Origin of the sequence: Bacillus cereus group sp. BfR-BA-01355 (genome assembly GCF_022663675.1) — a bacterium.
Classification (GTDB): Bacteria; Bacillota; Bacilli; order Bacillales; family Bacillaceae_G; genus Bacillus_A; species Bacillus_A thuringiensis_S.
In genome coordinates this window covers 1-57671 of the sequence record NZ_JAKUFY010000008.1, presented here as the reverse complement: position 1 = coordinate 57671, position 57671 = coordinate 1, and the positions used below count along the sequence as shown (strand labels likewise).

Below are 57671 nucleotides of genomic sequence, written 5' to 3'. Positions count from 1 at the left end.
TCGACCTCCTTTTAGAATTTTTTTCTTACGTTAGTAAGTATATACAATTAATGGATAATTGTAAACATAAAAAATGAAAATTTTTAATTTTGATTAAAATGCGTATATTTAAAAAGGGATTTGAAAGTAAATATTGTAATTAACGAAATATCGATAAAAATGGGGGATGCTAAATGAAATATATGCATCATAACATAATCGTTATGCTAACAATTTTTTTATTCATTACGGCTTGTTCTAACGGAGAAAGAATAAAAGATATATATGATGTTAGGTCAGATGATTTTAAGAAATATACTGGGACATACGTTGGTAATAATTCAGATGTGGTTGCAATTATTAATCATTTATCCGGTGTTGGAACAGTTCAAAGTATAAGTTTAGAAAATGAAAATATAAAAGTGAACTATGGTGCAAAAGAGAGTGGAGCTCTTACAGAAGAAATGATTGAGACGTATTGGTTTGAGGAGAAAGATACGATGAAGAAGAATTTTCTCTTTAATGCTACCTATCTAGTAATTTTAGTACCAAACGCAAAAGCTTATGAGTTTCAAATAGAAAATAAAAACTTTAAGATAACGAGGGAAGAAATGTTATCAATTTTGCATAGGGAATTCGATGATTTTCCAAAAGAAAAAGATATATGGGATAAAAATAAAGTTATAAAGTTCTTTAACGGCAATGAAGAAAAAATTAAAATGCTTGTGGAAGATAAAGATTTTCGGCAATCTTTATTTGCTAAATATCCAGTAAGCCAGTTGAAATAATGGAGGGGAGAAGATGGAGTTAGTATACAAAATTTCTTATCATAGAATGCAGGATCTTTATTACAATTTTTGAAAGAAGACATTCCGTATATCCCGCATGTAACAGTCGGAAGAAAAGAAAGTGTCGAATTAGCTGCTGAAGTAGTGAAGGAGATTCCTAGTTTTCATGGGAAGTTAAATTGTGTGATTGATAGAATAAGCGTGGAGCGAATTGGAGAGAACGGGGAATCAATTATTGAATTTGAAGTGCCATTTCTAAAAAGCTGACAAAAGTCAGCTTTTTATTTCGTAGCATGAAGTAATGCACCAATTGCACCGCTATTACCACCATCTTGTAAAAAGATTGGTGTTTTATTTTGATATTCGGTGTAGCTACTAATAATATGTTGAAGTTGTATGTTATTACATAAAGTTGAACCAATATAAATAATGTGTTCAATGTCTTTTGTTTCGGCGAATTGAAGGCTTAGTGCAGTAACGACTTCACCGACAAGTCCTTGCACAGTAGCTAGTATATCGGAGCTACTATTATTTGATTCTGTAATGGCTGCTTTTCCGAAGTTGCTAGCAGTTAAGTTATTATCGATAGGGGAAAGAATACCACCATAAATATCTCCAACCGTAATATCTAGTTCTTTTCTAGAGCCTACTTTTGTTAGAGGGATTACATCTTCAAAATGATCTATATTTGTTAACAATTTTGAAAGTCCCATAATAGTCCCACCGCCAACTCCGGTTCCACCAGCGCGAATATATTGTTCATTATAAACGTAATGGATAGAAGTACCTGTACCGATATTGGTTAAAATAAAATTGCGTATAGCATGTTTTTCTTCTTTTAATATGTATTGGACACCTGCAAGAGTAGCTTTAAATTCGTTTAGCTCTACTATTTTATATGAACTTGTAAGCAGTTGCTGTAATAGTTTCGATTTACCACCCGTAATACATATTTGTTTTATGCCATTGTTGCTTTTAATCCAATCTATTATTTTATGTTGTTCATGCGAATAAAATTTTTCAAAAGTTAATAGCTTTTTTTCGTTAAAATAAGCTATTTTCGTTAATGTGCCTCCAGCATCGATACCGATAGTACGTTCCATTTCCCTACTCCTAACTACGTAATATATTTTCTTATTTATTTAATTGGTTGAGAATAGATATTTCCAACTAATATAAGGAACACTTTAATCTGCTTGATATATTAATAGTTTTTCTATAGTTAAAATAGGCTGGTCGTTTACAGTTGCAATACCTTTACCAAGAATAAAACCTCGGCGATTGCGAGTTAGCTCATAATGTAAATCAAGTTTATCACCGGGATATGCTTTTCCGTGGAATTCAACTCCATCTAAAGAGGAGAGAAATCCTAGTCCTTCAGAATCACTTGTATGTATAAATGCACTAAGCTGAGCAAGTGCTTCTACAATTAACATATGAGGCATATGTTTGTGACTATCGTTTATAAACCATTCGTTATTTGTAATGAGTTTATATCCTGTAACGAATTCATCTTGTTTTACATTTATTACTTTATCAATCATTAAAAATGGATAACGATGGGGAAGTGTGTCTTTAATATGCATATGAAAGTACCTCCAATTAATAATACCCCTGCTAAAGTTAAGCAGGGGAGTGGGAACTAATTTTTAACTAATTCATTTACTTTTTCAAGGACGAAAATGCCGCTATTTCTAATGTTTTCAACAACTTGTTGCAACACTTCTTTATCTTGAACGAGTGCAATACGTACGAAGCCTTCTCCGTGAGGTCCAAATGCGTGACCTGGTGTAACAACGACATTCGCACGATCCATTAATGCATAAGCGAAGTCTAGAGAAGTCCATCCTTGTGGAATTTCAGCCCAGACAAACATACTACCAGCTGGCTTATCGACATTCCAACCAAATGTTCGGAATCCATCGACTAAAGTATCTCTCCGTTCTTGATAAATATCGCGGTTTTTCGCACAAAATGCAGCGCCATTTCTTAGTGCTGCAGATGCCGCTTTTTGAATTGGTAAAAATACACCGTAGTCGGTATTGGATTTAAATTGAGTAAGTGCACGAACAATTTCTTCGTTTCCAATCATATATCCAATACGGCTACCTGCTAAACTATAACTTTTTGACAAAGAATTGATTTCTACGCCAACTTCTTTAGCACCATGTACAGAGAGGAAGCTAATTGGCTTATTACCATCGAAATAAAATTCAGCATAAGCAAAATCATGGACAACGATAATATTATGCTTTTTCGCAAATGCGATTACTTCTTTAAAGAAATCTTCATGGGCCATTGCTGGAACGGGATTCCCTGGGAAGTTTAAAATCATCATCTTCGCTTGATCGGCAATTTCTTCAGGGATGACTTCTAAGTCTGGTAAGAAATCATTCTCTTTCTTTAAAGGCATGTAGTAAGATGTTGCACCAGCCATTTGAATACCTGTTTCATAAGCTGTATATCCTGGATCAGGAACTAATATAATATCACCTGGATTTGCATAAACCATAGGTAAATGAACGAGCCCGTCTTGTGAACCCATTAATAATAAAACTTCTTTATCTGCATTTAATAAAACGTTATGAGTGTTGTTGTAATATTCAGTTACAGCTTCGTGAAATTCTTGAATACCTGATAATGTATACCCGTAGCTCTCTTTCTCACTCGCTGTATGTACCATTGTTTCTCTTACAAAATCAGCGGGCGGCATATCAGGATTTCCGATGCTCAAATCAATCATGTTATGACCTGCTGCAATTTTTTCTTTTTTATAGGCTCCTAATTCACTAAATATAGAAGATTGGAATGCTTTCATTCTAGTTGCTAACGTGTAAGTCATCAAAACCCCTCCTAAAACAGTGCTTTCATTCTGCGTTTTTAATTATTCTGAAAACACATGTTTATATTTTATCATTTTTTTATGAAAATTAAAACGATTGACAAATTTAGAGGAAGTATTAGCCTATTTTGAAAAGTATCGATGTAAATAGCGTAGACGTGTTAATTGAAATGTCTATTATAGGATTCATTTTATATAACTTAAGTTATTTTATAGTTTTTATTAAGTATTTGTGGAAGATTTCTAAAGTGAAATAACGCAGAAAATATTTTCTGCGTTTCCTCTGAAATGTAATCATTTCTTTTTATACGTGCATAATTTTTCAGCTGTCAAAAAGTATACATTTAATGTACCGTCGGCAACTTTTAAAGTTTGCTCTGATGTAAATGAATTACCATAATCAATGTGATATACATTAGAATTTTTGACAAATGAGCCTTTATATAAATCGTCTTTATTCTTTGTGGTTTGCATTTCTACTAAATTTTGCACAATTTCCTCTTTATTTTCTTTTTTGACAACTGTTTCAAATTTATAATATACAGGGCATTCACCATTTTTATTGTCAACGACTTCCCAAGAACCGTATATATCGTTATTGCTGCATCCACTAAGTAGGATGATTAGTATAGGAATTGTAAGTAGAACCTTTTTCATTTTGTGCTCCTTTCTTTTAAATTTGAATAAACGTGCGAATACGATAGGGATATTATAATAAATAAAGTTTAAATTTTTTTAAAGAATTATTTAATTTCATATAAAAATTTAGGAGAAATTAAATAAGCATGAATCTAGTGTAAAGTCAGATTCATGCTAGTACCATAGCCTATGTTATATCTTTTTTGAGGATAAATAAAGAGGAAAGCAGAAGCACTATTCCATTTAATATATATACGCTTGCGATCATAAAGGCTAACGTACCTGCGCCAAATCCTGCTTTATCGAATATAGAAGCAAATGTTGCGATAGTCAAAAAGACAATGGGAGTCAGTAGTAAAAATATGAAACCTGCCACGATTCTTTTTTTAAAACTATGTCCAGATAAGGAAATGGCTAAAAAGTTTAGGATGCTAAACAGAGCAATTGCAAAGAGCAGGACAATAAATACTTCAATGCCATCAGACATTTTACCACTCCTTTTATAAAGAGTACTCTTTATAATCTATTCGAAATAAAAGGGGGATACTCCTTTAGGTAATTTCAATAAACGTAATAAATAGGCGAATTATAGAACAAAGAAGTATGGATTCAATATTATATCCATACTTCTTTGTTTATTTTATAAATTCGCAGATTGTGAATGCTGTTTTTCATAATGTTTCTGCTTAGAAAGGGAAATAGAAATAATCAATAATGAAACGACTCCGAAGATGAGAACCATATATTGTAACCCAATTGTATCTAAGAAGAACCCTGTGCCAAGTAAGACGATTTGGAACATAACCCTCTCAAACATATTACGGAATGAGAAGAGGCGACCGTGATAACTTTTTTCCACTTTCGTTTGGAAAATTGTCGACATAATAGGGAAGAAGCAGCCAACACTAAACCCAAACAAACCAAATGATGTAAGAGCCATCCATTTTATATCGCTAAAGAACAATGACAGGTGTGCAAAAGCAGTACAAATTGCGAAGAAATATAGTAATTTTTCGGGTTTGAAATGATCAGATAGACGTTTAATTACGAAGGCACCTAACATAAATGCGACACCTTCAATTGTATATATGAACCCTTTAATCGTAGGATCATGTTGCATTTCGCTAATGTTAATAACCATTAAATTAAACCCTGCTATAAATAATAGAGGGATGATACTTAATATAAGTGCTGTAAAAGCAATAGGAATTCCTTTTAAAATACGAAATACTTCCATAAAGCTATTGTCTTTTGCAGCTTGTTTACTTGGTGTTGTTGATTTCTTGTCTTCGAATTGTAGGAAGAACGTCGAGAGGAATAATAAGGCGTATGCTGCCATTGAAAAGGCGTACATATACTGTAAACTCATTACAACTAAAAGAATTCCACCTAGTGAAGTACCTGCAATACGAGCGATTGTACCAACATTCATATGTACACCGTTCATTTGTAATAACTCATTCTCACGTACGATGAGTGGAATTACAGATTGTAATGCAGGGAAATAAAATGCTGCTGAAATTTGAAGAGCAACCATAAATGCAATCATAAATGCGATACTTTCAAATTGAATAGCGAAAAACATGAAAATAACACTTAAAACTCGACCAAATCCAGCGTAAAGAAGAACTTTTTTCTTTTCATACTGATCGATGACACGACCGGCCATAGGGCCAACTAGAACACCGGCTAATAGTCCGATAAATAATATAACTGATTTCATGAAATCAGAAGGGACATATTTTTGCATAAACTCAAGGTTGCCAAGAATACCAAGCCATAATCCTAGACCTGCAATAAACTCCCCAATTAAAACAATCCAAACATTTTTATTACGCCACATAACATAAAACCTCTCCGTCTTTTAAAATGAAAAAACTCGTATATAAAACCTCCTTATTTATGTAGTATTTTTATACGAACTTTTTTAGAGTCAGAGTCTATATTACGTGTTTCATAATTGGATTTCAATCTTTTTGATTTGTAAAAAATTTGATGTATTAATTGATGAAATAAATGAAGCAAAACGTAAAAAATTCATGATTAAAGCTAATAGAAAGTAAGGATAAATATAAAAAAGCAAGAACGTATAACTACGTCTTGCTTTTCCAAAGTACAAAATTAAACATTAATTTCAATTAGCAATATTTACGCTCTTGTCCAATAGCTAAAGCGCTAAAAGATAGAGGACCAGCAACTTCTGTACTTGCACTACTAATAAGGTTTTCTACAGTTAATGAATATTCGTGTGTTCCACTGCTAACGTTTTGGTCTGTAGCTTGGAATGTTTGTACGTAAAATTGTTCAGAATTTGTTGATTCAATACCTACTTGTGTATTGAAAATTTCAATGTTATCAAGGAAAATTCGGAATAAAACTTGTGAAATCTCAGTTATACCTTCTACACCAACTGTAGCTATTAATTCTACTCGATTATTACGTGAATCTCTAATTGAAATTCTCAATTTCAAATTTGCTAGAATTACTTTGTTTGGAGAAGAGGGGATTGCAAAAGTTGTTGCATCAGTTTTACTTATAGGTTGAGTAGCTTAATAATCAATGATATGAGTCATATTCACAACCTCTTCATATACTGAAATACGGAAATAGGGATGAATTATCTTGGACAAATACTAGAATATTATAATAGAGTCCACAACAATTGTTGAAAAGAAGCAATTTACATAAAAGCATCAAGAATATATCATAATAAGATGATATTTTTCTTAATGCTTTTTGTAATTAAGCAGAATATTCTTCTTTACGTACTTCAAAAAATTCATTACGTCGTAAGTAATTATAAATTCTCTCAGAAACCTCTTCTTCTTCAGACACTAAGAAACGATGGTCAAAAGCGTAGAAAGATTGACCTTTAATTAATTTTACATAATATATATTAAACGCCTCCTGACACTAGATTATTACTTTCTTCATATTATGATGGCCTATATGTCTGCTAAAAATACTTGGAGTTTCAAAGGAAGTAAGTAAAGGGATGAAAGAGCTTACAATTTTGTAAGGTTTATGTCACCTTTTTCGATAGTTTACATTCACCAATTTCTTCTATACTACAAATAAGTTGCATAAAATAAGGGGGTAAAAAGATGGATGAAGTAATTGGAGAAGTTGTAGCAGGTATTTGTGAATTTGTAGTAGAAGTAACAGCGGATGCTATAGGAAGTTTAGTTTCCGGAAATGATGAGGAAAAAGAAACATTATAATAATTTGTAAAAGTATAAAGTTGATCAAATTGTAAAGGTTGATTTCTAAAGGGAAGTCAGCTTTTTATTTTTTACATTATATTAACTTAATTTGAATATTCATTTGTTATTATATTGAAGAAACCTATATAAGGAGGTGAATAAACAAATATGTCGAATTCGGGGGCTGATTTATCTGTTTCTCGTTTGATTGTGGCAAATGTAGAGGAAAAGGAATATCATTTTATTGTTCGTGAACATCCGATTGTAGGGAAAGTTATATCGCTATTTGAAAATGGTAAAGAATATGGTTTACTAGATAAACAAATCGCTAATAAAGATAAATTTATTACATCGGAGCTTACTAAATTAGATTATTTTAACTTAGATGTTTTATATCATACACCTGGGTGGATATGGATTGGTATGGATCAATTTGGTTTACATGCTCGTGAGGCTACTTATAACGAAGTAGATGTTATTATGAAGTTGAAAGAGGATTTATATTATATAGATATATACGAAGAAATAAAAATGTAGTAAATATTTAGTCAGGTTAGGGGACAAGTTCCCGTAGCCTTTTTTGTTTAATGGTAAAACGTAAAATTATATTATTTTGATTATAGGTAAAATTGATAAGAAGTGAGATGAAAAGAGGATTTGAAAATACATGAAGAGAATTGTAATAATTATATGAATCGTATATGTAAATAACAATAGAAAGAAGATGATAAAATGAGTAAGGAAGAGCTTGTGAAAAAACAGTTTGGCAGTAATGCAGATAAGTATGTGAATAGTAAAATACATGCTAAAGGACAGGACTTACAATATGTAGTTCAACAAGTTGCGTCTCGCCATAATAATCGTCTTCTTGATGTTGCTACTGGTGGCGGACATGTTGCGAATATGTTAGCACCTATGTTTGAAGAAGTAGTTGCACTTGATTTAACAGAACAGATGTTAGAAGAAGCAAAAGGTTTTATAAAGCAGAATGGTCATGGAAATGTGTCTTTTGTAGTAGGAAACGCAGAGGATTTACCATTTGCAGACCATTTTTTTGATACAATTACATGCCGGATTGCAGCCCATCATTTTACGAATCCGGCTCAATTTATTTTTGAAGTAAATCGTACGTTGGAGGATAATGGATTATTCATCTTAATAGATAATGTTTCGCCAGAAAATAATGAATATGATACATTTTATAATTTTATAGAAAAAAAGCGGGACCCAAGTCATGAACGAGCTCTAAAAAAGACAGAATGGCTTACTTTATTAGAAAAAAACGGTTTGCAAATGCAGTCATGTCTTACTTTTGATAAGAAGTTTGATTTTGACTGGTGGTGTAATATGATGAAAGCACCAAACGAAATGAAGGGATATTTTAATATTCAATTTAAAAATAATAAAGTAGATTCGTTCTATACTGAAATGGCTATGTTTATATGTAAAAAAAGTACAACATTAAAAAGATAAATGTGTTGCAGTCTTTCTGAAGTACGATATACTTAGTACAGAGAAACTGAGAATTGAGGAATAGTTATAATGATTCGTGTACGCATTGAAGGTACTGAGGAAGAAATGCTTGAATTTATGGGGAAAATGTCGGACATTCCTGGATTTGAAAAGACACATATGAGAGAGCCGAGAAAAGGAAATAACCCGAAATACGATTCGAGTAAAAATGTACTAGCATATTTGTCTTATAAAAAGATTGAAGTCGCCAATAAATAGGCGGCTTTTTTAGTTTGCGCTGTTTCACCGCCTTGTCTTTTTCACATAATAATAATAGTAGATTATGCTGAAGAGGGGTGAGAATAGTTAATAAGAAAATCATCTTTTTTGGAGACTTTGGTATTGATGACGCCGTAGCGTTAATTTATGCAAATAAAACATGTAAATTAGATATTCTAGGTATTGTTGCAGAGTACGGGAATGTATCACGAGAAATCGTTACGGAAAATGTTTATTTTTTAGAAAGGTACTATGCTACACATGTAAAAATTATTGAAGGTGCGAGTAGGCCGATGACAGCTGAAGAACCTTTGTTTTTCCCTGAAATCCATGGGGATCACGGTTTAGGTCCTATTAATCCACCTGAGATGAGAATTTGTAAACGAGAAAATTTTTGTGAATTAATCAAATTAATCGAACCTTGTCCAGAAGATATTATAATTGTGGCGACAGGAAGACTAACGACGCTTGCTACGTTATTTTTATTGTATCCCAATATAATGGATCGTATTTGTTCGTATTATATAATGGGCGGTGCTTTCCTATTTCCAGGTAATGTTACACCAGTATCTGAAGCGAATTTTTATGGTGATCCAATTGCAGCAAATATTGTTATGAAATATGCGAAAAACGCTAGTATATACCCGTTAAATGTAACACAGGGCGCGCTTATTACGCCTGAAATGGCCAATATAATAGATAAACAAGGAACTGGACAGGCGAAACTCATTAAACCAATGATTGATTTTTATTATGAGAACTTCTATAAAAAAGAATATCCGGGTATTGGTGGAAGCCCTATACACGATTTACTACCGTTTGTCTCGTTTATAAATGATAGTATTTTTGAATATAAAAAATCGGCAGTGTGGATTAGTACGACAAATGATGTGACTAGGGGCCAAAGTGTAGCTGACTTTAGAAAAATAGCTGAACCAACAAGGTTTGATGGTCGGCCGATTCAAAGAATTGCTGTTGGTTTTAACTATCCTGCTTTTAAAGAAGAGTTTATGCGAACAATATTGAAGCCAGATTGTCCTTAATGTGTTAATAATAAGTCGGATAAATCGTTAGTCCGAAAAATGGTTTATCAGTCTGTATTATTCTCAAAAGTCTTATAGTTGAGCAGCATGAATAACTTATGAAAAATGTCACATAACTAATGGTAAGCAATTGTTTCTAATTATATTTTGATTGGTTAAATATAAAGGAGGTTATTATATGATTTGGTCTTTAATCGTTGGTGGTTTATTAGGATGGTTTGCAAGCTTAATTACTGGAAGGGATGTACCAGGTGGTGTAATTGGTAATATTATTGCTGGTATTATCGGTTCTTGGATTGGTACGAAATTACTTGGTAGTTTCGGTCCTGTAATAGGCGGATTTGCAATCATTCCTGCTTTAATTGGTGCGGTTATTTTGATTTTCATTGTGAGTTTTTTACTACGAGCAATGCGGAAATGAATGTAGCAGGACTGTTTACATTTGTAAGCAGTCCTTTTTATATGTTATGCTAGTATTATACAATCAGGAGGTGTCAGCATTGAAATCATTTACAGTAAATTTCCATCAAGAAGATAATGCAAAAGCGACAACAGTACATAAATTAAGTGAAGAGGACTTCAATAAAGCAACTGAAAAAGGTACTCGTCATTTATTTGATTTAGATACAAACGTTGGCTTCTTCGTATTCTTTGATGCAGAAGATGCAGAAGGAAATGATCAATACTTAATGTTACAATATGAAGGGGATCATGAAGAACCAACTGCGTGCTACGGATTTGATTTAAAACTATATTATCAATTTTTAGCGCTATACTTAAACGATCTTGAATTCCAAGGCGAAACAGATGAGGAAGAGGAAGAATACGGTCCAATTCATCATTTAGCGCACTTACTTTATCATATTGTTGAAGATGGTAAATCAATCGAAGTATAATATACATATTTGAAGCTGTCCTTTTGGGGCAGCTTTTTTATATGACATTGAATTGGTGTATTATTAGTTGAACCAATCAGGCTTTTACGGGCAGCCCTGCCCATCTAACTTCTTTGCTTCCGCTGAATTTTGAGGTGGAGATTTTACTGCCCGGCAAATAGCAGGATAAATTCATAATAGAAATTTATTTATTACTTTCATGTTAGCATCGTAAAACACCTGTTATAATGATTGTAATTAAATTCATGGAGGCTAATTCTATGCTTGTAGATGTAAAAGCTTTTATTAAAGCTGCAGGTTTAACATGTATTTCATCATTAAGTGGAGATAATACATTTGCTTATAATTTTGAAACTGTAAAAAGCACTATCGCTACATTTTTTAAGAAACTAAGATTTACCGTTTACTTTCATTTCAACCAGTAGGAAAAGAGTAATCACTTCCTACTGGTTTTTTTCTGTTTGAAGGAGCTGTTGTGAGAGCATGTTTTAAGTTATAGATAGAGGATATTATCATTGAGAAGAGAAGGGTTAAATAAGGAGATGAAAATGGTTTCGTTTATCAGGAGGTAGTTACTTCGGATATAACAGACTTGGTTACTTTTTAGAAACAGCTTTTGTAATATATTTTGTACAAGCTTTTGGAGAGAGTAAAGCACTGACTTTTTTGGAACAAACATAATTTGAAAAGTAGTGTAATGGGTTGGTTAACGAAATGAATAAGATGCAATAGGGGGTAAAGATGATGAAAATATATTTAAAAATAGTTATGTTATTTTTGGTGTTTACATGTATGTTTGCGCTAGCCGCATGTAAAGAGACAGACGAAAAAAACGAAACAAATCCAACCTTGGAAAATAATAAAAATAAACAAAGTAATTCTTCAGAAGAACAGAAAAATCTTGAAACAAAACCAAGTAATGAAAAAACAACAAAACCATCAACTGAGCCAGATTCGAAAAATAGAACATTTAATCAAAAATCAATTAACCACGTTAAAGATTTGTTTGAATTAGCAAAAGAAGGAAAAGTACCTAATGTACCATTTGGAGCCCATACAGGGGATATTGAAGAAATAGAAAAAGCATGGGGGAAAGCGAATAAAACCGAACAAGCAGGGAACGGAATGTACGCAACTTTTACAAATAAAAATGTTGTTTTTGGATTTAATAAAGGGTCACAAGTTTTTGATGTACGCTCATATCATGCAGAACTAAAATCGATTACATTACAAGAAATTGAAAAAGCGTTAGGAAAACCATCTTCAGTTAAAGGGAATGGTGGAGACAAAATATATGTATACAAAGTAAATAACCAGTATGAGTTAAAATTTGTCATTCCAAAATCGACTGGTAATGTAGATCATATTTCCGTGTTTTCACCAGAGGATAGTATTAATAAAATGGCAGGATAAGAAATTAAGTGATTTCAAAAACACCTCGCTCTTTAAGTGAGGTGTTTTAGTTGTAAACAAGGAACGTCTCATTTCATATGCGAAATACTTCACTTTTGTTTTTTAGCATGCATCCAATAAGAAATGTTGATCTACTGAAAAAGTAGTAACTTATAAATTATGTGTAGGCTGGTTTGCGATTTTTTTTCGTTCCAAATTTTGAACAAATAACGCTTGTACAATACCTCCAACTAATAAGAAACTAGCGCAAATATAAAACAGCATACTTCCATTTAACTTACTTAATAAAACTGCACCAATAACTGGTCCACACGTTCGAGATATATCCCAGTGTATACCGTAAATTGAAAAATATAAACCACGTTTATCATGAGGTGCAATTTCTGAAACGAATCGTAATAAATGGTTTAGAGCAATACTTTCTCCAATGACTAAAAAGAGTAAGGTGAAGAATAACGACAATATCGTCGTTGAATAACTAAAGCCAACTGCAGCTATCGTATAGCAGGCGTAAGAAATAAGGATGATTTTCGCCATAGAAAATCGTTCAGACCATTTTACGAGGAAGATTTGTAGAATGATTTCCAAAATGGCTTTGCATGTTGAAATAAATGCGAGTATGAATACGAGATTAGGAAATACATGTTCTGCAAAAATACGATAATTCGTCTCAGTTTGTGCATAAAAAAAGCTAATAGGAAGTGTAGAAAACATAAGACCGAATATGGCGTAATGTTTAAAAACAAATTGCTTTGGTGAACTTGCCTCAATTGTTTGTTTCGTCTTACTTATAGTCGGAACGGTTTCTGGGAGCTGGGTCCAAACAACAACGGCATATATCGTAAGGGTTACACTTTGCACGATAAATAAATATTCTGGGTGAGTATTATAAAAACTTGCACCGATTAAAGGGCCGATTACGGATCCAATTGCTCCCATCGTTTGTAGGAGAGCAAAAATTTCTGCTTGCTGCTCTTTTTTTGTTAAATCAGCAATTTGTGCACGTTGAGCCGGAATATATAAGGAACGGCCAATGCCATTAATGACATATAACAGTGCAAATATAAAAACGGATTGAGCGAAAACGAAACTACCGATTGCAACACTTTGTAGCAATAAGCCGAGTAACATAATCTTTTTCCGGCCATATTTATCAGTAATTCCTCCAGCAATAAGTGTAAATAAAATGTCTGAAAGTGGCTGTAATCCGAAAATCAGCATAGTTATTATTACATTGCCGTTTAACATTTTATTGACGTAAATAATCATAATGATAGCTAACATAGATTCAGTCGTTCTGGTTAATAATTCACCACACAGTCTAATAAAAATAGGTTTATTGTAACGAAGTAAGAGATAATTCAATATTAATTCCTCCTTTCTATATTGAAATGATAAGATGAAAGAAGAATTGGAAAAAGTGTAGAAACAATAGGGAGTATTTTTCACCTTTTAGGGGGATTATGATGTTTATTTTAGATCAATACATTGAACTATGGATTGCTTATGGAAAAGGGGAAAAAGAGGGAGAACAATTGGAAGTAACAGTGCAAAATATATCTGAAACATTATTTTGTACAGAGCGTAATAGTAAATTAATTATAAAAAAATTAGATGAGTTAAATTGGATCAAGTGGTTTCCAGGTCGCGGCAGAGGAAATCGTTCTAAGTTAATATTTCAAAAGGACCCGATATCTTTAATTTTAGATAGAGGAAAAGAAATAACGAAAAAAGGGGATGTGAAAAGCGGGAGCATATTTGTGGAACGCTATAGCTCACATTTTCCATTAGTAAAGGAAGAATATCACTCCTGGGTGGATTCAATATTTGGTCATAAGATTGAAATGACATCTGAAGGGAGAAGAGATGTACTCCGGTTGCAAGTACAAATGAATTTAGATATCACATTAGATCCTGTATACGCTACAATGCGTTCAGAATGCCATATGGTAAAACATATATTCGATACACTCGTGTATGTAGACGGTAATACAAACATTATAGAGCCAAGACTTGCATTTCACTGGGAATATAATGATGCTGAAAAAATATGGACGTTTTATTTACGAAAAGGAGTTCACTTTCATAATGGAAAACAACTTACTGCACATGATGTTATATACTCATTGAATCGATTTATGAAGCTGGAAAATAATGCACACGCATGGATGTTACAACACGTTGAAAGTATTCGTTCAGTGGATGACTACGTTCTCGAAATTCAATTACATACGGAAAATCGAATGTTTTTACATATGCTAAGTGCAGAACAGTGTTCTATCGTGAATAAAGATGAAGCAGGAGAGCTAATTGGAACAGGGCCTTTTCAATTATATAAAAGTAATGAAAATTTGTTCATTTTAGAAGGTCATCCTTTATATTTTCGTGAAAGACCTTTTTTAGATCGTGTTGAGTTGTGGAATGTAGAACAAGGTGTAAGTACATACGATGTTTTAGTAAAGGCGCAGTATAAAGATAAAGAAAAACATAATAAAGAATTGTCTCGGCTTGAGTCGAACGTGACATATATAACATGTAATCATACGAAAGAAGGACCAATGCAAGATGAGTTATTTCGGAAAGCATTATATAAAATCATTCATGGTTATACAATCGTTCAAGAACTCGGCGGAGAACGTGGAGAAGTGGCACAGAAACTAATATTAGCAGGTGAAAGCATTGTAGAGATTGAGGAAGATGTAGAAAGTTTAATTAAAAGGAGTACTTATCATAATGAAGTGCTACAACTCTACACATTTACAGGACGAGATCATGTTGAAGATGCACAATGGATACAAAAAGAGTGTGTGAAGTACGGGATTCGTGTAGAAAATAATTTTCTTGACATAGAAGAGCTATTGGAAGTAAGTACGATACAAAAGGCCGATATGATGCATGATAGTGCCACAATAAGTGAACGAATAGAAGATAGTCTATTATATATGTTTCTTACAAAAAATAGTTTTATTCATGGACAAACCAGCATGGACTTTCATGAAAAGTTGTCTCCTTATTTTAAACAAGAAGAATTAGAGAAAAGAGTTACACTGTTACGCGATATTGAGGATACTTTGTTACGTCAAATTCATATTATTCCTTTATATCGTAATAAACAAGAGGTAAGTACACATGAAAAAGTCCAAAATATAATGATTAATTCACAAGGTTGGATTGATTTTTATAATATTTGGTTTAAATCTTGATATATAAGGGCTTTTGCGCATTTTCATAAGATGTGTAAGAGCCTTTTTTTGTATGTGGGAATAGGTTTGTTTTACACATTGTTACGCTACTTGTGATAAAAGTCTATTTACAGCGTAACAGTGTTATGTTACATTGTTATCAGGAAGGGGTGTTATACAGTTGAGTACAGATTTAATTTCAAAAAAAGATTTATTAGAACTAACTGGTATTTCATACGGACAGTTATATAGGTGGAAGAGAAAAAATTTAATACCGGAAGATTGGTTTGTACGAAAGTCAACATTCACGGGTCAAGAGACATTTTTTCCGAAAGAAAAGATATTAGAGCGCATCGATAAGATCCAAACGATGAAAGAGGATTTATCACTTGATGAACTAGCGAATATGTTTTCACCGAGTGTGAGAGAAATTCTTTTAACAAAGGAAGACATTTTACGTAAGGAGATTGCATCAGAACCAGTTTTACAATTTTTCATAGAACAAACGAATAAAACAGCAGAGTTTCAATTTGTAGATATTCTTTATGTGTACATGTTAGAAGAATTACTACAATCGGGAGAGATTAGTTTAGAAGAAGGAAAAATGGTCTTGCAAGTTTTACGTGAAAATTATGAAGCAATTAAACATAAAACTTGTGATTTAATCGTTGTCCGAAAATTAGGGATTTCTACATGTTTATTAGTTTCAAACGTGGACGATTTAATTTTTGAAAAAGGCACTAAAATCGTTTTACGCGAAGCGATTATGAAATATACCGAAGCATTAAAAACTAAATTGTTGTAGTGGAGGAGAAAGTATGCGTACAGATAATTTGATTATAAATGGTTACGGTTCATCCAATGGCGGCGAGTTTCATAAAGTACAATTAAACGGAAAAGGAACTGTGAATGGAAATGTTGAATGTGAGCAATTTGAATGTAACGGTTACGGTGCAGTTACTGGCGATTTGAAAAGTAGCAGTGCACGAATTAGCGGATCTGGTAAAGTCGATGGCACAGTTCATGCTGAAACGATGCGAATTGATGGGAAAGCAACAATTACGCAAGATGTAAAGGCAAACAGTTTGAAAATTGCAGGAAAAGGTACGATAGGTGGAAATGTCACTGGTGAAGAATTTAAGGTCAATGGTCAAGCTACAATTGACGGTAATTGTGAAGTGGATACTTTTTCTTCAGAAGGACAATTTACAATTGGCGGATTATTAAGCGCTGATGAAATAAATATTAATATTCACGGTACATGTCGAGCGAAAGAAATTGGTGGTCAAACGATTAAAGTAAAGCATAGACTAAGTACTTTTAGTAGGCTGTTTAAATCAGTATTTGGTATGCAATTAGAGGCTGAACTATTAGAAGGTGACAATATCGATATTGATTATGCTCACATAAGAACGGTAAGAGGAAATAATGTTACGGTAGGACCGAACTGTGAGATTGAACTAATCGAATATACGGGTGTTCTTACTGTTGATAAAAGCGCAAATGTAAAAGAAATTAAGCAGATTTAATGGAAGGGAGAAAATGATATGGAACATCAACACAGTCTTACTGTTAATGGTTCTGGTAGTTCAGCGGGCGGAGATTATAATAAAGTAAAGATTCGCGGTGAAGGAACGATTTCTAATGATATGAGCTGTAATGAATTTAAAACGTACGGCACGAGTGAAGTGTGCGGTAATATGAAAGTGAAAAGTTATGTCGTGTATGGAGATAGTGAAGTACAAGGAAATGTAGATGCGGAATCTGTAAAAGTATACGGAAATACACAAATGCATAGTGATGCTCATATTGAAAAAATAAAAGTAAGAGGTATGATAGAAGTTAAGGGGAAATTAACTGGTGATTTCGTAGATGTGAAAGGCGCTTTAAATGTAAAAGGAGCTATTGAAGTTGAAGAACTATCACTAACTGGTGGCCTTGAAAGTGATGGATTACTTAATGCTGAAAATATTGAAATTTCACTTCGTTATGAAGGTAGCAAAGTAAGAGAAATTGGCGGTCAGAAGATTACCGTTCGTAAAAAAGCGAGATTTATTCCATTTACCAATCATGCTGGAAGCCTCCAAACGTCTATCATTGAAGGAGATGATATCTATTTAGAACATACGATTGCTGAAGTTGTAAGAGGAAACAACGTTACAATTGGTCCTGGATGTGAAATTAGTATTGTAGAATATCATACTAGTTTTAACCAAAAAAGTAATGCAGTCGTAAAAGAACATAAACAAATATAAGTAGTATGAGGGAGAGCAAGGTTATGGTTGAGAAGAATAATAAGCTCGGCTTTGTTGTAGCGGGCTTATTGCTAGGTATTTTAATGGCATCAATGGATAATACCATTGTCGTTACAGCGATGGGAACAATCGTTGGTGATTTAGGAGGCCTTGAAAACTTTGTATGGGTCGTTTCTGCCTATATGGTCGCAGAAATGGCAGGTATGCCGATATTCGGAAAACTATCAGATATGTATGGTAGAAAGAGGTTCTTTATTTTCGGTTTAATCGTCTTTATGATTGGTTCGGCACTTTGTGGTACTGCTGAAAATATTACACAGTTAGGGATTTATCGTGCCATTCAAGGTATTGGCGGCGGGGCATTAGTGCCGATCGCGTTTACTATCGTTTTTGATATTTTCCCTCCTGAAAAGCGTGGGAAAATGGGTGGTTTATTCGGAGCAGTATTTGGTTTATCAAGTATTTTTGGTCCGTTGCTTGGTGCGTATATTACAGATTACATAAGCTGGCACTGGGTATTTTATATTAACTTACCGCTTGGCGTTTTAGCACTTATTTTTATTACATTCTTTTATAAAGAGTCAAGAGTTCATAGAAAGCAAAAAATTGATTGGTTTGGCGCAATTACTTTAGTTGGTGCAGTAGTTTCTTTAATGTTTGCGCTTGAACTTGGCGGACAAAAGTATGATTGGGATTCTAACTTTATTTTAAGTTTATTTGGTGGATTCGCTATTTTAATTATTGCATTCATTTTCATTGAACGTAAAGTAGAAGAACCGATCATTTCATTTGAGATGTTTAAACAACGTTTGTTCGGAATGAGTACAATTATTGCTTTATGTTACGGAGCTGCGTTTATGTCAGCAACTGTATACATTCCATTATTCATTCAAGGTGTATACGGTGGCACTGCAACAAACTCGGGATTATTACTTTTACCAATGATGTTAGGCTCAGTCGTAACAGCGCAGTTAGGTGGGTTTTTAACGACAAAGCTTAGCTACCGAAACATTATGATCATTTCTGCGGTTATTATGCTAATTGGACTATTTTTATTAAGCACATTAACGCCAGAAACAAGTCGTGTATTATTAACAGTGTATATGATTATTATCGGATTTGGAGTCGGCTTCTCATTCTCTGTACTAAGTATGGCAGCTATTCACAACTTCGGTATGGAACAGCGCGGATCTGCGACTTCGACGAGTAATTTCATTCGTTCATTAGGTATGACACTTGGTATTACAATCTTCGGAATGATCCAAAGAACAGGTTTCCAAGATCAATTAGAAGAAGCATTTAAAGGCATGAGCGGGGGAATGAATACAAACACATTAGGGGATTCAAGAGCCATTTTATCAGAATCGGCAAGATCTCAAATCCCTCCGCAAATATTAGATAAGATTATTGAGGCTCTTTCTAGTTCAATTGTTCAAACATTCATGTGGGCATTGGTACCAGCTGGATTAGCATTCATATTCATTTTCTTTATGGGAAATGAGCGCATGGTAATTAAGAAACAACAAAAGAATAAAAAGAGCGAAACATCAAAAGCGTAATGAAAAAGCTCCTTTCCAATTGGAAAGGAGCTTTTTCGTATGTATGGTGTTAGATTAGCCTTCAATAATTTCGTATTCTTCGTCTGCAAGTAATAAAATTTGTGTTTTCTTACCTTTGTTTTGAACTTCAATTACATCGTATGCACCTAAGTCTCTTACTTTGCTTTGAGAAGCGTTAACCATAACTTCCATAGAATCGATTAAGATATCTTCTTCAATGTATGATTCAGGCAATGCCATATCTTCAGTTTCTAATACACATGCATATAGATTTTGTAAGTTTTCAGCAGTTGGGTTTTGTTCCTCAACATCAATGATGTTTTTTACTGCTTCCATATTTTCTTCTTTTACTTGGTATACTTTAATTTTAGCCATTGTTTTAATCTCCTTTATAACGTAATCGTAGAGGCTACACTTCATTATAACGTTTTTTTCATGAAAGATGAAATTGTTATATGTATTTATAGTAAAAATTATGTGTTATTACTCATTATTGGTGTAATTCCCGTACTAATATTATGAATAGGTAACGATATTCCTACGTTAAAGTTATATTGTCCAAGCTTTTTTGTTTTCCTTTCATAATTACAGTCTTTTATATCAATACTTCCAAAAGGATATGAGTTAAAAAGAATAGATGAGCATATCGCAAATAGCCCTACATTACATAAAATCTCTGAAGATTTTATAAGTCAATTTCAGTCGGTAGAAGATTATATAAACCGTGGTATAGGTTATAGCATTTTATATAACGGAGAAGTTGTATGTGGTGCATCCTCGTATAGTATTTATAATGATGGAATTGAAATTGAAGTTGCGACTGATCACAATCATAGAAGAAAAGGTTTGGCAACTGTAGTTAGTGCAGCTCTTATATTGGATTGCTTAGAAAATGGAAAGTATCCAAACTGGGACGCAGCGAATACTACATCTGCTAACCTAGCAGAAAAGTTAGGATATGTTTTTGATAAAGCGTATGATACTTATTTTGTGGATAATAGATAATTACATACTAAAAAATAAATGCGCCCTAGTACGTAAGTCTAGGGCGCATTTATTAGTTGGTAAATATCTTCATAACAATCTTATCACATTTTATCTTTTGAATGTTTGGAATTAAAGATATTTATGTGACTTTTTGAAAAAATAAAAGAGCAGCTAGCAAAAGCTAACTGCTCCTCTCCAAGGGAGAATGGAGAAATACAATCATGTTACCTATAGTATTGACGGAACATTGAGTTTTAATCAGCCATTTATAAAAGGAGAGATAAAATATCTTTGATTAATCCTTAGGCTCCGATTAGGAGTACTGATAGAAAAACGATTGAGAATATACTTTTTATTATATTTACAATTTAAATAGTAGAACGTGTTTATCGTAGTTCTCCAAACACCAATTATATTTTTTTAGAATAATTGGATGGACTGCTTCTTTCGTAGTATCGACTTCAGTATAGCCATATTTCTTATAAAAGTTTTCTAATTCCTCAAAAGGAAGACAATATACATCTTGTATTTGTGATTTTTTTACAGTTTCTACTAAAAATGAAACAAGCTCACCAGCTAATTGTAGCCCTCTAAATTTAGGGAGAATAAAAATCCCGCCCATTTCTATAGTATCTGCATCTATTTGGACTAATCGTCCAACACCTGCATACTCGTTGTTATATGTAATAATTGCAACTTTATCTCTCTTTAAATCACTTCGTACAAATCCTATTGATTCATATTGACTATTAATCCATTTTAAATCGTTAGATGTAGCTAGTTGAATACTCATATACATCCTCCTTCCGAATACTAGCGCTCTCTTCATTATATAGAACATAAGATACTATATCAAAGGAACCTTGAGATAGCACATTTGTTTAAGTTATTAGTTAAAAGTGTGGGGTTGCTGGCATTGAAATGTAGGCTTCACCAAATATAGGATAATAATGTTGTGAATTTAGTGTTACATAGTCAAAATAAAAAATAGTTCATGTGTTCGATAACGCACGATTTTTTTAGTGTAGAGAAAATCATAGGGATATTTTAATTAGTAGCTACTGTATTCATTGAAGCTATTAAGGAAATGTGGTAATCGCCAGCCTTAGTGATACAAATCATATTAGGATTTAGTAAAAAAACTCTTCCTGAAAAAGAGGGAGATTAAAGATAAGAGCACTTCGAAAAGTGCCCTTCAGTAACGACTACTCATTCTAAAAATATTATATGAAGTTAAGTGTATTTAAGTATGGGTCTTTTATATAAATGTGAAATAAAAGATGGTTGTCTTCTTGTTAGAAGGCTATTTTTTGTTATTACAAAAAAGAATTAGAAGTAAAATATAAATTCAAGTTACTTGTCCAAACAAATTATTAAAAAATACATAAAATGCTAGTAGTTAGCCAATATTTTAATATTGCTAATTTTTTAGTTTAAAAGGGGGGATTTTATGTGTGATTGTGAAGTTTGTAGACGAAAGAAAAACCGGGATCCATTAAATCGGGATTCTGAACGAAAAAAAGTGGATTCTGAGCCAATAAAAAAGGATTGTGAACCAAAAAAACAGGTTTCTGAGCCAATAAATCAGGATTCCGAATCAGTAAATTCTTATTCATATAGTAAAAATGCAAATTTTTTAGAAGAAGCTATACAAACAGATGAAATCGATCAAGTTTCTGAGGAATATATTGAAATAGTAGATTCAGCAGATGTACAAGTTACTACTACAGATACAAAAGCTGCGCTATCCATCCAAGCTGCGTTACAAGCAGCTATTGTGGTTGTAGTAAGTATTTCTATAGCAGATAGTGAAAAGGCAGATAAAATAACACAAGAATTGTTTCAAAAATCATCTATTAAACAAATTAATAGACAAAAAACATTTATTAAAAATTCCAGAAACGTAACCGTAACAACTACTGATACAGATATTGCAGTGAATATTCAAATTCTCCTTCAAATTTTATTAGCGTTACTAGTTAAACTAAACATTTTATAAAGTGTCTATCCCATTTATATTTAGCTATAATGGTTCACTCAAAGTAAATATTTTTTTGTTGTAATATGTGGTACAAGCTTGGACTTCTTATTATGACTAAATTAAAATTCAAGATTGATGGGAAGGTAAGTGGGGATAACTATACAATAGCAAAGGTGAACTTATTATTTAACAGTAATTAAAACTTATATATGTTAAGTAACGGGAGGCTGTCTTCGCATTAGAAGACAGCCTTTTGATTTCATTAGTAAAAAGAAGGGAAAATAGAAGATTAAGTTACTTGTCCAAGCAATTGTTATTTAAATACATATAATGCTGGTAGTTATTTGAAATTTTTATAGAAAACTGATAGGAGTGAACATTGTAAATGGATGATTTAAATAAATTTTCTTCCTTTAAGTTTGATAAAGATCAAAAGAATATAATTATAGACCTTTTACTCTCAGATATTTTTAATAGGCATGGGATAAATGAAGAAAAACTAAAAAATTTATCGCCAGAAAAAAAGCAGCAAATTAAAAGTATTATTTCTGAAATACAATCACAGGTTAATAATTATTTAGATTGAAAGGGGGTGAACTTATGGAAAAAACATGTCATTCAGATGGAAATAAAAAGTGGAGTGCATTAGATTCTTCAAATCCTCATCCGTCTTTTAAAAATGCTAGCGTTTCAGAAGCAGCTGCGCAAGAAAGTAAAACTTATCAAATTTCTGAAGAATCTATTACAATAGTTGATTCAGCAGATGTAGAAGTTACTACTACTGATACAAAAGCTGCGTTATCTATTCAAGCAGCTTTACAAGCAGCTATTGTGGTTATAATAAGTATTTCTATAGCAGATAGTGAAAAAGCTGATCGTGTAGCACAAGAATTGTTTCAAAAATCATCTATTAAACAAATTAATAAACAAGAAACTGTTATTAGAAATTCTAGAAATGTTACAGTTACGACTACGGATACAGACATAGCAGTAAATGTTCAAATTCTTCTCCAAATTTTATTAGCTTTACTAGTAAAATTAAATATTTTATAAAATGTTTAACCTGTTTTTTTATATAGTGATTCTTACAGGTGAATATAGTACAGGCTATAAATATTAATCATTAACATCGCCAAAATAATAATGAGAACAATGTGATGGGAAATAAAGTTTGGTTGTTTTATGGAAATTTAAAAGCCATTTCCTTTATTGGATGTGGCTTTTAAATTTTAAACAGTATAAATTTGAAAAGATTATATTAAGATAAAGAATTAAAATATGATGATACAAAATACTTATAAAATTATTCGTGTTATTGAAAAATGATAAGAAAAAGGTGTTTAAAATAGAACCATTTTCATTAATAGTTCAAGTTTTGAAGAATAGTGCATACAATATAAAGTGTTTTCCTTTCTTCATTTAAGTTTTACGTATATAATTTAAAAGTACTATTTTTATTTTATTATTTTATATTTATAACAGAATAGAGGTTTAAAAATGGGTGTTAAAATCATTACGGATAGTGCGGCGGATTTACCAGTAGAATTGCTGCAAGCATATGATATTGATTTAATTCCACTCCGTGTATATGATGAAGTAGAAACAGAGTATTTAGATGGAGTAACATTAGAGTCAGTTACATTACTGCAAAAAATGAGAGAAGGCGCTGTTTATAAAACGTCATTGCCTTCACTTGAAACTTTCCAAGAAAAATTTGTTTCTTATGCAAAAGAAGGTAATCCTTGTATATATTTAGCTTTTTCATCTGAACTGTCTGGTACATATCAATCATCAGTTGTCATTAAAGAGGAAGTAAAAGAAACATATGCAGATTTAGATTTAGAAATTATTGATACGAAATGTGCTTCGCTTGGTCAAGGGCTTGTCGTATTAGAAGCTGCTAAAATGGCAAAAAACGGCGCATCAAAAGAAGACATATTAAACCGTGTCGCTTTTCTAATGAACCATATGGAACATATCTTCACTGTAGCTGACTTACAGTACCTTGTTAGAGGCGGGCGCTTAAGTAAAGTAGCAGGATTTATCGGTGGTTTATTAAACATTAAGCCGATTTTGAACGTGGAAGAAGGAAAACTTGTCCCACTTGAAAAGGTACGAGGGAAAAAGAAAGTATTAAGCCGTATTGTTGATATTATGGAAGAGCGTGGTAAAGACCTTAAAGGTCAAACAATCGGTATGACTCACGGTGACGATTTAGAAACAGCTGAAGCATTAAAAGCATTAATTACGGAAAGATTTGGCTGTGAAGTATTTATCGTAAATACAATTGGTGCAGCAATCGGTGCACATACAGGTCCTGGCGTTATAACGTTATTTTTCTTAAATGAAGTAGAGTAAAGGATTGATCTTTTGATCAATCCTTTTTTATTTTTTAATCTGTGATAATCGGTCGATATGGTATGGATGAAGATGAAACCTTTGAAGTTAGCCTATATCAAATGCAATCCTGTAGAGGGATTATTTTTTATATGTGAAATGATACTTTATGGTAGAAGAAAAGATATAAATAAGAATGCATTTATAGGAATCTGAATATTTAAGGATATCGAAATTTTTTTATTTCATATATAATTGTGTAGGAAGAAATATCTGTAACTATTTGTAAAAATAGGAGGCGGCTATAAAAATGCAAGAAATTGCTAGATGGGATTTAAATCGATTGTATTTGAATGAGGATATTCTATTTCCGATTTTAGAGTTGAAAGAGCAATATTTTGTAACAAAAGATGTAGAGGTTCTTTCAAAGCTTATACAAGCTATTGAAAAAGCAGAATACTATTTGTATTGTCAATGGGTTGAAGAAAGTGTTTCATCTGACCTTACTAAATTGAATGTGAAAGTGAAGGAACTAAAAAGTGAAGTACAGCAAATAATAAAACATAGTGAAGTAGAAACTTCCGATAATATTAATATTAAGTTTATAAAAAATGAACTTAGTGCGTGGGAAGATATGTACATACAATTACGGGATAGGATAGAAATAGAGCACAATAATAAACAATTATCCTTTGGACAAGCAAATAATATTGCAATGAATAGTGAAAATGAAAAGGAAAGATTAGAAGTATTCGAGTTACTTACAAGTACTTTACATAAGGAAAAAGAAATCTTTGCTACTGTATTAAATCAAATAGGGAGATTGCGTAATGCAAAGAGTAATGAAATAGAAGATAGAGAGATTTTAACACAATCTTTTCATGCGAATGGCATTTCAGAAGCTGTATTATTCCAAATGTGGAATGCGACAGAAGAAAACCTTGATAAATTAGTAAGTGCTTTAAACGTGTATAAGAAGGGAAAAGAGTCAATTACATGGCATGAACTTATGACAGTAAAGGAAAGTAATGAGGTTATAATTCCTTTTTCAGTAGCAGTACAAAACGTTTATGATGCATGTAAGAATATTGATGAAGAATTAGCAGAATTTGCACGTAATGCGATAGAAAGTGGATGGGTAGATGCTGAACCGAGAGAGAATAAACCACCAGGTGGGTTTTGTGCTCCATTTTTCAGTGAGAAAGAATCACGAATTTCAATGCGCTATGATGGGAGTATAGATAGTGTAAGAGTGCTCGCTCATGAATTAGGACACGCTTGGCATTTTTATAATATGAGTTTCGAACAATCTATATCTTTTTTAGATGATAATTTGCCAATGAGTACGGCTGAATCAGCATCTATTTTCTTTGAAACGGTACTCTTAAATTATCTAATTGAAACAACGGATAGTAAAGATATGAAAAAGTCATTACTTAGCTGGAAAATAAGAAATAGTTTTAATTATGTAATGGCAATACGAGCATCGTATCAGTTTGAAAAAACATTTTATGAAAAATGTAAAGAGGGTCCTTTAAGTGCTGATGAAATTGAGAAATTATCTATAATGGCACAGAAAGAAGCTTATGGAAATGCTTTAAGTGAATACCAACCGTTTGTATGGATGAAATATATTCAATTTTATATAGCAGATGTTCCTTTTTACAATTATCCATACACATTTGGATATTTAGTAAGTTTTAGTTTATTAGAAATCGCTCAAGAAAGTAAAGGTACTTTTCATTCGAAATATAAAGAGTTTTTACGAGAAACAGGAAAGGTTCCAGTAGAGGAGCTTATGAAAAAATATTTTGAAATAGATATAAGAAATTATGAATTTTGGAATAAGGCTTTTATTCAAATTTCTAAAGATATTGATGAATATTTGCAGCTTATGTAAGGGGAGAGTATAGTGGATCAGCAGTTTATAAAAGGTATACCTTTTTCAACTTTAGAATATGCAAAAGCTATAAGTTTATTAAAAGGTTGGCTACATGAACAACAAGAGAAACCAAGGTTTGTAGTAACTGCAAATCCTGAAATTGTTATGTCTGCAAAGGAAAATACGGAAAAATCAAAGCAGTTTAAAAAGATGTTACTATCTGCGGATTTAATAACAGCGGATGGGATTGGTGTCATAATTGGCTCGAAAATATTAAAAGGAACTTTGAAAGAACGTGTTACTGGAGCGGATTTAACTCACGATTTAATAAAATATTGTAACGACAATGAATATCGTGTCTTTCTTTTTGGAGCCGCTCCAGAAAGTAATAAAAAGGCATTAGAAAAATTAAATGAGCAGTTCCCAGGAGCGCAGTTTAAAGGACAGCATGGATTTGTAAATGGTGAAGAAATAGAAGAAATAAAAATGAAAATTAAGCAATTCAAGCCGCATTTACTACTAGTAGGACTAGGTTCACCAAAACAAGAAGAGTTCATCTATGAAAACATACAAACATTAAACGTTCCGCTATCTATTGGTATCGGAGGCATGATTGATATAATATCTGGTACTGTAAAAAGAGCACCGAAAATGATGAGGGATACCGGAACTGAATGGCTGTATAGGTTACTCTCACAGCCGAAAAGGTTAAAGAGACAACTTGTACTTCCGAAATTTTTATTGTCGGTTATGTCTGAGAGGATTAAAGGGATTAATTAATAAAGGAGACTACATACATGAACAGAATCGGCATTATTGGAGCAATGCAAATTGAAATAGATTTACTTTTAGAAAAACTAGTTATACAAGAGGAACAGACAATAGCGGGAATGCCTTTTTATATTGGAGAATTCATGGGAATAGAAGTAATTATTACACGTTCTGGTGTAGGGAAAGTAAATGCAGCTGCATGCGCGCAAACATTAATTCATAAATTTGATGTAGACTCTATCATTAATACAGGCGTTGCTGGTGGGTTACATCCAGATGTAAAAGTTGGCGATTTAGTTATTTCAACTAACGTAACCCATCATGATGTAAGTAAAAATCAAATGAAAAACTTATTTCCGTTCAAGGAAGAATTTATCGCAAGTAAGGAATTGGTAGAGTTAGCACGTAAAGCATGTAATAGTAGTAGTTTACGTACTAGGGTTCATGAAGGAAGAATCGTCAGCGGTGAATGTTTTGTTGAAGATTCAAAGTTAAAGGCGAAATTAATAGACGAATACGCACCTCATTGTACAGAAATGGAAGGAGCAGCAATTGGACATGTCGCCTACATAAATGATATACCGTTTCTTGTTATAAGATGTATTTCTGACAGTGCAGATGATGAAGCTCAAGTTTCTTATGATGATTTCGCGAAAACTGCCGCAAATTATTGTTCAGAAATTATCGTTGAGATGCTGAAAAATATATCGAGTAATACTTATAGTTCAAAAGGGGAGAATGACATGTTACAAGCGTTAATTTTTGATATGGACGGAACGTTATTTCAAACAGATAAAATTTTAGAATTATCGTTAGATGATACTTTCAATCACTTAAGATCACTACAACTATGGGATACAGTAACACCAATTAATAAATATAGAGAAATTATGGGTGTGCCGTTACCGCAAGTTTGGGAAGCTTTATTACCGGACCATTCTATTGAAGTAAGAGAACAAACAGATACATATTTTTTAGATAGACTAATTGAAAACATAAAAAGCGGAAAAGGCGCTTTATATTCAAATGTAAAAGAAATATTTATATATATAAAAGAAAATAATTGTTCAATTTACATTGCTAGTAATGGTTTAACTGAATATTTACGAGCAATCGTAACTTATTATGCTTTAGACAAGTGGGTGACTGAAACGTTTAGTATTGAACAAATACAATCGCTAAATAAAGGTGACTTAGTTAAAAGTATTATGAACAAATATGATATAAAAGAGGCAGCGGTAGTTGGTGACCGGCTATCTGATATAAATGCAGCGAAAGACAACGGTTTACTTGCGATTGGATGTAATTTTGATTTTGCGCAAGAAGATGAACTTGCTCAGGCTGATATAGTAATAGATGATTTAATGGAGTTGAAGGGGATATTATCTGAAGTGAAGAATACGCACGCTATGAATTACATAAAGTAACAACCATAAAAATGCTCAGAATAAATGATTCTCGAGCATTTTTATGTGTTTTCATACTTAGGGGGAATGGACTTGAAAGATATACATATTCAAAAAATAGAAAATTTAATGGAGTATGAATTCAGTCATCTCGTTCAAGACAGTGAAGAAGAAGGTTTTAATTTCCTTATAAGACTAATAAATGAATATAAAAACAAAATAAATGTATTCAATAAAACTGGAGAATGTTTATATGGTGTTTTCCAAGGTGATATGTTAATTGGAGTTGGAGGTTTAAATGAGGATCCGTACACAAAAGACAATAAGATTGTGCGGTTAAGGAGATTTTATATTTCAAGGGATTATCGGCGTATAGGGTTAGGGAACTTATTATTAAACCAACTATTATGTCATGCGGAAAAGTATTTTGAAGTGATTGTTTTACATGCTGACACGAAGCAAGGGGATGTGTTTTATACTGCAAATGGATTTGTAAAAGGGGGATTATATAAGGGATCGAGTCACTACAAACTATTATAGAGATTGCTATCCAAAGAATAGCTACGGACAGGGTTTTTGTTGGTAAATCGATATATCTTAAAAATCGCTGATATATATGAAGTTGCGACCCTTATATAAAAAAACAACTTTTATAATTTCATTTACTAAATTGTTATTATAAAAAAGAGCACCTTAGCTTTTAAAATTTAGCTTATAAGGTGACTCCTTTTCAGTCAATTACGTTTTAACGTTCATTTGTTTCAATAATAATCCTGGTTTACCTTTTACATAATAAAAATGCGGATTATTTTCATCATCATAAAGCATAATATAAGGCTTTTCATTTAGTGGGAGCAGTATAAGTACTTCGTCTATTGTAGTGTGTAACCATTGATTAGTAATAGAAACCGGCTTAGATAATGGGATTTTTATCATATAGCCATCTTTTGGAACGACATTTAAGTTTTTAAATGGACCGGTTATTGCTTTAGCGTATTGAACTGCTTCTTTTTGGATTACTGGATCTAAAGATTGTTTTTGAATGACCATTTCTTTTTGACAATCAAATACTTCAATTTGTTGATTGGTTTTTGCGAACGCATTTGTTGATAATAGAAATAAAAGAAGAGAAATGACCCCGATTTTTTTTATCATAATACAACACCTCACCATTACTATCCCCTCAAAAGCTTTAAATATTTTTCTGTCACATTCATGTAACAAAGATGTTGTATGATACAATTGGTTTTTGTTTAAAAGCAATGGAGGAAAAAATATGAAAGTTTTAATTGCAGATGACGAACAAGATATGTTAAGAATTTTAAAAGCTTATTTTGAAAAAGAAGGCTTCGAAGTTTTATTAGCGAAAGACGGAGAGGAAGCACTTCAAATGTTTTATGATGAAAAAATTGATTTAGCAATTTTGGATTGGATGATGCCGAAACATAGTGGTATTACTGTCTGTCAGGAAATAAAAAAGAATTCAAGCGTGAAAGTGTTAATGCTTACGGCGAAAAGTGAAAGCGAAGATGAATTAGCAGCGCTTCAAAGTGGGGCAGATGAGTACGTAAAAAAACCATTTCATCCAGGAGTACTAATTACACGAGCGAAAAAGCTTATTCAGCATGATGATATTATTCAAGTACAAGATGTAAAGATAAATTTCGCCAAAAATAAAGTATATAAAAATGATATAGAGTTAGAAATTACAAAAACAGAGCTCGAATTAATAAAATGCTTTTTAAATCATAAAGGAACGATTTTAACTCGTAAAAAATTGCTAGATATTGTATGGGGATTTGACTATTTTGGAGAAGAGAGAACTGTTGATACACATGTAAGAAGGCTGCGTAAAAAAATTGGAGAAAATATTATTAAGACGCATCGCGGGCTGGGCTACAGTTTGGAGGAACAAAGTGAATAAACTTGGAAAAAAGTTATTTTTCAGTATTTCTGCAACTGTTATTCTCATCTTTATGATTTCGTTATTATTCATTAACAATCTCTTACCGAACTATAATATTTATAAAACACGTGAAAACTTAAATAAATTTACAACACAAATACAAAATACAACAGTGGAAAATATAGAGGATGTTATTCATACAATTGAAAGTGAAAACAACGTTACAATTGCGTATACGCCAATTAATCAGTCAGAAGATGCTATGAACGAAGCATTACGCATGCAACTTACGAAAAAGAAAGTGACGTTAAATAAGCTTTGGATTACGAAAGACGAAGTCATGAAAGTGAAGACGGAAGGGCAATCGAATAAACTGTACGATCAAGGAAAGGTAAAAGCGAGTTTTTTTGCTAAATATATTGCGAAAGATGATACGATAATTTTAATTGGGACTTCTATTGCGAATTCAAATGAAATTATAAGTACGTTAAATACATTTTACTTATACATCGTATGTTTCTCGCTGCTTCTTATTATTTTACTTGTGTGGATACTTTCAAAAATAATAACGACGCCACTGAAAGAGCTAAGTGATGTAGCTCAGGATATTTCACATTTGCAGTTTAAAAGAACGAAAGTGAAAACGAATGATGAAATAGGAGAGTTGGCCAATAGTATTAATATCATGAGCGAAAAACTACATGAAGCACATCAAGATTTAACTGATCGTAATGAACATTTAAAACGATTTATGGGTGATGTGACGCATGAATTAAAGACACCGATCGCATTAGTAAAAGCATACTCTATGGGGATTAAAGATGGACTAGATGATGGGACTTACGTAGATACAATTATTAAACAAACAGATCAAATATCAAACTTAATTGAAGAACTATTACGATTTTCTAAACTAGAAAGAGATATTTTACAAAAAGAAGAATTCCCTATTGAACCACTGGTCCAGAGTATATTAGATAAGCATCAGATTGAACTGGATTCGAAAGAAATTAACTTGCAAGTAAACTGTAATACGAGCGATACAATCGTTTATGCAGATTTAAATAAAATGAGAATGGTATTTCAAAATTTAATTTCTAATGCAATAAAATATTCAGCAAATCAAAACATAATAATTACTTTAGAAGATAGAAATAAAAGTATATATTTTCAAATAAAAAATGGCATTCATACGGAAAAAATTAAAGATATCGATAAAATTTGGGAGCCTTTTTACGTACTAGAATTTTCTCGTAGTAAAGAAAAATCAGGTACAGGATTAGGACTAGCGATAGTGAAAAGTATTTTAGAAAGACATGGTTTTGAATATGGAGTTTCCTCTATAGATGGAGAAATTCAATTTTATATAAATGTGAAAAAGGATTAATGAAAATATTAGTCCTTTTTGCAGCTTTAGAGGTTAGCGATACAGGATGAATCACCATAATTTTCAAAATTGATGTATTAAATGGAGAATTAGCAAATGTTCTACTTTCATTAAATTCACGTGAAGTTCACAGGGAAACGTTACATTTACATAGTTACATTTGAATTTAATGAAGTGAGGTATTCGGATTTGAAAAGAAAGAAATTAGTAATAGGTAGCATTTTAATGGGGATGACGTTATCTTTATCCGCATGTGGTTCATCAGATAATATTGTAACTACAAAATCAGGAAGCATTTCAGAAAGTGATTTTAACAAAAAATTAAAAGAAAACTACGGTAAACAGAATTTATCTGAAATGGTAGTAGAGAAAGTATTAGATGATAAATATAAAGTTACGGATGAAGAGGTAACGAAACAACTAAAAGAATTAAAAGACAAGATGGGCGATAATTTTAATACATATATGGAATCTAATGGTGTGAAAAATGAAGATCAGTTGAAAGAGAAATTAAAGCTTACTTTCGCTTTTGAAAAAGCTATTAAAGCAACCGTAACGGAAAAAGATTTTAAAGATCACTATAAGCCAAAGCTTCAAGTTAGCCATATTTTAGTGAAAGATAAAAAGACAGCAAAAGAAATTAAAGAAAAATTAAATAGTGGCGAAGATTTCGCGGCATTGGCTAAACAATATTCAGAGGATCCAGGTTCTAAAGAGAAAGGTGGAGAACTATCTGAATTTGGACCAGGTATGATGGTGAAAGAATTTGAGGATGCTGCATATAAGTTAGAAGTTGGTCAATTGAGTGAACCTGTTAAATCTTCCTTCGGATATCATATTATTAAGTTAACGGATAAAAAAGAGCTTAAACCGTATGAGGAAGAGAAAGAGAATATTCGTAAAGAATTAGAACAGCAACGTATACAAGATCCTCAATTCCATCAACAAGTTACTAGAGATCTGCTTAAAAATGCAGATATAAAGGTATCTGATAAAGACTTGAAAGATACCTTTAAAGAGTTAGAAAAATAATAAATGGAATGTAAGACAATCGATAGAAATATCGGTTGTCTTTTCCTCTATTTATCCCGCTATTTGCCGGGCAGTAAGACCCCCACTTCAAAATTCAGTGGAAGCAAAGAAGTTAGGCGGGGGCCCTGCTGCTCGTAAACGCCCGATTGGTGAGTGCTGATTACAGTTTCACTTTATAAAGAAGGGGGGAGTGGGAAAATACTTTCACACCTGCATTAAATTTTACTTAATAAGAAATCTTTGAGTTTCTCAACTTTTATATAGTAAAAGAGAACGAATAAGGGGAGGGAACATTTTGAGTAAAAAGAAAATGGCAATTACACTGTCAGCAATGCTATCTGCAACAATTATACCTAGCTTTACTATGGATGTGCATGCAGAGAAGAAGGAAGAGACTAAAAATACGAAAATTGAATTAGAAAATGGGATGACAAAGCCGATTTATTCTCTCGATGAAGCTATTATCGAAAATTTATATGTAGAGACAGAAGTTGATAGTGATCGCGACGGTAAGAAAGACAGAGTATCGATAAAAGTTATGCGTCCAAAGACAGATCCGAATGTGAAGGTTCCTGTTATTTATGAAATGAGTCCATATCGATCTGGATTAAAAGATGTTCCTGTATATAATGTAGATGAAGAATTGTATGCGTATGAAGGAAAACCGTATGGAGCAGTTAATCTTGGTTCGTATGGGAACTATTACGTGCCAAGAGGTTATGCAGTTATTCTAGGCGAAAGTATCGGTACTGGAAAATCAGATGGATGCCCTACAACTGGAGATGAACAAGAAATACTCGGTACAAAGTCTGTTATTGATTGGGTAAACGGTCGCGCGAAAGCATTTACAGAACAGGGTGAGGAAGTTCAGGCAAATTGGTCTACAGGAAATGTAGGTATGACTGGCGTTTCTTATAATGGTACATTACCAAATGCTGTTGCGACTACTGGAGTTGAAGGTTTAAAAACAATTATTCCAATCGCAGCAATTAGTAGTTGGTATGATTATTATCGTGCAAATGGTGCAGTCATTGCTCCAGGCGGATATCAAGGAGAAGATACAGATAATATGGCAGAAGCAGTACTGACAAGAAAGAATTCAGAAGTTTGTGGTCCGATAATGACAGAACTTACTGCTGGACAAGATCGGAAAACGGGTAATTATAACGATTTTTGGGATAAAAGAAATTATGTAAAAGATGCTAAAAATGTAAAAGCGAGTGTATTTGTTGTTCATGGTTTAAACGATTGGAATGTTAAAACGAAACAGTTCGCACAATGGTGGGATGCTCTTGGAGAAAATGATGTACCTCGTAAAATGTGGCTACACCAAGGTGTTCATGGTGGGACATCTGTCTGGTATACTAATAGCGACATAGATGCATATAAATAAAAAGCAGGAGCTTGTTTCAAACAAAAGCTCTTGCTTTTTATAGATTTAGTTGCAGGAAAACTTTACCGTTGAATATGGAAAAGTTTTCTACTACAATCGATTCATAACAACTCTTTTTTCTCATTTAGAAATTGTATGTAGAAAAGGAGTTGTTTACAGAATTGTTCTCGTTGAGATTCATTTAGGCCTGCGAAAACCGTTTGGATCTCATTGAGAATGGTTTTTAACTGTTCTTCAGATTCCGGAATATTTCTTCCTAAAAGTGCATCGACCGATGTGTTAAAGAAATTGGCGATACGATCTAAAGATTTTAAGTCGGGTTCGTTAAAGTTGGTCTCTAAGTTACTAACCTGACTACGACTTAATTGGACCATATCTCCAAGTTCCGCTTGTGTTAAAGAACGATTTGATCTAAACTTTTTTAAATTTTCTCCAAATGTGTTCATGCCTATATTATAAATAAGGCATTATTTTTAAACTATAAATACCAAGAAATTTGGCTTAAATACAATATTTGATAATTTTTTTGGATAAAATCAGAATATGAACCGGAATATTTGTTCGTTTAGTGGTAAGATATTTTTGTGGGAATTCTGAAAGATTTAGAAAAAACTTTCTCAATATGGTTTGAGAAAAGAGTGAAACGAATGTTCTAAATTTTATGATAAGATAAAAATAATAAAATAAAAGAGCAAAAAGACCCACGGCGTTACAGTAGTGCCGCCGCACTACTGCAACGTTTTACCCTAGTGTATGTAGGGAAAACCTTCCATGAGTCAGCCTCAAGTATATCATACTTTAAAAAGTTTTAAATCCATATGGAACGTTTTCTTGTTGAGAAAATCAGGGGCTGTGTCTTGTGTTCTATTTAGGAGGATACGGATGAGGGCTTTGATGAATGAAGTGAATAACACGATCCAGTCAAAAAATATGAGTACAAGAAAGTTAGCGAAAGATACAGGTATTAGTAGAACAACAATCACAAATGGTCTGTCCTTTGTAACTGGAGAAATGAAATTTGACGTTTTTGAAAAATTGGTTCGTCATGTGTATAAAAGTCCCATAGAACAAACAAGAAGGATTAAAGATTTTATTTTAAAATGTGGAACTAGCTTGAATGTAAGAAAAGGATTGAGTTATTGTCAGGTTGCAGGGGAATATGACCTGATAGATATGTTAATCGAAAAGTTCAAAATGGAAACAAAAGATCCGGATTTCAAAAAACTTCAAAAAGATGTGCGTAAATATTTAAATGTATACAATCTATACAATCATCGTAATATGAATCGGAAAAAGGGACAAAGTCTACTAGAAGAAATATACAAAACGCGTGTTTCATCAGATTTTGAATGTCAGGTATTATTAAATACATTACTAATGGCAGCAGAATATGATAAACAAAGGTATAGTGCTATGTCATCATACGCGGAAGCTGCGGAAGCTTATATTGTTAAGATGGATAACGGTTATATTAAAGATTGTTTACGTATGCAGCATATGGAACGAATTGCTTATACTCAGTTGCATGCCAATGAAATTGATAGCTGTAGAGCTACGTGCCACGCCATTATAAATTCCGAATTGAATTTCACAGTTGTAAAGGCTACAGCATATTGTTGTTTAGGGGAAAGTTATATTTTTGAAAATCCATTACTGGCAGAAAAATATATTTTGAAAGCTATTCAATGTCTTGAAGGTATAAGTTCACCGAAAGGAACTCAAAAATATAACTCTTTTAAAACGACGCTTGCCTTTTTATATATCGAGTTCGGATTTAATTTAGATAATATTGATTTTGATTTTATTAGTGATGGTGATCTTGCTTATTATGAGTGTTTATATGGTGATAAGCAAAATGGTTATAAAATTTTTGAAAAGCTAAAAGATCAAGATTTATCTGCTTTTCAAATGTACTATCTTTCTAGAATTGAAAATGATACAATAATTGCGAGGGAATCTTTAGAAAAATTTGAAAAAACGGGAAATATAATATATGCGCAACTTCCGAAGCGCATTTTAATAACTGAAGGAGTGTTGTAAAATGAAAAAATTTTTAATCACTACATTATGCGCACTTGCGTTATCAATTGGAGTTATCGGTGCTGGTGCAGATCAAACTAAAGATTTAGGTAAAGAAAAAGCTACTGTACATACTAAAGAAGTACAATTAATGATGGTCGATCCCGGTGGGATGTAATATAAATGAATATTTAAAAAGACGCTACTTATAGTAGCGTCTTTCGTCTTTTATAGGCGTGTCACGTTTTTGGAGGTTTCGGAAAAATTATACCACTTGATACATATTTCACAAACTGGTAAGGATGAAGGGGAGGAAATAAGGTGAAAAAAGAGAATGCAAAACAAGAAACAAAACGTTTAATCGGGGAATTATTCAGTGCTGAAAATGTAAGTTGTGATATGAATTATCTGATGGAGGAACTTTATAATCAAGGACAGATTACACAGGAGCAGTACAATCAAATTACAACTATATTGCAACAAAAAAAGGAATAGCATCTGGCTAATCCTTTTTTACTTATTGCTGCTTTCTTTGTAGGAGTTGTCTTAATAAAATATTAGCGATTTCAGCTTGCTCATCAGTAATTTCTACCCCATCAGAATGAAGTCTGCCTTGATCTAAAAAGTCTTTTACATTAAAATTAAGACCGTTTGGATTTTCTGTTCTTCCTAAGATGAAGTCTGTAGTAGTATCAAATATGTCTGCTAACTGTACAAGAACCTCAGCGTTTGGTTTTCTTTTATTTGTCTCATATCCACTATACGTAGAATCGTTTTTACCAATACGATCTGCGACTTCTTGCATTGTCCAACCGCGTCTATTTCGTAAGAATTTTAATTGAGTTCCTATATCCATACTTTTTACCCCCGTTAAATTCTTTTTTATATTTTTCATCGATTTTATTTTTTATAAATTTTATAAAAATATATAAAACGTTTTTTATTTTTTTGATGTTATCTATATATAAGATAACACTTTATGGCACAATTACACAATGGAAAATATACGCATATTGCAAGTGAAGTTTTTAATTATTTGGATAAATTTAGCTTAAAATGGATAAAACACTTTAGAAAAAAATCAAAATACTACTTTACTTACTTGCAAAACGCCAGTATAATAAAATTTATTAAAGGTTGTCTGGAGGTGGACATATGAAAAGAACTTGGTTAGCTGATTTACGTGGTAAAAAACGTATGTCACAGGTGGCTCTAGCAGATAAGGTTGGTGTGACTCCTGGACATATTGCAGATTTAGAGACTGGTAGACGTGATCCAGGAGGAAAATTAGCCTTGCAAATCGCAATTGTACTTGGGTTCCCTATGGAACATTTTTATTTACCTCATTACTTGCGAAACGCCAGTGAGAAAAAGGTTAGACAATCGTTTGAACTGGGGTTCCCACCAAAAGAAAAATTTTTAGAACACTATCCTCATTACGTAGATAAAATTTCAGGGGGCTGAGAAGTGTGGGGAAAAAGAAATCAGGTTTGTATATTGGGGAAGAAACTTACGGGGGTCGGAAAATTGAAGATGTGTTTAAGGAAGTATATGAACACTATTTCAATGTCAAAGTAAAGGTCACAAGAAAGAAAAAAACAGAAGTAAAGGCAAGTTAAATCATTGAAAGGAGGTGATACACATGCAACGGTACGTGACTTATGCGACTCGATTAGTAAAAGCAAAAGACGTAAAAGCTGTATGTTGCGAAAGTAAAAATTACTTCAAGAATGGCTCAGAAGAACAAGCAGTAAACAGCATGTTAAAGCTAACAGAAAGGAGTGAACATGTTGGCCAACATTAACGAGATTTTCGTAGAAGGTTTCCAGTCACATACAAATAGCCATTTTAATTTAGGAAACGGACTGAATGTAATTACTGGACCATCAGATAGTGGTAAAACATCCATCATACGAGCAGTTCGCTGGGTAGCATTTAACGAACCTCAAGGTGAGGCTTTTGTAAACGAATCAGTTGGACAGGCTACTGTAGCGATTCACATGGATAACGGCATTATTATTTCAAAGCACCGTAGAAAAGGAAAAACATCGTACAGAATCCAAACGGATCCAGGCGATGCAGGAAGTGTATTTGAGAAGTCAGGGGTACCGGAAGAAGTAAAACAATTACTCAGTATCACAAAGCAAACATTTGGGGATTTTGTTACTGCTTTAAACTTTGCATTCCAGCTTGAAGCACCTTTTTTAATAAGTGAGACACCATCATCGGGTGCGAAAGTTCTAGGTAAGTTAGCAGGAACAGAAGCTGTCGATCTCGCGGTAAAAAGTGTTTCAAAAGATACATACGCAGCAAGGCAAGAGAGGTTACTAGCTGAAAAAGAAATTGAGAGATTAGCAGGTAACTTACTCGAGTACTTGGATGTGGATGATAAAGTACAGCAGTTAAAAACAGCTGAAAGTTTGATGGAACATGTAGAAGAATTGCATAAAAAGAAAGAGGTACTGCAGCAACTACAAACTCAACAACAGATAGCATTTGAAAAATTCCGTGTAGCGTTTGTTGAGGATGAGAGACTCTCAAAAGTGCCGGCTCTTATACAAATACTTGAAGAAACAGAAAAAGACCAGCAGCGTCTGCAAACACTACTGGACTTACAAAAAAGATACGAGTCACTGTCCACCGCCAAGAAGACATTGACTGAAACACTAAAACAATTTGATGGATTAGTAGAAGTAAGTAACTTGTTACAAGATTCTACTAAATCCGAAGAAATATATTCTTTGCTTTCTATCTTATCACAAAACTATAAGAAGTATAGTCAAGTATTAAAAGAAGCTCAATTACAGGTCGAGAGGTTAACTGTAATTGCAAACATTAATGTAGCTGTGATTGAAGAGGAAGTAAAGAAAACAGATGAGTTAAAGAAACTCTATGTACAACATAGCTTGGTTAAACAACGCTACGAAAAAACAAGTAAGGATGTAGAAAGATTATCTGTACCTGGTAATGCGTCAGATCAACTACAAGAATGCGAAACAAGTATTACACAACTAAGTCAAATAAGTGTGCTCTTACAAAAATACCAGAATATACACAATTATTATATGAGCTGGACAAGTCGTGTGGAACGTTTAAATGTTCCGAGAGAAGTGGTAATACAGATTGCAAATGCTGAGAACAATGTCACTCATTTAGCTGAATTAAAAGAGTTGTTACGAAACTATATGATCTGGCATCAAAGAGTACGTCATAGTACAAGCACATTGGAACTATATGAAAAGCACATTGAAAATTACACAAAGGAATTGGAAGAGACATGGAACGAGGCTGGTGGAGTTTGTCCGCTATGCGAATCGCCGATGTCTTTTGAACATTCTCATTGAGGGGTGATTAGTGGTGATTGATACGGAAAAAATGAGCGATTTTTTACAAACAGCTGAGAGGCTGAATAATTCATTAATGGAAATTAATGAGATTATTGAAGCTTTTGACGATACATCTAATGTTTTAAAAGTCTCACTATTTCATAAAAAATTTAATGAGAATTTATTAGTGAGTGAATCAGAAAGTATAGGAGAAAAGACTATTGATTTTGCTATCCGACCAACTGTGTTGGCCTGTTTAAGAGATCAAAAGAAGTTTTTTGAATCAGAGCTACAAAATTTACTATCAAAACAATTTGAAGGGGGAAATGAGTAATGGAATTAAAACAACGTATTGAAATTGCAAAAGCAAATTTAAAGAAAGCAGAAACAGCAAAAATCCAAGCAGAGGCGGAAAAGTCTTCAGCTGAAAAGCAATTAACGGAAATCGCTGAACAAATGGCGCAGTACGGGGTAACGCCTGAAACGATCCAGGAAGAAATCAATAAGCTTGATACATCAGTTAAAGAAAACCTGGAGCATGTAGAACGACTCATCCCGCAGGTATAAGGAGGCTACTTTTATGTACGAGCTTCTAAAAGCAAGAGCGGATATCCGTCAGGCAAGCGATAAATTGAAAATGAAAATCGGTCAACGTGATTTGTTAGTTAAGCAACAAAAAAGCGCAGAAGCAAGAAAAGCAAAAGCTGAGGAGCAACTTGGGGAGTTTGATTTAGTGCAAATTCTACTTCAGAAGACAAGCGATTATGCAAGGCAGCAAGCAAAACGTCGTATAGAAGAAATTGTTACGTCAGCCCTTACAGTTGTATTTGACAAAGACTACAGATTTGAAATTGAAATTGCCGTAAAAGGTAATCAACCAGTAGCAGAGTACTGGTTACAGTCTGAAAATGTAAGAACGCAATTAAAGCCACCTGATTATGATCGCGGCGGTGGTGTAGCGGACGTAGTTAGTCTAGCGCTCAGATTGGCCGTAGGAGAGATTAGTGGTGTAAGAGGCCCATTATTCTTAGATGAGGTTGGAAAGCACGTGAGTCAAGAATATGCTCCGAACGTGGCGTACTTCTTGAAGGAATACAGTACAAAATTTAAACGTCAAATCATTTTAATTACGCACAGTACTCACTTGGCTGAGATAGGTGACGTAGCACTTGGTGTGACTCAAAAACAAGGGAAAAGCGTAGTAACTGCTTTATAGAAAGGGAGATTTGGATATGTGTATTAAATGTTTTTTAAAAGAATTAGCTGCGGGAGTAGAAGTGAAAGAGGAAGTTGTAGGTAAAGCGACTGAAGAACAGGTTCGTGAATTAAGTAGTATTCGAAAAGAAACGGAAGCTATTAAGGAAACTGTAGCAAAGGAATTAAAGGCTGAACTTAAACCGATTGAAGAAAAATATAAAAAGAAATTAGAAAGTGTAACAAAAGGATTGGAAGAAAGACATGATGCAGTTTGGGCTGCTATCCACACTGAATTAGGTGTAAACGGTGAGGTTGACTTAACATTAGATGCTAAAACAGGTGAGGTTACGAAACAAGTTATAAAGAAGAAAGAATCAAGCAACCTTCACTAATGCACCATATTGTTGATGGGGGTATTACCTTAGATACAGCGTTACGAAAAGTACGAAAAAGCAGAGGTGAGAGTATGAAGTTTCTATATTTCGGTGATCCACATATAAGAGGTACGAATCCTCGTAACCGTAAGGATAACTACAAAGAGGCATTAATCGCGAAATTCCGTGAGATTTTTTCTTTAACAAAATACAAAGGTGTGACCGCAATTATTCAACCTGGAGATACGTTTGATAGACCTGAGGTTACGACAAGTGTGTTACTAGAGTTTGCAAAGGTACTGAAAGAAAGTCCAGTTCCGATCTATACGACAGCCGGTAATCATGATATTTACGGGTACAATCTTGCAACGTATGAAAGGACAAGCCTTAGAGTACTGGAGTTAATCGTTCCACAGCTTACAGTCATTAATGATCCTGGACAAGCTCATATGTTTCATCAAGATGGTAATCATGTACAGCTAACATTTACACCATACAGTGACCGAATTGATAAAGCTGGATATGGTTATTCTCCAGAAGTTATTGAAGATTATAAGTCAACAAAAATACACGTAGCACACGGCATGCTACTTGATCACGATCCACCTTTTGACCGGTACACAAAAGTACAGGATGTAAAAACAGAGGCGGATTTGGTTTTGTGTGGCCATGACCATACAGGTTTCGGTATCTATGAACGTTCTGATGGAAAAGTGTTTGTGAATGATGGGAGCCTGACACGATTATCAGCGTCAGAGGCTGAGATGCGAAGACAGATTTCTGTTCTTCTAATCGATGTGAAAGCACCCCGTGTTTTTGATTTAGAACGGATTCCGCTTCAAAGTGCAAAACCTGGTGAAGAAGTACTTGACCGTAGCCGGATTGAAGCTGAGAAGAAACGAGCGTATGCGATGGAGGAGTTTGCCTCATTAATTCAAACGGAAACAGGAGAAGATGTGCTAGTTGATATTAATACGATTGTTGAAAGTATAGCGAAGACAGATTGTATTAATCCTGATGTGGTGGAAATAGCGTTAACAAAAATAGCGGAGGCAAAGGAGGGATTACGAACGTGATTGTTACTAAACCGCAATTTGATGAAAACGAATTAGGTGAAGGTACACCGGTGCAATTATGTATTTCTAGTAAAAAAGAGAAAGACTGTAAAACAAATTGGAACGGTATTGTAGTTGGTTTTACTCCTCTAAAGTTGAAGGTTGCTGGCTACACACCGAAGTGGGCTTTAGATATCGAAATTGTAGAAATCAGTATTGACCAGGTTTTAAAAGAAAAAGTATCAATTGAAAAATTGGTTCGACCGATACGTTGCACATATCCTGAGGAGGTTTCAATAAATGACTGAATTAAATAATCAAATTCGTAGCTTACAAGAAGTCCATGGGAAAGAAAAGTTACTTGCTGCCGCAACTGAAATTTTAGGTAAGAAAGTACCGACTGACTACGTTCGAGTATTAGATCCACTTGAATTACAAGCATCATTACAACAAATAGATGCTGCAGTACAAGATGTTCTTGAAAAAGGTAAGGCGCGTGAAGAAGCTTATGGAAAGAAAGCCGAACTAATTAAACAAAAAGTGAAACTTAAAACAGCTGTAGAGTTAAAAGAAGCTGAAGCATTTATGCAGATTCAAGGTGAAGGCCGTAACCAATACGCTTATGTGAATGATCAGAAAGTAGCTCTAACGAATGATACGTTACGTGATGCGTACCGTCTGCATTACAGCAAAGAAGAACGTCAACAACTTACAGACGTAGAGCAAGAGTTGGCGTCCATTGATATCAAAATTTATCAAACAAAAGACGCTTGGGAAACAGCTAAAGAATCAGCGGATCTTGTAAAAGCAAAAGCTTATGTACAAGCGAATCTACTGAAGTTTTTGGCATAGGAGGTTGCTATGGATCCAAAACAAACAGCAATGAGGAATAAACAGCGTGAACGTCAACAACGTGGAGATGACTTCCAAGTTGAAATCAGAAGAAGCTGGAGGCATGTTCCTAATGTATGGCGCATGAGAATAGCGGATGGTGCAGGTGCAACCCGTCCAGGCGATGAGATTGTACTAACATCTGAAGTAAATATATTAGCGGAAATGAAACGTACAGAGAGTCGTAGATTTTCACTAGATTATATGAGACCGAATCAGATTATCGGTTTACGAGACTTTGATCAAATTATTGAAAAGAATTTAGGTTTAGTGTTTATCAGTTTTCTAAATGAAAGCAAGGGGCTCGACGAGGCTTACGCATTCAGACTTATTACAGCTCTTATTCATATGAAAAAACGAAACGTGAACCATATAAAACTTGAAGAATTTCAAAGTCAGACGGTTCCCTGTGTACCACTTCCAAGACTTACATACCACGAACCTTCTTACGATCTATCGGGGGTGCTAGCTTGCTACAAATCTTTGTAAAACACAACATCCGAATAAGAGGTGCTAGTACACCTCTTAAGGCAGCAATTACTAAGGCGCTAACATTTGATAATCCAGCGTATTTGAAAGCAAAAAAACAACGTAGACCAACATGGGGCGTACAAGCAAAACTTGAATTGTTTGTATATGACAGAGGCGATATTGTTACGCCTCGAGGTTTCTTGTCAAAGCTGGAAGGGGTACTGAAAAACTTAGGCTACGACCCAAGTAAAGTTATTACCTCACAGATTTCATATGGCCGAGATGTTAGTTTCGGGGAATGGGATGACGGGTTTGTATTAAAAGAGGACCAGACACCGATGGTTGAAGCACTTATGCAAGAAAACGGAATAGGTGTAGCACCGGCTGGTTCAGGTAAAACCGTAATGGGAATGCGCTACATTTACGAAAAGGGTAAAGCAGCATTATGGCTTACCCATACAAAAGACTTAATGTATCAATCCGCAAAGCGAGCTAAGGCTACAATGCCTGATATCGGTCGTATCGGATTTTTCGGTGACGGCGTACATGACTGGGGAGACGGTAAACTAATCGTTGCTACAGTACAAACCTTGCAGCGAAATCCACAAATAATCGATGCACTAAATGCTTTTATCGGGACGGTAGTAGTGGATGAAGCCCATCACTTTCCGGCAATACAATTCATTGAAACAGCTGGGAAGTTAACGGCTGAAAATGTGATCGGTCTCACCGCAACACCTTCCCGAAAAGATGGATTAGAAATCTATATGTACAACGGTGTAGGTCCAAAAGTGTATGAGATTAGCAGGGACGGAATGTATGAAGCTGGGAGACTGGTAAAACCGACAGTGAAATTCGTATATACCGAGTTCAATTACGAGACGGCAAGTAACCGTAACGAGATTGATAGTGTGGATGCTGGTGGAGAAGATCTTGATTACACAGATCTAATAAGGCACCTCATTTCTGATAAAAAGCGTGCGAAGTTAGTTGCTGAGAATATTGTTGAGTCTGCAAGTTTAGGGCCATCCATTGTTATAACAGAATCAGTTCGCTACTGTTTCGTACTTGAAGAACTCGTAAAACGAATGGCAAAAGCAAGATTCGGTATCGATGTTAGAACAGCTGTAGTACACGGAGGTATTAGTCGTTATACCTGGAGAAAAGCAAAAAGCGAAAAACATGCACAGCAGCTTATCAATAGTGGTCATGCGGTAGATAAAAAGCAAGGTAAGTACGGTTGGCAGGTAAAGGTTGCTCAGTATTCAGAAAAAGAAATTCGTGAATGGCAAGTAACAAAACAACAACGTAAAGATATTTTAGAAGCTTGCGACCGAAAAGAAGTAGATATTTTGTTTGCCACTCAGTTAGCGCGTGAAGGACTGGACATGCAGCATTTAGTAGTTGGTCACATGGTAATGCCGAAACGTGGTGACTCCCGTGAGAGTAATAGTGGTTCATCAGTAGAGCAAGAAATTGGACGTATCATGCGTCCAGATCGGAACAATCCGGATAAAGAAGCATACTGGTTCGATTACGTTGACTACAATGTTGGAGTATTTAAGGACCAATATCACAGCCGTAGGAAAGTATACAGCAGAATCGGGTTAACGGTACCAAGAAAGCCGAAAACAGAACGCGATACAGTGGCTGACTTCTTAAATGATATGCCTTGGTGAAAGGGGTGATAACGATGGAAAAGTACGAATATGTGGGTGCGCTTTATGAAATCACAGAACTAATTGCTTCAGCGAAAGAGGTGAAGTAAGTGGGTTTGAAAGAAACAGGTCAAAAAATCGTTAAAAAAGTGATAAGGGTGTTTGCAAGAGGATCGGTTAAAAGTTTATCTCTTCAACGAGGAATCCCGATAATGGTTGAGGTTCCGGAATACGATTCGAAAGATTACGAGATTTCGTATAACAGAAAAGTAACTTATCGAAAAAAGAAAAGCCAAGCAAAACGAAAAGCATGGAAAAAACATGGCCTACAGGGGCGCGGGAGGAAAAAATAATGACACAAGAAACAAATCAAAATGAAGTAGTGGTACAAAATAACGCGGTGGCGAAAAGAAACGATGGCAGCAATTATATTTCAGCAATTTTAGAAGAAACAAAGCAGGGATTTGTTGAAGCGAATAACGGTCTTGATATGGATTTCGTCCGTATGGGCGAGTGGTTAACGGTTAACAAGAAAGGGAATTTCGTAGAAAAAGATGATGAAAATGTAATGTACGGCGACAATATTGATGTAGTAATCGGATACGGTGAGCAACGTTGGTCTGTATGGGGGAAACAAGATTCTCCTGAAGATGGTCAGTTGATCGTGGCGGAAAAAACAAAAGAAGATGCGGAAGTTGTATTCAATCAATGGCTAGCTGAAAACCCTCAAGCAGAAGAACGTTATGAATTAGATGATATTCAACTTCGCTATATGGCGTCAGTTGTTCCAGTATCAACGTTAAGCCCAGAAGACTTCCCTCGTATCTACTTAATGAGCTTTAGCCCAACAGACACAATTATTTTCGGGCGTTTTGCGATGAATGTGTATACAGGGAAATATAAAGCTCTAGGTGTTCCGTCTAAATTAGGTGTCAATAAAATTGTTACACGCTTAGTAACAACAGAACGTAAAAGTCGTACAAACGCTAGTAACCAATGGATCGGTATCGACTTCCAGCCTGTTGGTGTATTTAAACCAGAAGATTACGGAATTAACGTAGAAGACACTGAAAAAGCTTCAGAATAATTAAGGAGGGCGTCTACAAATGGCAAAAAAGAAAGATAAAACAAGTGAGTATCAATATGTAGACGCATGGTACAGCAATCAGAACGGTAGAAGCATTCCGTGGAAACGAATCCCTTCCTCTGAAGTGAAGCAATTCCAAACGGGAGAGGCATTCAATTTCAATTGCTTTGCTACAGTTCAACGATTTGCGAACGACACAAAAGTAAAGGGGGAGGCATTTATTGCTCCCTTATATTTTGACCTTGACCATGCGGAAGACCCATCAGTCAGCCAAAAGGATGCAATAAAGCTGGTGGAATTTTTTACGAAAGAGATGGACATTCGTGAATCGGATATGTGGATTTACTTTTCTGGATCAAAAGGATTCCACATCTTAATAAGCTCCGATGCGCTCGGTATTGAACCGAGAAACGACCTTCATAAAATCTTCAAACATATGGCTGGGTACTTAGTACATAGACTAGGACTCACGTCACTAGACCTTGTGGTGTATACAGAAAAGCGGATGATTCGTTTACCGAACAGTATGCATCAAAAAACAAACCTATTTAAAACAGAAATTAGTGTAAATGAGTTAAACAAATTAACACTGGAAGAAATTAAAGATTTAGCGAAATCACCAAGACATGCTGACGATCTACCTTATACGGCAGAAGAACGTAAAAAGACAATGAAATACAGACCTCGTACGGGGTATTTACTAATAAATAAGACAGAAGAATATGAGCAAGCTGCAGCAACGAGTGCTCGTAAGTATGCGAAAGAAGAATTCCAGTTTAAGAAAGATAAACCACCGGCATGTGTAGTTGATATTTTAAATGGTGGCTGGAAAAAAGACGGTGACCGAAACCAGGCAACAGTACAGCTTGCATGTTACTTCAAAGATGCTGGCTACACGAGAGAAGAAACAATGAAAGAGCTGGAAGACTGGGTGCTTAAATTTACATCTGAGGATAACGAGTATGGTAAGCAACAACGTGTTGCGAATACGAGAAGTGTTATCGATGCGGTATACAGCGGTGATAATACATACAAATTTGGTTGCGCGTTTATTCGTTCACTACATGGCGAAAAGAAACCAGGAAGCAAAGATTATGAACGTGTAGCGTGTGCTGGTGATATGTGTCATTGCATTAAGAAGAATGCTGAGGAAGAAGAAAATGCAAAGTTACTTCATTTAGCAGAGACAGGCAATGCGGATCTTACTGGAAAGCTTGTAAAAACACGTGTCATGGTTGCAGGGAAAAAGCATACACCTTACATCATTCCGAAAAACATTGAGTACCATTGCTGGGGCAGAGAAAGTTGTAAAAAGGTACATTGCCCTCTATACGACATCCATACACATACAGGATATAAAGACCTGGGCGTAAGTGATCGGGAAGTTATTCAAATGACAGGTGTAGGTGACGATAATATAAAAGGCATTTTACGAGAAATATCAGGCATTCCAAATTGTCCGAAATACAATACAGATATTTTAGAAAACATGAATGTGGAAGAGTTGCTTGTAATCCCGATGGCTGAAGAAGATGACGAAAAACAAGAGCAGCATAAAGGGAATTATGTACTACGAAAAGTGTACGCCGTAAATGGACTAAACGTAAGTGAGAATAAGTACTACGAATTAACAGGTTATGTATACCCACATCCAAAGAATCAGGAGTCAACACTACTTGTAAAGAGTGCGGTACCGCTTCAGGATGTGGTTGAAAGTTTTGAGCTAAATGAACAAGTGAAAGAAGATTTAGCAACATTTCAGCCGGCAGATTATACAGCAGAATCAATTGAACAGAAACTAGGAGCAATTTGTAACGATTTAACGTACAACGTAACACACATCGTAGAACGTGATGAGACATTACTTGCAGTATTGCTAACACTTCATAGTGTTTTACGTTTTAAAGTACCGTGGGATTTAAATCCGTTACGTGGTTGGGTGGAATTAAAAATAGTAGGTGACACAGGTACTGGTAAGTCTGCTCTCATTGAAAAAGTAATGAAATATGCAGGGCTTGGAACACGCGTGAATGCGGAAAGTACTTCTCGTACAGGTCTAACGTACAAGATGGAACAATCTGGTGCTCAAGGTGCATGGTACATCGTTTGGGGGGCATGGCCGTTAGCGGACAAAGAAATGATTTGGATCGACGAAGATACAGGTATTACGAAAGATGATTATGGTGAAATGACGCTTGCTCGTTCTGACGGGAAGCTGGAAGTAAAACGAGCTGTAACAGCTGAAACACCTTGTAGAGTACGTGCCATCATGTCAGGGAACGTACCGAAAGGGAAACGACTTGCTGATTACTCTCAAGGCGCAGAAAGTTTAAAAGATATTTTTAATAACGAGGATATACGTCGTTTTGACTTTGCAGTTTTTATGAGAGCGAGTGATGTGGATCCTGAGTTGTACAACCAAACGCTTGCTACGTATCCATCGATTATACAGAAGGATACTTTGAAAAATAACATCTTATATGCTTGGTCACGTAAGCCGGAGGACGTGCTATTTACAGACGGTACGATTGATAAAGTACTGGAAGTTGCGACAGACCTTGCGAAAGTATATGGAAATGCGAATGACATACCACTTGTTTCTCCTTCAGATCAGCGGAATAAAGTAGCTCGTTTAGCAGTAGCACTTGCATCACTTACACATTCAGTTGATGAATCAGGTGAAAGAATTCAAGTTTGGCCGGGACACGTTGAGTTTATTGGGGAGTATTTAAAAGCTTTATACAATGCTCCAGGTTGCGGCTTAAATTACTATGCTCGTTTAGCAATAAAAGAGGAAGAAATGACAGAAGAAAGATACCAGAAGTTTACGGCAGATCTTAAGAAAATCGATACGTTAACAGGTGAAATGAAGTTCTATGAGTTTATTAAACTATTTGCTCAGCAGAAGTACTTACGACTTGGTGACGTTGAAGCAATGCTTTCTATCGATAAAGAAGAAGCGAAAGCAATCGTAAATCAATTAGCAAAAATGAGGATGATCCTTTTAACAAGTGGTGGCTATCGAAAAACGCCGCGCTTTAATGCATACATTGCGTATTGCATGAAGAAAGGTCTCTTTGATCATATACAAGATGAGTACTACTAATTATATGGACAAGCACTACAAATATGACTGGAAGTGAAAATATGAAACTCGGAAGTTTATTTGGAAGACCTAAAACATTAGCAAGTAGTAAAAAACAGGTACCGGTAAAAGAATCAAAGTTAGCGGTAGAGATGGAAAAAAAGAAAAAGCCGGGACAATTCGATATTGTTTGGCCAAAAGTGGAACCGCAGCAAGTGAAAGATTATAAAGCAATTCTTACAGTCTCAGAGTTAAAGAAATACTTAGAACGTTGTATACAAACAGGTAAAGTAGGATTCGACTGGGAGACTGCAGCAAGCAAAGAAATTAGAGCGCATTATAAAAAGGCGTTTGAAGATATAGAAGAAGCACGTACTACAGGGAGTATCGATGATAAAGAAGCGGAAAGCCGAAGTGAGAGCTTAGAAAAAGCGTATTTAAAAACACCATTGGATCCGTGGAAAGGTGAGATTTGTACGGTATCGCTGTCAGCGGCGGCACACGAGTCAAGAGTTGTTCCAATCTCACATAAAGTTGGCCAAGTATTTGAACCAAGTATGGATAGAGATGGAGCTAGGAAATTGGTTCTAGATTTGCTTGATGAATACCTATTTAAAAATGAAAAGGTATTAAAAATTGCGGTCAATTTGTCTTTTGAAACGAAATATGCAGCGAAGTACGGTAAATACATTTTAGGAAAAGTGGCAGATCCATTGATTATGTGGATACGGTGTTTACAAATCGCAGCACCTCAAAAGATTAATAACCCGAAAAAACCTACAAGCGGATGGGGTTTAAAACCAGCTACGAAACACATTTTTGGTGTAACAATGAACGACTTTTCAGCCCTTTTAAAGAAATACAAGGTCAATTTCTTTGACGAAATTGACGCGAGTAAAGGTGAAGGGCTGCTTTACTCAGCTGAAGACTCGGATTATGCTGTGCAGCATTACGGATATTGGTCTCAAATTGCAGCTCAAATTCCGCGATATAAGGAATGGCTTCATAAGATTGAAATGCCATTCACACGTGTTATCGGCCTTATGGAATATTGGGGGATGAATTGGGATCCAAACCTTGCAACGCAAAAGAAACAAGAAGCAGAAATTATGCAAGAGCAAGCGGCTGAACGTATTAAACAAATCGCGAAAGAAACGTTCAATATTGATATAAATACCGGTAAATCAGGTAAAACGAACGAAGTGAAAAGCTTAATGTTTGATTACTTAAAAATACCGATTGCTAAATATGGAAAAACAGGCGCGAGTCTTGATCAAGAGGCGCTTATCGATATGGCATTTATGCTTGAAAACAAGCTGAACGATATCGACGAGGAAAAATACCTCGGTGTTTCATTACCTGAAAATTGGGAGAATATCGATCCGGAAAAGGATCCTACTTTAGATAAGCTAGAACGCGGAGCGATTCGTATCGCAAAACGTGAACCGCATCCTTATAAAGAACAGGCACTAGAAGTTATTGACCAGCTAAAGAAAATACAAAAATACACGACATTACTTTCTTCGCACATCATAGGACGTGAAAAGTACTTGAACTTTATGAGTGGACGGATCCATGCAGGGTACAGTCCATTCACAGAAACAGGACGCTTAAACAGTTTTAATCCGAACGGACAAAACGTTCCTAGACCTGATAATGATGAGTTTAAGATAAGAAATTTCTTTGTACCTAAACCAGGAAAGATATTATTCTTCATTGACTTCTCAGGGTTCGAGCTTCGCTTAATGGCATGGAAATCAGGTGACGAGGTCATGACGGAGCTATTTAATACAGGTGGCGATATGCACCGTAGAACCGCATCTGTAATGACTGGAAAGTCTGAGGATGAAATTGTAAAGAAAGAACGTACAGATGCCAAGGCGGGCAACTTCGGTAGAGTAATAGGGCTTATGCCGAAGTAAAACTCACTCAAAACGGGGAAGGCTAAGGATTTTTGTCTATGTTAATCCCGTGCTGCCTTAACCGGTAGTGTATCGACTTATAATAAGCCGGCTAGGTATTTGCCTAAATCAATCGAGCTTATTTATACGGTGGGATAACGGTGTTATGGAGGTGAAGAACTTGGGAAGAAACGAAATCGTATTACATAAAAATTACGCAGAACTTATTCTCTATGATAAACAAGGAAACGAAAAAGCTAGAACACAAGTTGATCTGGAGGATATAGAGAAAATTAATGTGTATAGATGGTATGAAAACTGTGGTTACGCAGTTGCTCGCATAAAAGGAAAGCGAATAAAACTTCATAGGTTTGTTTTGAATTATAAAGGTCCGCTAGAAGTAGACCATATTAACAATAATGGACTAGACAATAGAAAAAGTAATTTGCGAATTGTTACCCATCAGATAAATATGACAAATCAGAAGACGCGTTCTGATAACACATCAGGCGTTACTGGTGTTTATTGGTTTAAGACTCGTAATAGATGGAAAGCCGAAATCACAGTAAACGGGAAAAAACGTCAAATTGGTTATTTTAAAACGAAAGATCAGGCAGTAGAAGCGCGTAAAATAGCTGAAGCCCTGTATCGCAAAAACACCGTTATAAGGTATAGTCAGCACCCGTAGAAATACGGGATTAAGCGATAAGTTATGGAGGGACAGAGTTTGCTCTTCAGCTCACATTTAAAACAAAGTATATGATTCGTAAAACATTAGACGAATGTGCACAAATTGTAAATGCTGTTAAAACAGCATACAAACGCATACCGGAGTATCAGCGCAAGATTGTTTTAGAAGCACGGGAGCAAGGTTATGTGCAAACGATTTATGGATATATGCGATTACTACCTGGCATTAACAGCGCAAATAGAAGAGATCGTGGCTCAGCTGAAAGACAGGCGGCGAATACACCAGTACAAGGTAGTGCCGCTGACATTATGAAGAAAGTACAAAATGAAATTTATGAATCTATCGGTAAACAAGAAGGCGTACTTGCTCATGGTAGTGTCGATATGATTGCACAAATTCACGATGAAATTATTTTTGAAATAGATGATGATCCGGAAATTGTAGTTGCAGTAGAAAAACAAATTAAACAAGTTATGGAGCAACCTCCAGTACCAGGATTTCCAGTTCCGATTGAGGCAGAAGGAAGTGTAGGTTATCGATGGGGCGAGAAAATGAGTGTTGAGTCCTGGCTTAAACAAAGGGAGGAATAGCATGTGGGAAGAGGAGAGGGACCACGTAAATCATTATTTGCGAAGCGTCATGCAACAGCATTACCACGTGTAAAGCCGGCAAGAATTGTAGGAAGTATTGCTGGAGAACCGTACAACATGGTTTGGGTAGTAAGTTCATTAAGAAAAGATAAAAAGACTGGTGTCCTAGACCCAGTACCACAAGATCCATACGCAGAATTACTATTCAGCAGTTGCCTTAAAAAATGGAGGGAAGACGATGAACGTCTTGAACCGTCAACAACGCCGGGCGAGTGAACGTGAGAGAAAGAAAACAAGGGAGCGGCAAAGTTTTCACAGGGGTGAAGTGCAGCAAGTATCCCTTTTATCGTATAAAGATGGCCGAACATTAGCATTACGTGCAGTAAAAGAAGTGTTAGGTTTGGGTTCAGTACGTTTAGAACGTGTACAGAAGCGATTGGAAGAACTAGAAAACGAGAATTTCAATGAACTATTTTTAGAGCATTTAAGAAAATAAAAAGCTGTAGGAAGGGTGTGTGATTGTGGGTGGTAGACAGCAAGGAAAGGGGTACGAAAATCGGAAAAGTGATAGAAAGATGGAAAGATTAAAACGTGAAATGGTCAAGCAAAAAAGGAAAGTAGCAAAAGGTGAGCCACGAAAGGCGGTAGTGTATTTGGACAATTCGGAGCAACAGTTAAAAGATGTGATGCAAGAAAATCTTGATTTGCAGTTAGCAGTTGATTTATACAAATCGCAAGTGAAAGTGAAAGATAATTACGCAAAGCGTGTATTGAAAGAAAATAACGAATTACGGGAACAGATTAAAAATTTACGTAAAAAGTCTATTTCATTATTTATTTCTTATATGGTGGTAGCGATCATTGTTAGCTTTGTGATCGCTAGATAAGGAGGGAGCGATTGAAATGTCTGTGGTGAAAGACAATGAGTTTTGGAAAGAAGTGTATTACTACATGGAAAAGCATGATTGCTACAAGGATGAGGCAGTTAAGGTGGTGGAGGTTCAGTTCAATAATAAGAATGAGAAAAGAGTAGAAATTATTGAAGCTGTAAAAGAAAAGTTGATTTGTGCGGGAATACCTGAAAAGGACTCTTTAAAATTCGCAGAAACTGCACCCTTTGTTAATTCCTTAACTGGTGCCAGTGTAGAAAGAATGGTGAGAAGTTTTATAGATTTGTTTAAAAAAGGGGAGCGTGCAAAACAATGAACATCATTCATTTATTCCATCTTCAAAAAGACCTTGATAACAAGATTGTGGAAAAACGTAGTTTACAAAACGTTCCATTGTTTCAAGAAAAGAAATTATCATTTCGTGATGAACTAAGTGAATTGCTTCATATGTGGCGCGGTCATAAGTTTTGGAGTGAAAATAACAAGCCGATTACAAAAGGTGTACGTAACAAGGGTCAAATGATGGAAGAAGATAAGGAGTACTACAATCCGTTATTAGACGAATTTGTTGATGCACTTCACTTTGCTTTATCGATTGGATTAGAACGTGAATGGAATAAATATATCGATGCCTTTGTAGTACGTAATAGCAAAGGAAATACAAAAACAGAAATTATCGATGTGTTTAACGATTTATATGAGAACAAATTATGGACTGCCGCACACTACATGACCTTGATGAATGACTTGGCGTACTTAGGTGCAGCGCTTGGATTTTCGGCTATTGAAATTTACAACGCATATATTGAAAAAAATAAAATCAATCATGATCGTCAGGCATCCGGGTACTAAAAGGAGGCGAAATGGTGGGGAAAGTTATTCTTTGGACAAAAGAAGAAATAGCGTATCTGGAGGATTCCTGGGGGACATACAGCATTAAAAGTATTGCGAAGAAGTTAGATCGCACTGTAAATGCCATAAAACTAAAAGCAAATCGTATAGGGTTAAGTGATCCACGGTTACATTTCAATGGGCTTACAGTGCTCCAACTAGCAGATGTATTACAAGTAAGTTATAAAACAATCGAATCGTGGTATCAAAGGTTTGCATTTCCTATAAGGCTAAAGCTGTTTGTAAAAACACAAAAAGTAAAAGTTGTTTACTATAAGGATTTCTGGGACTGGTTAAAACGACATAAACAGGTAGTTGATTTTTCGAAGGTTGAATATGGGATTTTAGGACCTGAACCAGAATGGATGAAAGAGAAACGTGATGCGGATGCGTATAGAAGGAAAAGAGAGAGAGAGCCTTGGACCAAACAAGATGAATTATTACTAAAAAGTATGGTCAAAGCGAATTGTTATACGTATTTGTATATCGCGAAACGTCTCCAGCGAACAGAAAGTGCAATAAAGAAAAAACTGGAGGAGCTTGGGATCTTCGAGAGACCTTTAGATAGCCAGGCATCTTATACAGAAGATGAAATAAGAATTAGTTTAGACCTATTTGAAAAAGGTTACGCGGTAGATGCAATTGCAGAAAGGTTTGGGAAAAGCGCATTAACACTTGTTGGTTACTTAGAAAGTAAGGGTTATCGATTTAGAGCGAAAATGGTGATAAAACCTGAGAATGCTGTGGTTTAGATTTCCAATAAAAAAGGCTAGGATTTCTCCTAGCAAAAGAGTTATGTCGTACAGAAAGGTAGTTGTGTGCAAACCAGGTGTTTGCAAGTTCATTATATAACGTTTCTTGGGTAGATAGATTGAATCATAGCAATCTTTACGTAGGTTTTACAGGATATTGAAGTTTTTGATAAAGACCAAATTTGAATTTTATAGAAAAAGAGCAGCTAGCAAAAGCTAACTGCTCGGTTGATTAAACGTAGAAAATTTGACATTCACTTTATAGTATTGGGATGTGTGAACGCTATTTTTAATTAAATTGGATCAGGGGGATATATTACAGCAGAAAAACCGCGGTTTCTGACTTGAGCAGATGTTATAGTGTCACTTAAATCCCCTATATTCGCTATAACTCGATAATGAACCGGATCGATTGGTAATACTGGGTCCGTTGGATGATCTACCCATGTAAATGTGGAGTTAAAAGAATATATCATATCTATATTAGCACCTACTTCGTATTTTCCGGATACAAGTGTATCTGTCAGTAACACATCATCACGGAATAACTGATACGTAATAGCATCTACGTTAAAGGATGTGTCTTCATCTGCACCTATTTGAACAAGAAGTTCTGTACCGATTGTCGCGTTTAATAGGACTTTGTCACCTTTATTTTCTATAGGGACAAAGATCTCCATAATTAGAATGTTATTTGTATTTGGTGGAAGATCTATAGAATCAGGTTCTGGTGCAAGGGGAGTGAAAAATAGGGCCGGTCCAGTAGGCCCAGTAGGTCCAGTAATGCCTGTGGGTCCTGTAATGCCCGTTGAACCAGTAGGTCCGGTGTTACCCGTCAGCCCTGTATTCCCAGTCGGCCCAGTTGATCCGGTAGCTCCAGTAGCACCCGTTGAACCAGTGGGACCAGTAGGACCAGTAGGGAATTGAAAAGGTTGCATAGGTGGAAGTGTAGGTCCAATAGAACCGGGATTTAGTGCAGCGGAGGATAAAAACTCGTCCAATATAATTCACCTCTAATAAATTCGTATTACTTATAGTAAATGCAATGATAGAGAAAAGTGAAATGGACAAGCGGTTGTATTTTATAAATTAAACAAAATAGTTATTTTATGGCGAAAAAATAAAAGAACCCGTTTGTTATAAACGGATTCTTCCCACAAGGTGTGCAAGAAATTCAAGGTAACTGGACCAGAGCCACCTGTGGAATCTCTTGTGATAATAATGTATGCAAAGAAATCAATAAGGTTGATAAAATTCTTATTTAATAAAAAAATCGCGTACAAAAAATGTACAAGATTATCTAAAAACTTTGTCTTGTATGCTCATTGCATTCTACGTTTATTGTATGTAAAACGTGATACATTGCAATACATTAAAAGAGCACTTTTGACAGTGCTCTCTGACCAAAACTAATATTGAAAAAGGATACCCAAGATATTATATGTATGTTTTTTAGATAGGTGTTGTTTTAAAACAAAATCTTTTTTGCACAACAAAGCAGCTAGTTAATAAAACTAACTGCTTGTTGTACAAAAGAAAAGCTGCGCTTACAGAAATAGTTTGTAACTTTAAGTTACAGAAATAGTATGAACAGAGTTGAAAATGTTATTCGGAAATAAAAGAAAACAAAATAAAAAAGAGCACCATGCATAAGTGCTCTTTAAGATAGGAGGTAACACTTTGAGCTGGATGGTTAGGTTAAAAGTATATGATGTAGAAAAGGAATAAGACCTAAAACTTATTTTTAACTCAATACAAAAGAGCAGCTAGCATAAGCTAACTGCATTGAGAAATTTACACCCATGAATTTAAGGAGTACAGAATCTCATGGTTGAGTATAGTATGGGCCAAAATTCTAGGTTTATGTAACAAAAATAAAAAAGAGCAGCTTTTTATAATAACTGCTCTCTGTTGTGAATTACAACCTGGGTAAGAAGCAGATTGTATTGTGATTATTATTGGCAGAATATTGAATTTTATTCAGTTCTTTAACAAAATCCTTATTGTATTGAACAAAAAACATGCACGAAAATTGTGCATGTATAATAAAAAGCTATGTCTTGTCTATGTAAATATATGTTCGTTTTAAGAAAATGGTGAGTGCTTTTGAAAAAGCAAAGAGCACCTTTTAAGGTACTCGATGGCTAATTCTGAAATGATTATGATTAATGTATGTATGTT

Annotated in this window: 66 protein-coding genes and 6 pseudogenes; 57 read left to right on the top strand and 15 right to left on the bottom strand. The window is 34.6% G+C overall.

Annotated features, from left to right (window positions below; all coding sequences use genetic code 11):
• The first annotated feature begins 173 nt into the window (after window positions 1-173).
• Window positions 174-767, top strand: coding sequence for a DUF4825 domain-containing protein (locus tag MR167_RS04570; protein WP_242314060.1), 594 nt, complete (start codon window positions 174-176; stop codon window positions 765-767).
• Window positions 768-818: 51 nt separating this feature from the next.
• Window positions 819-1034: pseudogene (locus MR167_RS04565) on the top strand (2'-5' RNA ligase family protein); the annotation flags it as partial.
• A 14-nt stretch (window positions 1035-1048) separates the two neighbouring features.
• Here MR167_RS04565 and coaW read toward each other — a convergent pair.
• The 8 genes from coaW to MR167_RS04525 all read right to left on the bottom strand — a co-directional run bounded on the left by coaW (window position 1049) and on the right by MR167_RS04525 (window position 7143).
• Window positions 1049-1870: a type II pantothenate kinase gene (gene coaW / locus MR167_RS04560; protein WP_000442496.1), complete on the bottom strand. Its 822-nt coding sequence runs from the start codon at window positions 1868-1870 to the stop codon at window positions 1049-1051.
• 84 nt (window positions 1871-1954) lie between these two features.
• The gene (locus MR167_RS04555; protein ID WP_000547637.1) at window positions 1955-2353 is read right to left on the bottom strand and encodes a 3-hydroxyacyl-ACP dehydratase FabZ family protein; all 399 of its coding nucleotides are present in this window, start codon (window positions 2351-2353) and stop codon (window positions 1955-1957) included.
• Between the two features lie 56 nt (window positions 2354-2409).
• Window positions 2410-3609, bottom strand: coding sequence for an LL-diaminopimelate aminotransferase (locus tag MR167_RS04550; RefSeq protein ID WP_242314058.1), 1200 nt, complete (start codon window positions 3607-3609; stop codon window positions 2410-2412).
• A 294-nt stretch (window positions 3610-3903) separates the two neighbouring features.
• A complete protein-coding gene (locus MR167_RS04545; protein WP_000757024.1) occupies window positions 3904-4266 on the bottom strand; it encodes a hypothetical protein in 363 nt (120 codons plus the stop codon).
• A gap of 169 nt (window positions 4267-4435) precedes the next feature.
• Window positions 4436-4735, bottom strand: coding sequence for a hypothetical protein (locus tag MR167_RS04540; RefSeq protein WP_001279466.1), 300 nt, complete (start codon window positions 4733-4735; stop codon window positions 4436-4438).
• A 153-nt stretch (window positions 4736-4888) separates the two neighbouring features.
• Window positions 4889-6091 carry an MFS transporter gene (locus MR167_RS04535; RefSeq protein WP_000269263.1) on the bottom strand — a complete coding sequence of 401 codons (1203 nt, stop codon included), beginning with the start codon at window positions 6089-6091 and terminating at the stop codon, window positions 4889-4891.
• A 295-nt stretch (window positions 6092-6386) separates the two neighbouring features.
• A complete protein-coding gene (gene exsC / locus MR167_RS04530) occupies window positions 6387-6785 on the bottom strand; it encodes an exosporium protein ExsC (RefSeq protein ID WP_242314076.1) in 399 nt (132 codons plus the stop codon).
• 205 nt (window positions 6786-6990) lie between these two features.
• The gene (locus tag MR167_RS04525; protein ID WP_074789873.1) at window positions 6991-7143 is read right to left on the bottom strand and encodes a YqbF domain-containing protein; all 153 of its coding nucleotides are present in this window, start codon (window positions 7141-7143) and stop codon (window positions 6991-6993) included.
• Window positions 7144-7619: 476 nt separating this feature from the next.
• Here MR167_RS04525 and MR167_RS04520 point away from each other — a divergent pair, with 476 nt between their 5' ends.
• The 9 genes and pseudogenes from MR167_RS04520 to MR167_RS04480 all read left to right on the top strand — a co-directional run bounded on the left by MR167_RS04520 (window position 7620) and on the right by MR167_RS04480 (window position 12534).
• On the top strand, window positions 7620-7988 hold the full coding sequence (locus MR167_RS04520) for a hypothetical protein (RefSeq protein WP_000071474.1): 369 nt from the start codon (window positions 7620-7622) through the stop codon (window positions 7986-7988).
• Window positions 7989-8183: 195 nt separating this feature from the next.
• A complete protein-coding gene (locus MR167_RS04515) occupies window positions 8184-8924 on the top strand; it encodes a class I SAM-dependent methyltransferase (protein WP_242314056.1) in 741 nt (246 codons plus the stop codon).
• A 69-nt stretch (window positions 8925-8993) separates the two neighbouring features.
• The gene (locus MR167_RS04510) at window positions 8994-9182 is read left to right on the top strand and encodes a DUF3970 family protein (protein ID WP_242314054.1); all 189 of its coding nucleotides are present in this window, start codon (window positions 8994-8996) and stop codon (window positions 9180-9182) included.
• Window positions 9183-9259: 77 nt separating this feature from the next.
• Complete coding sequence (locus MR167_RS04505) at window positions 9260-10225, top strand: nucleoside hydrolase (protein ID WP_001223689.1); 966 nt, start codon at window positions 9260-9262, stop codon at window positions 10223-10225.
• Between the two features lie 178 nt (window positions 10226-10403).
• A complete protein-coding gene (locus MR167_RS04500; RefSeq protein ID WP_000638310.1) occupies window positions 10404-10646 on the top strand; it encodes a GlsB/YeaQ/YmgE family stress response membrane protein in 243 nt (80 codons plus the stop codon).
• 79 nt (window positions 10647-10725) lie between these two features.
• Window positions 10726-11121, top strand: a complete 396-nt coding sequence (locus MR167_RS04495; protein WP_000834883.1) for a hypothetical protein — start codon at window positions 10726-10728, stop codon at window positions 11119-11121.
• A 260-nt stretch (window positions 11122-11381) separates the two neighbouring features.
• Window positions 11382-11546 carry a chorismate mutase gene (locus MR167_RS04490; protein ID WP_242314052.1) on the top strand — a complete coding sequence of 55 codons (165 nt, stop codon included), beginning with the start codon at window positions 11382-11384 and terminating at the stop codon, window positions 11544-11546.
• Between the two features lie 121 nt (window positions 11547-11667).
• Window positions 11668-11839, top strand: a pseudogene (locus tag MR167_RS04485) (aminopeptidase); the annotation flags it as partial.
• 23 nt (window positions 11840-11862) lie between these two features.
• Window positions 11863-12534, top strand: coding sequence for a YjgB family protein (locus MR167_RS04480; protein WP_041487904.1), 672 nt, complete (start codon window positions 11863-11865; stop codon window positions 12532-12534).
• 150 nt (window positions 12535-12684) lie between these two features.
• Here the strand turns inward: MR167_RS04480 and MR167_RS04475 are convergent, their stop codons facing one another.
• Entirely contained in the window at window positions 12685-13899 is a 1215-nt protein-coding gene (locus MR167_RS04475; protein ID WP_242314050.1) for an MDR family MFS transporter, read from the bottom strand.
• 101 nt (window positions 13900-14000) lie between these two features.
• Between MR167_RS04475 and MR167_RS04470 the strand changes: the two genes are divergently transcribed.
• The 5 genes from MR167_RS04470 (at window position 14001) to MR167_RS04450 (ending at window position 19530) form a co-directional block, all read left to right on the top strand.
• Window positions 14001-15737: an ABC transporter substrate-binding protein gene (locus MR167_RS04470; RefSeq protein ID WP_242314048.1), complete on the top strand. Its 1737-nt coding sequence runs from the start codon at window positions 14001-14003 to the stop codon at window positions 15735-15737.
• A 160-nt stretch (window positions 15738-15897) separates the two neighbouring features.
• Window positions 15898-16521: a YhbD family protein gene (locus MR167_RS04465; protein WP_000102242.1), complete on the top strand. Its 624-nt coding sequence runs from the start codon at window positions 15898-15900 to the stop codon at window positions 16519-16521.
• A gap of 13 nt (window positions 16522-16534) precedes the next feature.
• Window positions 16535-17245, top strand: a complete 711-nt coding sequence (locus MR167_RS04460; RefSeq protein ID WP_001258382.1) for a bactofilin family protein — start codon at window positions 16535-16537, stop codon at window positions 17243-17245.
• An 18-nt stretch (window positions 17246-17263) separates the two neighbouring features.
• Complete coding sequence (locus MR167_RS04455) at window positions 17264-17971, top strand: cytoplasmic protein (RefSeq protein ID WP_242314047.1); 708 nt, start codon at window positions 17264-17266, stop codon at window positions 17969-17971.
• A 23-nt stretch (window positions 17972-17994) separates the two neighbouring features.
• Window positions 17995-19530, top strand: a complete 1536-nt coding sequence (locus tag MR167_RS04450; protein ID WP_063675459.1) for an MDR family MFS transporter — start codon at window positions 17995-17997, stop codon at window positions 19528-19530.
• Between the two features lie 54 nt (window positions 19531-19584).
• On the opposite strand, the gene MR167_RS04445 is transcribed toward MR167_RS04450, so the two are convergent.
• Window positions 19585-19905, bottom strand: coding sequence for a hypothetical protein (locus MR167_RS04445; RefSeq protein WP_001062742.1), 321 nt, complete (start codon window positions 19903-19905; stop codon window positions 19585-19587).
• Window positions 19906-20115: 210 nt separating this feature from the next.
• Between MR167_RS04445 and MR167_RS04440 the strand changes: the two are divergent.
• Window positions 20116-20535, top strand: a pseudogene (locus MR167_RS04440) (GNAT family N-acetyltransferase); the annotation flags it as partial.
• 343 nt (window positions 20536-20878) lie between these two features.
• Here MR167_RS04440 and MR167_RS04435 read toward each other — a convergent pair.
• Window positions 20879-21310: a GNAT family N-acetyltransferase gene (locus MR167_RS04435; RefSeq protein WP_000027167.1), complete on the bottom strand. Its 432-nt coding sequence runs from the start codon at window positions 21308-21310 to the stop codon at window positions 20879-20881.
• A gap of 657 nt (window positions 21311-21967) precedes the next feature.
• Here MR167_RS04435 and MR167_RS04430 point away from each other — a divergent pair.
• The 8 genes from MR167_RS04430 (at window position 21968) to MR167_RS04395 (ending at window position 29434) form a co-directional block, all read left to right on the top strand.
• Window positions 21968-22516, top strand: coding sequence for a spore coat protein (locus MR167_RS04430; RefSeq protein WP_000332789.1), 549 nt, complete (start codon window positions 21968-21970; stop codon window positions 22514-22516).
• Window positions 22517-22883: 367 nt separating this feature from the next.
• Entirely contained in the window at window positions 22884-23084 is a 201-nt protein-coding gene (locus MR167_RS04425) for a spore coat protein (RefSeq protein ID WP_000342252.1), read from the top strand.
• Between the two features lie 14 nt (window positions 23085-23098).
• Complete coding sequence (locus MR167_RS04420; RefSeq protein WP_000415813.1) at window positions 23099-23551, top strand: spore coat protein; 453 nt, start codon at window positions 23099-23101, stop codon at window positions 23549-23551.
• Window positions 23552-23995: 444 nt separating this feature from the next.
• Window positions 23996-24856 carry a DegV family protein gene (locus MR167_RS04415; RefSeq protein ID WP_000538299.1) on the top strand — a complete coding sequence of 287 codons (861 nt, stop codon included), beginning with the start codon at window positions 23996-23998 and terminating at the stop codon, window positions 24854-24856.
• Between the two features lie 289 nt (window positions 24857-25145).
• On the top strand, window positions 25146-26735 hold the full coding sequence (locus MR167_RS04410) for a M3 family metallopeptidase (RefSeq protein WP_063675457.1): 1590 nt from the start codon (window positions 25146-25148) through the stop codon (window positions 26733-26735).
• 12 nt (window positions 26736-26747) lie between these two features.
• Complete coding sequence (locus MR167_RS04405; protein WP_000372659.1) at window positions 26748-27497, top strand: WecB/TagA/CpsF family glycosyltransferase; 750 nt, start codon at window positions 26748-26750, stop codon at window positions 27495-27497.
• Between the two features lie 17 nt (window positions 27498-27514).
• Window positions 27515-28915 carry a 5'-methylthioadenosine/adenosylhomocysteine nucleosidase gene (locus tag MR167_RS04400; RefSeq protein WP_242314045.1) on the top strand — a complete coding sequence of 467 codons (1401 nt, stop codon included), beginning with the start codon at window positions 27515-27517 and terminating at the stop codon, window positions 28913-28915.
• A 24-nt stretch (window positions 28916-28939) separates the two neighbouring features.
• Window positions 28940-29434 carry a GNAT family N-acetyltransferase gene (locus MR167_RS04395; RefSeq protein ID WP_057187471.1) on the top strand — a complete coding sequence of 165 codons (495 nt, stop codon included), beginning with the start codon at window positions 28940-28942 and terminating at the stop codon, window positions 29432-29434.
• Window positions 29435-29632: 198 nt separating this feature from the next.
• On the opposite strand, the gene MR167_RS04390 is transcribed toward MR167_RS04395, so the two are convergent.
• A complete protein-coding gene (locus MR167_RS04390) occupies window positions 29633-30049 on the bottom strand; it encodes a hypothetical protein (RefSeq protein WP_000591758.1) in 417 nt (138 codons plus the stop codon).
• Between the two features lie 121 nt (window positions 30050-30170).
• Between MR167_RS04390 and MR167_RS04385 the strand changes: the two genes are divergently transcribed.
• From MR167_RS04385 to MR167_RS04370, 4 genes and pseudogenes are all read left to right on the top strand, one after another.
• Window positions 30171-30818 carry a response regulator transcription factor gene (locus tag MR167_RS04385; protein WP_000865984.1) on the top strand — a complete coding sequence of 216 codons (648 nt, stop codon included), beginning with the start codon at window positions 30171-30173 and terminating at the stop codon, window positions 30816-30818.
• On the top strand, window positions 30811-32187 hold the full coding sequence (locus tag MR167_RS04380; RefSeq protein ID WP_001037226.1) for a sensor histidine kinase: 1377 nt from the start codon (window positions 30811-30813) through the stop codon (window positions 32185-32187). The genes MR167_RS04385 and MR167_RS04380 overlap by 8 nt, the downstream gene beginning before the upstream one ends.
• 189 nt (window positions 32188-32376) lie before the next feature.
• Complete coding sequence (locus MR167_RS04375) at window positions 32377-33219, top strand: peptidylprolyl isomerase PrsA (RefSeq protein ID WP_242314043.1); 843 nt, start codon at window positions 32377-32379, stop codon at window positions 33217-33219.
• A 295-nt stretch (window positions 33220-33514) separates the two neighbouring features.
• Window positions 33515-34573, top strand: a pseudogene (locus MR167_RS04370) (CocE/NonD family hydrolase); the annotation flags it as partial.
• Window positions 34574-34713: 140 nt separating this feature from the next.
• On the opposite strand, the gene MR167_RS04365 reads toward MR167_RS04370, so the two are convergent.
• Window positions 34714-35058 carry a helix-turn-helix domain-containing protein gene (locus MR167_RS04365; RefSeq protein ID WP_242314041.1) on the bottom strand — a complete coding sequence of 115 codons (345 nt, stop codon included), beginning with the start codon at window positions 35056-35058 and terminating at the stop codon, window positions 34714-34716.
• Window positions 35059-35506: 448 nt separating this feature from the next.
• Between MR167_RS04365 and MR167_RS04360 the strand changes: the two genes are divergently transcribed.
• The 3 genes from MR167_RS04360 to MR167_RS04350 all read left to right on the top strand — a co-directional run bounded on the left by MR167_RS04360 (window position 35507) and on the right by MR167_RS04350 (window position 37126).
• On the top strand, window positions 35507-36652 hold the full coding sequence (locus MR167_RS04360; RefSeq protein WP_242314039.1) for an AimR family lysis-lysogeny pheromone receptor: 1146 nt from the start codon (window positions 35507-35509) through the stop codon (window positions 36650-36652).
• Between the two features lies 1 nt (window position 36653).
• Entirely contained in the window at window positions 36654-36809 is a 156-nt protein-coding gene (locus MR167_RS04355) for a hypothetical protein (protein WP_170953283.1), read from the top strand.
• Window positions 36810-36952: 143 nt separating this feature from the next.
• On the top strand, window positions 36953-37126 hold the full coding sequence (locus MR167_RS04350) for a hypothetical protein (protein WP_042597759.1): 174 nt from the start codon (window positions 36953-36955) through the stop codon (window positions 37124-37126).
• Between the two features lie 22 nt (window positions 37127-37148).
• Here the strand turns inward: MR167_RS04350 and MR167_RS04345 are convergent, their stop codons facing one another.
• Complete coding sequence (locus tag MR167_RS04345) at window positions 37149-37487, bottom strand: helix-turn-helix domain-containing protein (protein WP_042597762.1); 339 nt, start codon at window positions 37485-37487, stop codon at window positions 37149-37151.
• A gap of 299 nt (window positions 37488-37786) precedes the next feature.
• On the opposite strand from MR167_RS04345, the gene MR167_RS04340 reads away from it, so the two are divergent.
• The 25 genes and pseudogenes from MR167_RS04340 (at window position 37787) to MR167_RS04220 (ending at window position 55490) form a co-directional block, all read left to right on the top strand.
• Window positions 37787-38095 (top strand): helix-turn-helix transcriptional regulator, encoded by a 309-nt coding sequence (locus MR167_RS04340; RefSeq protein WP_242314037.1) that lies wholly within the window; start codon window positions 37787-37789, stop codon window positions 38093-38095.
• A gap of 5 nt (window positions 38096-38100) precedes the next feature.
• A complete protein-coding gene (locus MR167_RS04335) occupies window positions 38101-38250 on the top strand; it encodes a hypothetical protein (RefSeq protein WP_170952489.1) in 150 nt (49 codons plus the stop codon).
• Between the two features lie 23 nt (window positions 38251-38273).
• Complete coding sequence (locus MR167_RS04330) at window positions 38274-38435, top strand: hypothetical protein (protein WP_170962308.1); 162 nt, start codon at window positions 38274-38276, stop codon at window positions 38433-38435.
• Window positions 38419-39975, top strand: coding sequence for an AAA family ATPase (locus MR167_RS04325; protein ID WP_242314035.1), 1557 nt, complete (start codon window positions 38419-38421; stop codon window positions 39973-39975). The genes MR167_RS04330 and MR167_RS04325 overlap by 17 nt, the downstream gene beginning before the upstream one ends.
• Before the next feature lie 13 nt (window positions 39976-39988).
• Window positions 39989-40291, top strand: coding sequence for a hypothetical protein (locus tag MR167_RS04320; protein WP_242314033.1), 303 nt, complete (start codon window positions 39989-39991; stop codon window positions 40289-40291).
• Window positions 40291-40524, top strand: a complete 234-nt coding sequence (locus MR167_RS04315; RefSeq protein ID WP_000421150.1) for a hypothetical protein — start codon at window positions 40291-40293, stop codon at window positions 40522-40524. The genes MR167_RS04320 and MR167_RS04315 overlap by 1 nt, the downstream gene beginning before the upstream one ends.
• A 13-nt stretch (window positions 40525-40537) precedes the next feature.
• Window positions 40538-41173 (top strand): chromosome partitioning protein ParA, encoded by a 636-nt coding sequence (locus tag MR167_RS04310; protein WP_242314032.1) that lies wholly within the window; start codon window positions 40538-40540, stop codon window positions 41171-41173.
• Between the two features lie 16 nt (window positions 41174-41189).
• Window positions 41190-41546, top strand: a complete 357-nt coding sequence (locus MR167_RS04305) for a hypothetical protein (RefSeq protein WP_242314030.1) — start codon at window positions 41190-41192, stop codon at window positions 41544-41546.
• Window positions 41546-42604 (top strand): metallophosphoesterase family protein, encoded by a 1059-nt coding sequence (locus tag MR167_RS04300; protein ID WP_242314028.1) that lies wholly within the window; start codon window positions 41546-41548, stop codon window positions 42602-42604. Before MR167_RS04305 ends, MR167_RS04300 begins: the two co-directional genes overlap by 1 nt.
• Complete coding sequence (locus MR167_RS04295) at window positions 42601-42891, top strand: hypothetical protein (protein ID WP_242314027.1); 291 nt, start codon at window positions 42601-42603, stop codon at window positions 42889-42891. Before MR167_RS04300 ends, MR167_RS04295 begins: the two co-directional genes overlap by 4 nt.
• Window positions 42884-43435 (top strand): hypothetical protein, encoded by a 552-nt coding sequence (locus tag MR167_RS04290; protein ID WP_242314025.1) that lies wholly within the window; start codon window positions 42884-42886, stop codon window positions 43433-43435. The genes MR167_RS04295 and MR167_RS04290 overlap by 8 nt, the downstream gene beginning before the upstream one ends.
• 9 nt (window positions 43436-43444) lie before the next feature.
• Window positions 43445-43963: a M48 family metalloprotease gene (locus tag MR167_RS04285; protein ID WP_242314023.1), complete on the top strand. Its 519-nt coding sequence runs from the start codon at window positions 43445-43447 to the stop codon at window positions 43961-43963.
• Window positions 43964-44046: 83 nt separating this feature from the next.
• Window positions 44047-45624 carry a DEAD/DEAH box helicase gene (locus MR167_RS04280; protein ID WP_242314074.1) on the top strand — a complete coding sequence of 526 codons (1578 nt, stop codon included), beginning with the start codon at window positions 44047-44049 and terminating at the stop codon, window positions 45622-45624.
• Window positions 45625-45713: 89 nt separating this feature from the next.
• Window positions 45714-45956, top strand: a complete 243-nt coding sequence (locus MR167_RS04275; protein ID WP_242314021.1) for a hypothetical protein — start codon at window positions 45714-45716, stop codon at window positions 45954-45956.
• Window positions 45956-46690 (top strand): hypothetical protein, encoded by a 735-nt coding sequence (locus MR167_RS04270; protein WP_242314020.1) that lies wholly within the window; start codon window positions 45956-45958, stop codon window positions 46688-46690. Before MR167_RS04275 ends, MR167_RS04270 begins: the two co-directional genes overlap by 1 nt.
• A 19-nt stretch (window positions 46691-46709) precedes the next feature.
• Window positions 46710-49796 (top strand): DNA primase small subunit domain-containing protein, encoded by a 3087-nt coding sequence (locus tag MR167_RS04265; protein ID WP_242314018.1) that lies wholly within the window; start codon window positions 46710-46712, stop codon window positions 49794-49796.
• A 23-nt stretch (window positions 49797-49819) separates the two neighbouring features.
• Window positions 49820-51682: pseudogene (locus tag MR167_RS04260) on the top strand (bifunctional 3'-5' exonuclease/DNA polymerase); the annotation flags it as partial.
• Window positions 51683-51857: 175 nt separating this feature from the next.
• Window positions 51858-52364: an HNH endonuclease gene (locus MR167_RS04255; RefSeq protein WP_242314014.1), complete on the top strand. Its 507-nt coding sequence runs from the start codon at window positions 51858-51860 to the stop codon at window positions 52362-52364.
• 17 nt (window positions 52365-52381) lie between these two features.
• Window positions 52382-52957: pseudogene (locus MR167_RS04250) on the top strand (DNA polymerase); the annotation flags it as partial.
• A 3-nt stretch (window positions 52958-52960) separates the two neighbouring features.
• Entirely contained in the window at window positions 52961-53233 is a 273-nt protein-coding gene (locus MR167_RS04245) for a hypothetical protein (RefSeq protein WP_242314010.1), read from the top strand.
• Window positions 53196-53453 carry a hypothetical protein gene (locus MR167_RS04240; protein ID WP_242314008.1) on the top strand — a complete coding sequence of 86 codons (258 nt, stop codon included), beginning with the start codon at window positions 53196-53198 and terminating at the stop codon, window positions 53451-53453. Before MR167_RS04245 ends, MR167_RS04240 begins: the two co-directional genes overlap by 38 nt.
• Before the next feature lie 25 nt (window positions 53454-53478).
• Window positions 53479-53844 carry a hypothetical protein gene (locus tag MR167_RS04235; protein ID WP_242314006.1) on the top strand — a complete coding sequence of 122 codons (366 nt, stop codon included), beginning with the start codon at window positions 53479-53481 and terminating at the stop codon, window positions 53842-53844.
• Window positions 53845-53860: 16 nt separating this feature from the next.
• Window positions 53861-54163 carry a hypothetical protein gene (locus MR167_RS04230; RefSeq protein ID WP_242314004.1) on the top strand — a complete coding sequence of 101 codons (303 nt, stop codon included), beginning with the start codon at window positions 53861-53863 and terminating at the stop codon, window positions 54161-54163.
• A complete protein-coding gene (locus MR167_RS04225) occupies window positions 54160-54699 on the top strand; it encodes a dUTP diphosphatase (protein WP_242314002.1) in 540 nt (179 codons plus the stop codon). Before MR167_RS04230 ends, MR167_RS04225 begins: the two co-directional genes overlap by 4 nt.
• 11 nt (window positions 54700-54710) lie before the next feature.
• Window positions 54711-55490 carry a hypothetical protein gene (locus MR167_RS04220; RefSeq protein WP_242314000.1) on the top strand — a complete coding sequence of 260 codons (780 nt, stop codon included), beginning with the start codon at window positions 54711-54713 and terminating at the stop codon, window positions 55488-55490.
• A 293-nt stretch (window positions 55491-55783) separates the two neighbouring features.
• On the opposite strand, the gene MR167_RS33155 is transcribed toward MR167_RS04220, so the two are convergent.
• Window positions 55784-56491, bottom strand: a complete 708-nt coding sequence (locus tag MR167_RS33155; RefSeq protein ID WP_276575826.1) for an exosporium leader peptide-containing protein — start codon at window positions 56489-56491, stop codon at window positions 55784-55786.
• Between the last annotated feature and the right edge of the window lie 1180 nt (window positions 56492-57671).

Bases quoted from the DNA above. Each gene is read 5' to 3' on its own strand.
- MR167_RS04415 (WP_000538299.1), top strand. From the start codon at position 23,996: ATGGGTGTTAAAATCATTACGGATAGTGCGGCGGATTTACCAGTAGAA.
- MR167_RS04345 (WP_042597762.1), bottom strand. From the start codon at position 37,487: ATGGATATAGGAACTCAATTAAAATTCTTACGAAATAGACGCGGTTGG.
- MR167_RS04265 (WP_242314018.1), top strand. From the start codon at position 46,710: ATGGCAAAAAAGAAAGATAAAACAAGTGAGTATCAATATGTAGACGCA.
- MR167_RS04510 (WP_242314054.1), top strand. From the start codon at position 8,994: ATGATTCGTGTACGCATTGAAGGTACTGAGGAAGAAATGCTTGAATTT.
- MR167_RS04470 (WP_242314048.1), top strand. From the start codon at position 14,001: ATGTTTATTTTAGATCAATACATTGAACTATGGATTGCTTATGGAAAA.
- MR167_RS04555 (WP_000547637.1), bottom strand. From the start codon at position 2,353: ATGCATATTAAAGACACACTTCCCCATCGTTATCCATTTTTAATGATT.
- MR167_RS04385 (WP_000865984.1), top strand. From the start codon at position 30,171: ATGAAAGTTTTAATTGCAGATGACGAACAAGATATGTTAAGAATTTTA.
- MR167_RS04285 (WP_242314023.1), top strand. From the start codon at position 43,445: ATGGATCCAAAACAAACAGCAATGAGGAATAAACAGCGTGAACGTCAA.
- MR167_RS04395 (WP_057187471.1), top strand. From the start codon at position 28,940: ATGATTCTCGAGCATTTTTATGTGTTTTCATACTTAGGGGGAATGGAC.
- MR167_RS04430 (WP_000332789.1), top strand. From the start codon at position 21,968: ATGTGTGATTGTGAAGTTTGTAGACGAAAGAAAAACCGGGATCCATTA.
- MR167_RS04550 (WP_242314058.1), bottom strand. From the start codon at position 3,609: ATGACTTACACGTTAGCAACTAGAATGAAAGCATTCCAATCTTCTATA.
- MR167_RS04535 (WP_000269263.1), bottom strand. From the start codon at position 6,091: ATGTGGCGTAATAAAAATGTTTGGATTGTTTTAATTGGGGAGTTTATT.
- MR167_RS04325 (WP_242314035.1), top strand. From the start codon at position 38,419: ATGTTGGCCAACATTAACGAGATTTTCGTAGAAGGTTTCCAGTCACAT.
- MR167_RS04290 (WP_242314025.1), top strand. From the start codon at position 42,884: ATGACTGAATTAAATAATCAAATTCGTAGCTTACAAGAAGTCCATGGG.
- MR167_RS04390 (WP_000591758.1), bottom strand. From the start codon at position 30,049: ATGATAAAAAAAATCGGGGTCATTTCTCTTCTTTTATTTCTATTATCA.
- MR167_RS04230 (WP_242314004.1), top strand. From the start codon at position 53,861: ATGTCTGTGGTGAAAGACAATGAGTTTTGGAAAGAAGTGTATTACTAC.
- MR167_RS04355 (WP_170953283.1), top strand. From the start codon at position 36,654: ATGAAAAAATTTTTAATCACTACATTATGCGCACTTGCGTTATCAATT.
- MR167_RS04240 (WP_242314008.1), top strand. From the start codon at position 53,196: ATGAACGTCTTGAACCGTCAACAACGCCGGGCGAGTGAACGTGAGAGA.
- MR167_RS04515 (WP_242314056.1), top strand. From the start codon at position 8,184: ATGAGTAAGGAAGAGCTTGTGAAAAAACAGTTTGGCAGTAATGCAGAT.
- MR167_RS04365 (WP_242314041.1), bottom strand. From the start codon at position 35,058: ATGAACACATTTGGAGAAAATTTAAAAAAGTTTAGATCAAATCGTTCT.
- MR167_RS04450 (WP_063675459.1), top strand. From the start codon at position 17,995: ATGGTTGAGAAGAATAATAAGCTCGGCTTTGTTGTAGCGGGCTTATTG.
- MR167_RS04360 (WP_242314039.1), top strand. From the start codon at position 35,507: ATGAATGAAGTGAATAACACGATCCAGTCAAAAAATATGAGTACAAGA.
- MR167_RS04300 (WP_242314028.1), top strand. From the start codon at position 41,546: ATGCACCATATTGTTGATGGGGGTATTACCTTAGATACAGCGTTACGA.
- MR167_RS04340 (WP_242314037.1), top strand. From the start codon at position 37,787: ATGAAAAGAACTTGGTTAGCTGATTTACGTGGTAAAAAACGTATGTCA.
- MR167_RS04400 (WP_242314045.1), top strand. From the start codon at position 27,515: ATGAACAGAATCGGCATTATTGGAGCAATGCAAATTGAAATAGATTTA.
- MR167_RS04315 (WP_000421150.1), top strand. From the start codon at position 40,291: ATGGAATTAAAACAACGTATTGAAATTGCAAAAGCAAATTTAAAGAAA.
- MR167_RS04500 (WP_000638310.1), top strand. From the start codon at position 10,404: ATGATTTGGTCTTTAATCGTTGGTGGTTTATTAGGATGGTTTGCAAGC.
- MR167_RS04490 (WP_242314052.1), top strand. From the start codon at position 11,382: ATGCTTGTAGATGTAAAAGCTTTTATTAAAGCTGCAGGTTTAACATGT.
- coaW (WP_000442496.1), bottom strand. From the start codon at position 1,870: ATGGAACGTACTATCGGTATCGATGCTGGAGGCACATTAACGAAAATA.
- MR167_RS04410 (WP_063675457.1), top strand. From the start codon at position 25,146: ATGCAAGAAATTGCTAGATGGGATTTAAATCGATTGTATTTGAATGAG.
- MR167_RS04330 (WP_170962308.1), top strand. From the start codon at position 38,274: ATGCAACGGTACGTGACTTATGCGACTCGATTAGTAAAAGCAAAAGAC.
- MR167_RS04310 (WP_242314032.1), top strand. From the start codon at position 40,538: ATGTACGAGCTTCTAAAAGCAAGAGCGGATATCCGTCAGGCAAGCGAT.
- MR167_RS04425 (WP_000342252.1), top strand. From the start codon at position 22,884: ATGGATGATTTAAATAAATTTTCTTCCTTTAAGTTTGATAAAGATCAA.
- MR167_RS04455 (WP_242314047.1), top strand. From the start codon at position 17,264: ATGGAACATCAACACAGTCTTACTGTTAATGGTTCTGGTAGTTCAGCG.
- MR167_RS04460 (WP_001258382.1), top strand. From the start codon at position 16,535: ATGCGTACAGATAATTTGATTATAAATGGTTACGGTTCATCCAATGGC.
- MR167_RS04420 (WP_000415813.1), top strand. From the start codon at position 23,099: ATGGAAAAAACATGTCATTCAGATGGAAATAAAAAGTGGAGTGCATTA.
- MR167_RS04445 (WP_001062742.1), bottom strand. From the start codon at position 19,905: ATGGCTAAAATTAAAGTATACCAAGTAAAAGAAGAAAATATGGAAGCA.
- MR167_RS04540 (WP_001279466.1), bottom strand. From the start codon at position 4,735: ATGTCTGATGGCATTGAAGTATTTATTGTCCTGCTCTTTGCAATTGCT.
- MR167_RS04305 (WP_242314030.1), top strand. From the start codon at position 41,190: ATGTGTATTAAATGTTTTTTAAAAGAATTAGCTGCGGGAGTAGAAGTG.
- MR167_RS04435 (WP_000027167.1), bottom strand. From the start codon at position 21,310: ATGAGTATTCAACTAGCTACATCTAACGATTTAAAATGGATTAATAGT.
- MR167_RS04520 (WP_000071474.1), top strand. From the start codon at position 7,620: ATGTCGAATTCGGGGGCTGATTTATCTGTTTCTCGTTTGATTGTGGCA.
- MR167_RS04270 (WP_242314020.1), top strand. From the start codon at position 45,956: ATGACACAAGAAACAAATCAAAATGAAGTAGTGGTACAAAATAACGCG.
- MR167_RS04570 (WP_242314060.1), top strand. From the start codon at position 174: ATGAAATATATGCATCATAACATAATCGTTATGCTAACAATTTTTTTA.
- MR167_RS04545 (WP_000757024.1), bottom strand. From the start codon at position 4,266: ATGAAAAAGGTTCTACTTACAATTCCTATACTAATCATCCTACTTAGT.
- MR167_RS04225 (WP_242314002.1), top strand. From the start codon at position 54,160: ATGAACATCATTCATTTATTCCATCTTCAAAAAGACCTTGATAACAAG.
- MR167_RS04480 (WP_041487904.1), top strand. From the start codon at position 11,863: ATGATGAAAATATATTTAAAAATAGTTATGTTATTTTTGGTGTTTACA.
- MR167_RS04220 (WP_242314000.1), top strand. From the start codon at position 54,711: ATGGTGGGGAAAGTTATTCTTTGGACAAAAGAAGAAATAGCGTATCTG.